Below are 56,967 nucleotides of genomic sequence, written 5' to 3'. Positions count from 1 at the left end.
GGGCGCGCGCCCCAGCCGCCCCGGGACGGACAGCGTGACCCGCACCCGCGCGGTGCCGCCGGCCGGCACCTCCACCCGCGCCGGGCTCACCTCGAAGGCGGCGCCCGGCAGTTCGGTGGCGGCCGCGTAGCCGGTGCGGTAACTCAGCGGCGCGGACGCGTGGTTGGCCAGCTCGATCTCGCGGACCAGGGCCGTCGGCCCGCCGACCTCGACCGGCCCGTAGGAGACCCCGACGCCGCCCGGCGCCGCGCCCTCCCCCGCCGCGTAGGCCACCACCGGGGTGCGGACCGCTCCGTCGACCCTGGCCCGCCCGGCACCGGTGCGCTCGGGGCCGTAGACCGGCCCGCTGCGGTCGTCGCCGAGGTAGGTGTCCGTGCTGGTGTTCATCAGGGCGGCCTTGACCTGCTCGACCGGCCAGTCCGGGTGGGCGGCGCGGACCAGCGCGGCCAGTCCGGCGACGTGCGGGGTGGCCATCGAGGTGCCGTTCTCGCGCTGGCCGCCGGTGCCGCTGCCGACCAGGGCGGACCAGATGGTCTCCCCGGGGGCGGCGAGGTCGGGCTTGACCACGCCGGGCAGGCCGATGCCCCGGGAGGTGAAGTCGGTGAGGGTGTCGACCCGGGCCGGCTGGTTCTGCGCGACGGAGCCGTGCAGCGGATTGCCGGGCGCGGCGAGCCGGACCCGGACGTCGCCGTCGGCGGCGGCGGCGGCGGCCTTCACCAGCCGTTCGCCGTCCGCGCGGCCGAGCAGGACGGCCGGGATCCGGTCGTTGCCGGAGATCTCGGCCAGGTGGTCGCTGTCGGCGGCGTAGAGCGCGCCGATCGCCCCGGCGTCGGCGGCGTGGTCGGCCCGCGGGCCGGAGTTGCAGGCCCGGTCGGGGTCGCTGGTGTTCCAGGTGAGCACCGCGATCCGGCCCTTGAGGCGCTGCTTGTCGGCCGCGCTGAACTCGGCGCAGCCGTCCGCCTGGTCGGCGGGCACGGCGAGCCCGCCGGTCACCTCGGCGGTGCTCCAGCCCTGGTAGCGCTCGCTCCAGTGGCCGGGGACGACCCCGGCCTGCGCGGCGGGGGCGAGCACGGTGATGCCGTCCACGTCGGCGTGCCCGTGCACGGAGGCGGCGACGGTGACCGCCCGCACGGCCGTGCCGGGGCTGCCGCCGATGCCGTACACGTCGCCCTCGTTGCCGGCCGCCGCGACCACCACGGTGCCCAGTTCGGCGAGCCGGTCGACGGCCAGCGCGTCGGCGTCGTCGGGGCTGCCGAAGCGGCTGCCGAGCGACAGGTTGACCACGTCGAGCCGGTCGCCGAGGTCGCCGTCGCCGTTCGGGTCGGCGGCCACGTCGAGGGCCTGGGCGAGCCGGTCGGTGGAGCCGTCGCAGCCGAACACCCGGATCGCGTAGAGCTGCGCGCCGGGGGCGGCGCCGGGGCCGATCCGGAACGAGGCCGGGTCGAGCCCGGGCCGGTACGGGCCGGCGTACGGGTGGCCGTCGGCGGTGACGCCGTACCCGGCGGCCGTCCCGGCGACGTGGGTGCCGTGCCCGTTGCGCACGCAGTCCAGCGGGTTGTCGCTGGGGTGCGGCACCGGCTGGTGGTTGGGGGCGGCCGGGTCGGGGTTGTAGTCGTCGCCGACCAGGTCCTTGCCGCCGACCACCTTGGCGTTGGGGAACAGCGCGGCCGGGGCGGGCTTGCCGCGCTCGACGGAGCGGAAGGCCTCCTCGGTGCCGGGGCCGCCGAAGTCGGCGTGGGTGTAGTCGATGCCGCTGTCGATGATGCCGATCCGTACGCCCCGGCCGGTGTTCCCGTCCGGCGCCGCGTCACCGGACCAGACCTGGGGCGCTCCGGTCAGCGGGACGGAGTAGGCGTTGTCGCGCTGCTTGTTCACGATCGGGTGGACGGCCCGGACGCCGGGCAGCGCCCGCAGGGCGGGCAGCCGGTCGGCGGGGAGGCTGACCGCCAGGCCGGTGAGCAGGGTGCGGGTGCGGTAGAGCTCGCGGGCGGCGGGCGCCGACCGGTGGACGGCCCCGGAGAGCCGGTCGAGCGCGTCCCCGGCCCGGGAGCGCTGGGCGGCGCCCGCCCGGGCGGCCTCCCGGCGGACGGCGTCCGGCGAGCGCCGGGCCCGCCGGGCGCCGTCGGCGGCGCTGCGCCAGGCCGGTCCGGCCGCCTCGGTGTCGAGTTCGAGCAGGACGGAGGCCGTCCGGCCCGGTGGTCCGGCGCTGGGCGGTCCGGCGCTGGGCGGTCCGCCCGCGGCCGGGGTGGCGGCGAGCGCCGCTCCGGCGGCCAGCAGGACCAGGGTGAGGCCGATCCGGGCGACCGGTCGGCGGACGGGTGGCAGACGCACTGGCTGGCTCTCCCCCGGGAGGGGGACTGATCCGCACGCCGTGTCGCAGACGCCCGCCCACGCGGACGTCGATCACCCTTCCGGGGGCCCCAAATTAGGATGATCGCGATGACGGGCGCGAGTGCCTTCCCTCGAACGGGTCCGGTTCGCACCCGATGGAGTGACGCGGCGTCAGCCCGGTCGGCCCAGTAGGCCGATCAACGCCGATCGGCGGTCCGGTCGGCGGCACCGGCCGGCCACGGCCGCGCTCAGCTGTGCCCGGTGGCGCCGCCGTTGTCCCGGCGGTCCAGCGAGCGCTGCAGCGCGGCGGCGGCGAAGGGGTTCCGCTCGCTGGCCCGGCGGCGGCGCGGGGCGCGGACGGGGGTGGCGGCGGGGGCGGGGCTGGCGTGGCGGTCGGCGGTGGTGGGCATACCGGGCTCCTTGGAAGCGGCGCGCGGGCAAGCGCGGCAGGGGGTGGGAGAGGTACGCGCGGGGCAGGGGTCGCCTGCCCGTGGGGGCGCACGCGCACACGGGCCGCACACCCTGGCTACAGGGGCGGCACACCGTATGGCCCTTCCACGGTACGACCCCACCCCGGCCGTGTCTGCACGAATACTTGGATTTCCTAGTATCTGAGACGGCTGTCACCCGGGGGAACGCAGCAGGGCCCGGACCGCCGCTGGAACGACGGTCCGGGCCCTACTGTTCCGTCCGGGAGAAGCCCGGGGCCGATGCGAGGGTCAGCCCAGGTCGACCGAGCGCGCGAAGCGGGCGCCGATCTCGGCGGCGATCGCCGTCAGCACGTCCTGCGGGATCTCGCTGTCCACGGTGATCGAGGCGAGCGCGCTGCCGCCGTCCCGGGCGACCTGCATGCCCGCGATGTTGATGCCCGCGTCACCGAGGTGGCGGCCGAGCACGCCGACCACGCCGGGGCGGTCCTCGTACTTGAAGAAGGCCATGTGGTCGGTGAGCGCCACGTCGACGTCGAAGGTGTCCACGCCGACGATCTTCTGGGCCTGCTTGGGGCCGGCCAGCGTGCCGGAGATGGCGATCTCCTCGCCGTTGCCGAGCGTGCCGCGCACGGTGATCACGTTGCGGTGCTCGGCGCTCTCGCTGGAGGTGGTCAGCCGGACCTCGACGCCGCGCTCCTGGGCGAACAGCGGGGCGTTGACGTAGGACACCGTCTCCGCCACGACGTCCTCGAACACGCCCTTGAGCGCGGACAGTTCGAGCACCTTCACGTCGTGCTGGGTGATCTCGCCGCGGACCTCGACGTCCAGCCGGACGGCCACCTCGCCGGCCAGCGCGGTGAAGATCCGGCCGAGCTTCTCGGCCAGCGGCAGGCCCGGGCGCACGTCCTCGGCGATCACGCCGCCCTGGACGTTGACGGCGTCCGGTACCAGCTCGCCGGCCAGCGCCAGGCGCACCGACCTGGCGACCGCGATGCCGGCCTTCTCCTGCGCCTCGTCGGTGGAGGCGCCCAGGTGCGGGGTGGCGACCACGTTGTCGAAGGCGAACAGCGGGGAGTCGGTGCACGGCTCCTTGGCGTAGACGTCCAGGCCCGCGCCGGCCACCCGGCCCTCGCGCAGGGCGGCGGCGAGCGCCTCCTCGTCCACGATGCCGCCGCGGGCGGCGTTGACGATGCGCACGCTCGGCTTGACCTTGTGCAGCGCCTCGTCGCCGATCAGGCCGATCGTCTCGGGGGTCTTGGGGAGGTGGACGGTGATGAAGTCCGAGACCTCCAGCAGCTCCTCCAGCGAGACCAGCTTGACGCCCATCTGGGCGGCCCGGGCGGCCTGGATGTAGGGGTCGTACGCGACGATCTTCATCCCGAACGCGGACATCCGCTGGGCGACCAGGACGCCGATCCGGCCGAGGCCGACCACGCCGAGGGTCTTCTCGCTCAGCTCGACGCCGGTGTACTTGTTGCGCTTCCACTCGCCCTGCTTGAGCGCCGCGTTGGCCGGGGCGATGTTGCGGGCGACGGAGATCAGCAGGCCGCAGGCGAGCTCGGCGGCGGTGACGATGTTGGAGGTCGGCGCGTTCACGACCATCACGCCGGCCTTGGTGGCGGCGGCCACGTCCACGTTGTCCAGGCCGACGCCGGCCCGGGCGACCACCTTGAGCTTGCGGGCGACGGCCAGCGCCTCGGCGTCGACCTTGGTGGCGGAGCGGATCAGGATCGCGTCCACGTCGGCGATCGCGGTGAGCAGCTCGGTGCGGTCGGCGCCGTTGCAGTGGCGGATCTCGAAGTCGGGGCCGAGGGCGTCGACGGTGGCGGGCGACAGCTCTTCGGCGATCAGTACGACGGCGCTCTTGGAGGTCACAGTGCTCACGACAGTGTTGTCCTTAACTGTCCGGTTCCCCGGCGCACGTAGGTGGCGTGTGAGGGCGGGGAAGGTGGCATGGCCGCGTAGGTAGACGCACGACGCTGTGGGCCTGACGCGCACTCGGGAGTGTATCGACGGGCTGGGTACCAGGCTGCTCCCGTCCGGCGAAATCACCCGGACGAGAGCAGCCTACTTGTACAAGGAAGTTACAAAATATGGGACGAAAAGGCTCAGGCCTTCTCGTTGACCCAGCTCATCAGCGAGCGCAGCTTCTTGCCGGTGGTCTCCAGCAGGTGGTCCTCGTCGGCCTTCTTGTACTCGTTGTACTTGGGCAGACCCGCCTTGTACTCGGCGATCCAGGTCTTGGCGAAGGTGCCGTCCTGGATCTCGGCCAGGACCTTCTTCATCTCGGCCTTGGTGTCGGCGGTGATGATGCGCGGGCCGGTGACGTAGTCGCCCCACTCGGCGGTCTCGGAGACCGACCAGCGCATCTTCTCCAGGCCGCCCTCGTACATCAGGTCGACGATCAGCTTGAGCTCGTGCAGGCACTCGAAGTAGGCGATCTCCGGCTGGTAGCCGGCCTCGACCAGGGTCTCGAACCCGGCCTTCACCAGGGCGGCGGTGCCACCGCAGAGGACGGCCTGCTCACCGAACAGGTCGGTCTCGGTCTCCTCGGTGAAGGTGGTCTTGATGACGCCGGCCTTGGTGGCGCCCAGGCCCTTGGCGTAGGACAGCGCGAGGGCGAAGGCCTTGCCCGAGGCGTCCTGCTCGACCGCGACGATCGCGGGGACGCCGCGGCCCTCCTCGTACTGGCGGCGGACCAGGTGGCCCGGGCCCTTCGGGGCGACCATGCAGACGTCGACGTCCGCCGGGGGCTTGATGAAGCCGAAGCGGATGTTCAGGCCGTGCCCGAAGAACAGGGCGTCGCCCGCCTTCAGGTGCGGCGCGATGTCGGCCTCGTAGACGTCGGCCTGGATCGGGTCCGGCACCAGGATCATGATGACGTCGGCCTCGGCCGCGGCCTCGGCGGGGGTGACCACGCGCAGGCCGGCCTCCTCGGCCTTGGCGCGGGACTTGGACTCCGGCTTGAGGCCGACCCGGACGTCGGCGCCGGAGTCGCGCAGGGACAGCGCGTGGGCGTGGCCCTGGCTGCCGTAGCCGATGACCGCGACCTTGCGGCCCTGGATGATGGACAGGTCGGCGTCGTCTTCGTAGAACAGCTCGGCCACGGGGGCACATCTCCTTGCGTGTTGGTGCCGGGTACGCGGTTTCCTACCGTATGCGCACCCGGCGCGGTGCGGTCGTTTACTTCAGAAGGTGAGACAGCGCTGGGGTCAGGCGCTGCGGTCGAGGGCGCGCAGCGAGCGGTCCGTGATGGAACGCGCGCCGCGGCCGATGGCGACCAGGCCGGACTGGACCAACTCCTTGATGCCGTAAGGCTCCAGCATCCGGAGCATGGCCTCCAGCTTGTCCGAGCTGCCGGTGGCCTCGATGGTCACCGCTTCCGGCGACACGTCGACGGTCTTGGCACGGAACAGCTGGACGATCTCGACGATCTGCGACCGGGTCTCGTTGTCGGCGCGGACCTTCACCAGGACCAGTTCCCGCTGGATCGCAGCGGCCTGGTCGAGTTCGACGATCTTTATCACGTTCACGAGCTTGTTGAGCTGCTTGGTGACCTGTTCCAGCGGGAGGTCCTCGACGTTGACCACGATCGTCATCCGGGACACGTCCGGGTGCTCGGTCGGGCCGACGGCGAGGGAGTCGATGTTGAAGCCCCGACGGGAGAACAGCGCGGCGATGCGGGCGAGCACGCCGGGCTTGTTCTCGACCAGGACGGAGAGGGTGTGCTTGGACATGTGGTTCCTCAGTCGTTCCGGGGTGTCAGGGGCCGTCAGTCGAGATCGTCGCCGAAGTCGGGCCGGACGCCCTTGGCGAACTGGATCTCGTCGTTGCTGGTGCCGGCCGCGACCATCGGCCACACCATCGCGTCCTGGTGGACGATGAAGTCGATGACCACCGGGCGGTCGTTGATCTCCATCGCCTGCCGGATGACCGCGTCCAGGTCCTCGGGGCGCTCGCAGCGCAGGCCGACGCAGCCCATCGCCTCGGACAGCAGGACGAAGTCGGGGATCCGGGTGCCCTGGGCCGGCGGCGCGATGCCGTCGTGCTCCGGGCCGGAGTGCAGCACGGTGTTGGAGTAGCGCTGGTTGTAGAACAGCGTCTGCCACTGCCGGACCATGCCCAGCGAGCCGTTGTTGATGACCGCGACCTTGATCGGGATGTCGTTCAGGGCGCAGGTGACCAGCTCCTGGTTGGTCATCTGGAAGCAGCCGTCGCCGTCGATGGCCCAGACCGCGGACTCCGGGCGGCCCGCCTTCGCGCCCATCGCCGCCGGGACGGCGTAGCCCATGGTGCCGGCGCCGCCGGAGTTGAGCCAGGTACCGGGCTTCTCGAAGCGGATGTACTGCGAGCTCCACATCTGGTGCTGGCCGACGCCCGCCGCGTAGATCGCCTCCGGGCCGACCAGTTGGCCGATCCGCTCGATGACCTGCTGCGGGGAGAGCCGGCCGTCCGGGGCCGGCTCGAAGCCCAGCGGGTAGGTCTTCTTCCACTCGTCGAGCTTCTCCCACCACTCGGCGTAGTCGCCCTTGTGACCGGCGTCGAACTCGGCCTGGACGGCGACGATCAGGTCGGCCAGCACCTCACGGGCGTCGCCGACGATCGGCACGTCCGCCGGGCGGTTCTTGCCGATCTCGGCCGGGTCGATGTCCGCGTGCACGATCTTGGCGTACGGGGCGAAGCTGTCCAGCTTGCCGGTGACCCGGTCGTCGAAGCGGGCGCCGAGGGTGAACAGCAGGTCCGACTTCTGCAGCGCGGTGACGGCCGGGACGGAGCCGTGCATGCCGGGCATGCCCAGGTGCTGGGGGTGGCTGTCCGGGAAGGCGCCGAGCGCCATCAGGGTGGTGACGACCGGGGCGCCGGTCAGCTCGGCGAGGATCCGCAGCTCGGCGGTGGCGTTCGCCTTGAGCACGCCGCCGCCGACGTAGAGCACCGGGCGCTTGCTGCCGACCAGCAGCTTCGCGGCCTCGCGGATCTGCTTGGCGTGCGGCTTGGTGACCGGGCGGTAGCCGGGCAGCGCGGTCTCGACCGGCCAGCGGAAGGTGGTGGTGGCCTGGAGGGCGTCCTTGGCGATGTCGACCAGGACCGGGCCGGGGCGGCCGGTGGCGGCGATGTGGAAGGCCTCGGCGATCACCCGGGGGATCTCGGCCGGGTCGGTGACCAGGTAGTTGTGCTTGGTGATCGGCATCGTGATGCCGCAGATGTCCGCCTCCTGGAAGGCGTCGGTGCCGATCGCCTTGGAGGCGACCTGGCCGGTGATGGCGACGATCGGCACGGAGTCCATGTACGCGTCGGCGATCGGGGTGACCAGGTTGGTGGCACCGGGGCCGGAGGTGGCCATGCAGACCCCGACCCGGCCGGTGGCCTGGGCGTACCCGGTGGCGGCGTGACCGGCGCCCTGCTCGTGCCGGACCAGGATGTGGCGCACCTTGACCGAGTCCATCAGCGGGTCGTACGCGGGGAGGATGGCCCCGCCCGGGATGCCGAAGACGGTGTCGGCACCCACGGCCTCGAGCGAGCGGATGAGCGACTGGGCGCCGGTCATGGTCTCGGCGACGTGCTGGGGAGCCTGGGCGGCCGGGGTGTCCCCGCGGCGGGGGGATGCGGCGTGCTCGGTCATCTGCCTGTCTCTTCTCGGGTTTTGCCGACCCGGTGCTGCGGGCCCCGGTGCTGCGAGGGTGGGGTCCCGGTCCGGGCCGATCGCCGGCTCTGCCTCAATCGTCCCGCCGATTCCGACAAGTCGGACGCTTCGGGGCGGTCGGGGCCAGGGGTCTTGCGGATGGAACAGCGTCAGTGCAACAAAAAACCCCTCGTGCCCAAGGGCATGCGAGGGGTGGCGCGTCGGTCTGTCACGAGCGGGGCTTGCGAGCCCACTCAGCCGACGCGCCCGCCAAGTACGAGAATTCGGGTGCGCATGGCAACGACCTTCCTCCCGTCCGGGGTGGCGTGTCAAGCAGGTGGGATGACCGTCTCGCCATGCGGACCGGCTCCCGGACCGGTCACGGCCCGGTGTTCGGGCAGGTCGGGGGCCCCGTGGCGAGGTACGACACGGCTCCCCTGGGCGTCCGTGCGGCCACTCGTCCGGGTGTCCGCGGCCAGGTAGGCGCGGCGGGCGGAGAGCGTGCCGTGCGGCTTGGGCAGCGGGTAGCCGCGGCGGGCCAGCGCCCGGCGCAGCCGGGTCTCGTCCAGCGGCGGGGCGAAGGCCGAGCCCTGGCCGAATCGGCAGCCCAGCTCCTGGAGGGCGGCGACCTGCCGGGGCAGGTCCACCCCCTCGGCGGCGGTGGCCATCCCGAGGTCCCGGCCGAGCCGCAGGGCGTGCCCGGCAAGGGTGCGGCTGAGCCCCGACTCGCCCAGGTCCTGGACCAGCGTGCGGTCCAGCTTGAGCCCGTCCAGCGGCAGTCGGGCGAGCGCCCCCAGCGAGCCGCTGCCCGCGCCGTAGCCGGCCAGCCAGGTGGAGACGCCGAGTCTGCGCAGCGCGGCCAGCCGGCGGCCGAGCTCGTCCGCGAGCGGGTCCGGGCCCATCCGGGCCACCTCGATCACCAGCTCGTCGGCCGGCAGCCCGCTGTCGCGCAGCGCCGCGGCCACCGTCTCGTACAGGCCGGGCGAGCAGAGCCGCTCGATCGAGAGCCGGACGGCCACCGGGACGGGCGCCGGGGCGCCGGGGCGCCGCCCGGCCGGGTCGCGGCGGTCGGCCGCGGCCGCCACCGCCTCGTGCACCAGCCAGCGGGAGAACCGGGTGGCCGCGTCGCCGTGCTCGGCCGAGCGCATGAACTCGGCCGGGGTGAGCAGCAGCCCGCCCGCCGAACGCCAGCGGGCCTGGGCCTCGACGGCGGTCACCGCGCCGCTGGAGAGGTCCACCACGGGCTGGTGGAGCAGGGTGAAGCCGCCCTCCCGGACGGCCACCCGCAGCCGTTCCTCCAGCTCGGTGCGGCGCTCCAGGTCGGCCCGCATCGCGGGGGCGTAGAGCACGACCCGGCCCTTGCCCTCGGACTTGGCCCGGTACATCGCCAGGTCGGCGTTGCGCATCAGCTCGTCGGCGGCGGCCCTGGGGTCGGCGGCCGGACCGCGTTCGGGGGTGCCGAAGGCGATGCCGATGCTGGCGGCGACGCCGAGTTCGACGCCGCCGATCCAGTACGGCTCGGACAGCGCGACCCGCAGCCGCTCGGCCAGTTCCTGGACCTGGAGCCGGCCGAGCGGGCCGCAGACCAGCGCGGCGAACTCGTCGCCGCCGAACCGGGCCACGGTGTCCCCGCAGCGGACGGCGCCCTGCAGCCGACGGGCCGCCTGCACCAGCAGCTCGTCCCCGACCTGGTGACCGGCGGTGTCGTTGACCGCCTTGAAGCCGTCCAGGTCGAGGAAGAGCACCGCGATGCCGGCGCCCGTCCCGCCCTGCTGGCCGCGGGTGCCGAGGGCGCCGCGCAGCCGCTGGGCGAACAGCGCCCGGTTGGGCAGGTCGGTGAGCGGGTCGTGGAAGGCGTTGTGCTGCAACTGGGCCTGGAGCATGACGCGTTCGGTGACGTCCCGGCTGTTCAGCAGCAGCCCGTCGCGGTGCCGGCTGACGGTCGACTCGACGTGCAGCCACTCCCCGATCCCGGAGCTGATCCGGCACTCCACCCGGGCCGAGGGCTCGACCGTGCCCGGGGTGCGGTGGGCGGCCAGCCGCACCCGCGCGAGGTAGCGGCGGACCTCGGCGAGCACCCGGTCCACGTCCTCGGGGTGGACCAGGTCCAGCAGGTTGCCGCCGACCAGTTCCTCCGGGTCCCGCCCGTAGACGCCGAGCGCCGCCGGGGAGACGTACGAGAGCACGCCGTTGGCCCCGGCGATCATGATGACGTCGCTGGACCCCTGCACCAGGGAGCGGAAGTGCGACTCCTTGTGGGCGAGTTCCTGGGCCAGCGAGAGGTTGTCGAGCAGCATGACGCCTTGCCTGAGGATCAGTGCCAGCCCGACGGTGCACGCGGCCGCGGCCACCACGCGGTCCAACTGCCGTCCGCCGAGGGCGTTGTAGAGGATTCCGGCGGTGCACACCGCGGCCGCCGCGTAGGGCGTGAGCGCACTGAAGGTGGTGGCCACCCGGCGGCGCGGCAGGCCGCCGGCCGAGGGGTGCTCGCGCAGCGGGCGGCGCCAGCGCGAGGACCACGGCGCCCACGCGAGCAGCAGGCTGCCGGAGAACCAGCCGGCGTCCAGCAGTTCGCCGGAGTGGTAGTTGCTGTGCAGCTCCGGGGAGGTGAACAGGGCGTCGCAGATGACCGTGACGGCGAGCGCGAGCATCGCGGTGTGCACCGCCGCCCGGTTGCCGTCCCGGCCGCCGAAGCGCAGTCCCACCACCAGGCTGACCAGCAGGATGTCCAGCACCGGGTAGGCCAGGTTGAGGGCCAGCCGCAGCGGGGAGCCGGCCTCGCCGGCCGCGATCCGGCCGAGTGCCAGGCTCCAGCTGAGGGTGAACAGCGAGCCGGCGATCAGCCAGCCGTCGAGCAGCAGGCACAGCCAGCCGGCCGCCGTCCGCGGGTGCTGGGCGAGCACCAGCACGCCGGTGATGGCGAGCGGGGCGAACAGCAGGAAGGCGTACGGGGCGAGCGAGTTCTGCGGCAGCGCGGTGCGCACGACCACCTCGTACCAGCCCCAGGTGCCGTTGCCGAAGGCCACCATGAGTGAGGAGAGGCCGAACAGCAGCCAGGCCGGGCGGGCGTGGCCGGCGACCGTGCAGCCGTACACCAGGCAGGACAGCGCGGCCGCGAGGGCCGCCGCGGCGAGCCCGAAGTCGCCCATGAAGGAGGCGAGTTGGGGGGATCCCCAGCTGGTGGCGGCACCCAGCGCATAGGCCAGGCAGAGCGCGCCGAGGACCAGGCCGGGCAGCGAGCGGCTCTCCCGGAGCCGGGCCAGCGGGCCGCGTCCGACCGGCCCCGGCGACTCGGGCGCGGACGTGTCGGCGGGCGGCACGCCCGGTCGTCCGGATCCGGGCAGCACCGTATCGGTGGAGCTCACTCGGCCTCTCCCCCTCCGGCCCGGGGCCTGGCGCCCCGGCCACGGACCACCGGCCGCGCACCTCTCGACCGTACGCGGTGGCCTGGCGCCCCGTCGGGACGGCGGCCCAGGGGGTGGGCGGCCGTCCGGCCACCGCACCGCACCGATGCTCCCGGTCGGGACCCTACACCAATTCCGTCACTCAATGACACGCACACTCAACTTAGAGTAATGGCGACAGAGCGGGGAAAGGCACCCGATTCCGACCGATCGGCCCGGTTGGCGGCGGCGCGCAGACAGGGGCTCACGCGGCGCGCACGGGAGCACGCGACGGCGCCCACCCACCCCGGCGGCCCCGGCCGCCGACCGTTCGGACCCGGTCGGCGACCTGCGGGTTCACCGGCCCGAGGGGGCTGGGTCGTCGGGGAACAGCCGCAGCCGGTGGGCCAGCGCGGCGGCCTCGCCACGGCCGCCGACCTCCAGCTTTCCCAGGATGTTGGACACGTGCACGCTTGCGGTCTTCGGAGAGATGTACAGCTCCTCGGCGATCTGCCGGTTGGTCCAGCCCCGGGCGAGCAGCCGGAGCACGTCCCGCTCACGGGGGGTGAGCCCGAAGGAGTCCCCGACCGCCGGGGCCGGTCCCTGCGCCGCGGCCGGGCGCTCCACCGGGGCCAGTGTGAGCCCCGCGCGCTCCGCCAGTGCGGTGACCTGCGCCGCGAGCGGCCGGTCGCCCCGGGCGGTCGCCAGTTCGCCCGCCTCGCGCAGCAGTTCGGTCGCGGCCTCGCGCCGCCCGGCCCGCACCTGGGCCTCGGCGCCGCGCAGCAGGGCGAGCGCCAGCGGGTACGGCAGCCCGGTCGACCGCAGCTCGGTGGCCGCCTCCGCCCACTGCCCGGTGGTGTCCGCGGCCGCGGCCCGGGCCAGCTCGGCCTCCAGCAGCCGGGCCCAGCCGTGGTGCAGCGGCGACTGGGGCCGCAGCTGGGTGGCCGCGGCGGCGATCGCGGTCAGCGCCTCGGCCCGGCCCGCCGTGGTCTCCGGCGCGCCCAGGCTGTCCGCCTCCACCCCGGCGGCCTCCACCAGCAGCGGGTAGACGTCGGACTCGTAACCGAGCCGCCCGTCCTCCGCGAGCGCGGCGAGCAGCTCCGCCCGGGCGTCCAGCGGCCGCTTGTTGTGCGCGGCGATCCGCACCGCCAGCCGGCTGATCGGCACGCTGTGCTGCGCCTGGCCGAAACGGTTCGCCGACCGGGCCTGCGCCAGCATGGTCGCCGCGGTCGCGAAGTCCCCGCGCAGCACGGCGAGGTCGCCGCGCATCCGGTCCAGGAACTCCGCGTGGGAGCCGGGCAGGCCGATCAGCTCGCTGGCGGTGAGCAGCTCCTCCGCCTCCCGCACCTGCCCGAGGTCGGCGAGCGCCTCGACCAGGTTGCCGGTCAGGATGTTGCCGATGTTGCGCTGCAGCCCGTTGCCGTCCGCGAACTCCAGCCCCTCCCGGGCCAGTCGGACGGCTTCCTCGGCCCGGCCCAGTCCGCGCTGCATGCTGGCCAGGTTGTTGATGCCGCGCAGCAGGAGGTCCGGGATGCCCAGCGCCCGGGCCCGCTCGACCGCGGCCGTCAGCTCGGCCAGCCCGCCCTCGGCGTCGCCCAGCAGGTCGTAGCGCAGGCTGCCGAGGGTCATCCGGGCGTGCACCTCGACCGAGTGGGCGCCGACCTCCCGGGCGATCCCGATCGCCCGCTCGGCCAGTTTGAGGTGTTCGAGGCGGGGCGCCCGGACCACCGCCACGCCCGCGGCCAGGGCGAACACCTCGGCCTGGGTCGCGGACGGCGGCAGGTGCTCCACCAGCCGGTGGGCGCGGGTGATCTCCTCGTCGTCCCCGGAGCGGCGCAGGTTGCCCAGCATCCGGGCCCGGTTGATCCGGAACCAGGCCGCGCGCACCGGGTGCTCGGCCTCGTCGACCAGCCGGATGCCGCGCTTGGCCAGGCTCAGCCCGCGCTCGCGGTCGCCGCAGCGCCGGGCCGCGACCACCGCCTCGGCCAGCACGTCGACCAGCTGGATCCGGTCGCAGTCGGCGTCCGCGGGGCTGTGGTCGCAGGAGCCGGGCGGGTAGGTCTCGGCCCAGTCGTACGGGCGCAGGGTGTGCGCCAGCACCTCCTCGGAGACCAGGTCCCACAGCTCCAACCCCCGCTCCAGCATGCCGAGTTGCTCGGCGAAGGCGTTGCGGCGCCGGGCCGCGCGGGCGGCGTCCAGGGCGGTCGGCAGGGCCCGGGCCGGGTCGTGGGCGTGGTACCAGTAGTTGGCCAGCCGGGCGGGCAGCGCGTCGGCCGGGACGAGTTGCGGCCGGGCCTCCACGGCGAGCGCGAACTTGCGGTTGATCCGGTGCCGTTCGCCGGGCAGCAGGTCGTCCGAGACGGCCTCGCGGACCAGCGCGTGCCGGAACCGGTAGCCCTCGCCCTCGCTGTCCGGGCGCAGGATGTTGGCGCCGACGGCCGCCCGCAGCGCCTCGATCAGCGCCTCCTCGTCGTCGGCCAGGACGGCGGCCAGCAGGGCGTGTTCGACGTGCGAGCCGCCCTCGGCGGCGATCCGCACCACCTTCTGGGCCTCCTCGTCCAGGCTCTCCACCCGGACCAGCAGGATGTCGCGCAGCGAGTCGGTGAGGCCGGCGCCGCAGCCGTCCTCGAAGGCGGTGGCCAGCTCCTCGACGAAGAACGGGTTCCCCTCCGAGCGGCGCAGGATCCGGTCCACCAGCTGGCGGTCGGGGGCGCCGGTGCCGAGGATGCCGGCCAGCTGGGCCGCGACCTCGCGGCGGCCGAAGCGCTCCAGCTCCAGGCGCTGCACGGTGCGCAGCCGCTCCAGCTCGGCCAGGAAGGGGCGCAGCGGGTGGCGGCGGTGCAGGTCGTCGGTGCGGTAGGTGGCGACCAGCAGCACCCGGGAGCGGTGCAGGGTGCGCACCAGGAAGGCGAGCAGTTCGCGGGTGGAGCGGTCGGACCAGTGCAGGTCCTCCACGGCGAACACGAGGGTACGTTCCGCGCCGAACCGTTCGAACAGTCTTGCGGTGTGCTCGAACAGTCGGGCCCGGCCGTACTCGTCGTTGGGTTCGCCGTCCCCCTCGCCGAACTCGGAGAGCAGCCGGGCGAGATGGCCCTCGCTGCCGGCCGCGGCCGCCTCGAACTCGGCGCCCAGCGCGCGGTGCAACCGGCGCAGCGCGGCGGCGAGCGGGGCGTAGGGCAGGCCCTCGGCGCCGACCTCCAGACAGCTGCCGAGCGTGGTGACCGCTCCCCCGTCGGCGGCCCGCTGGAGGAACTCCTCCAGCAGCCGGGTCTTGCCGATCCCGGCCTCGCCGCCGATCAGCACGGCCTGCGGGCTGCCGGTGCCCGCCCGGCGCAGCGCGTCGGTCAGTTCGGTGATCTCGCTGCCGCGGCCGACGAAGACGGGACTCACCGATATCTGCTGCATGGAGGCGAGCATGCCATAGCCGGAGCCACTGGTGAGAGGGGTTATCGCGCGGGGCGAACGCCCGGAGGGGGAGGCGCTCCCCCGCGGCGCCTCCCCCTCCGGAACTGCATCGGCACCGTCCTGGTGCCGGGTCGTCAGCATTCCGTCTGACGCACGGGGCGACGCTGGAAGCGGGCGGCCACCGGACGGCGGCGCAGCCGGGCGACCTGCTTGGCCTCGCGGACCAGACGCTCGTGCTCGGCGCGGGCTTCGAGCTCGTGGGCGTGCTGCTGGATGAGCTGGTACTCGATCACTTCGGGTTCCCCCTGGGGTTTCGCCTTCGTTTCCCTGACATGTAAGAGCTTCCTCCCCCAGTGGGGGGTGCCACATCGGGAGCGTGCCCCATCTTCCGAAGGCCGAGTGCCTTAGATTCGGCGCCAGGAAAGGTTTAAGGCCCCGTCTCACCTAGATACGTAGGTGAGACGGGGCCTTAGGCCTTACTTAGGGGGCCTTAGACGCCTTAGGCGCCTTAGGAAGGCGGGCTTGACGGCCTAGGCCGCCGAGCCTTCTCAGGCGGAGACGCCGAGCCGCTCCAGGATCAGGTCCTTGACCCGGGCCGCGTCCGCCTGGCCACGGGTGGCCTTCATGACCGCGCCGACCAGCGCGCCCACGGCGGCGACCTTGCCGTCGCGGATCTTGGCGGCGATCGCCTCGTTCTCGGCGATGGCCTGGTCGACCGCGGCGCCCAGCGCGGAGTCGTCCGAGACCACGGCCAGGCCGCGCTTCTCGACGACCTCGTCCGGCTCGCCCTCGCCGGCCAGCACGGCCTCGATGACCTGGCGGGCCAGCTTGTCGTTCAGCTTGCCCTCGGCGACCAGCGCGGTGACCCGGGCGACCTGCGCCGGGGTGATCGGCTGCTCGCTCAGCTCGGTGCCGGTCTCGTTGGCGCGACGGGCCAGCTCGCCCATCCACCACTTGCGGGCCTGGTCGGCGGGGGCGCCGGCCGCGATGGTCTCCTGGATCGGCTCCACCGCACCGGCGTTGAGCACCGACTGCATGTCCTTGTCGGTCAGGCCCCACTCGGCCTGCAGCCGGGCGCGGCGCACCCGCGGCAGCTCCGGCAGCCCGGCCCGCAGCTCCTCGACCCACGCCCGGGCGGGGGCCACCGGCACCAGGTCCGGCTCGGGGAAGTAGCGGTAGTCCTCGGCGTTGTCCTTGATCCGGCCCGAGGTGGTGGAGCCGTCCTCCTCGTGGAAGTGACGGGTCTCCTGGACGATGGTGCCGCCGTCGGTCAGCACGGTGGCGTGCCGCTGGATCTCGAACCGGGCGGCCCGCTCCACGCTGCGCAGGGAGTTGACGTTCTTGGTCTCCGAGCGGGTGCCGAAGGTCTCGGTGCCGTTCGGGCGCAGCGACAGGTTGACGTCGCAGCGCATCTGGCCCTTGTCCATCCGGGCCTCGGAGACGCCCAGCGCCTTGATCAGCTCGCGCAGTTCGGCCACGTACGCCTTGGCGACCTCGGGGGCGCGCTCGCCCGCCCCTTCGATCGGCTTGGTGACGATCTCGATCAGCGGGATGCCGGCCCGGTTGTAGTCGAGCAGCGAGTGGGTGGCCCCGTGGATGCGACCGGTGGCACCACCGACGTGGCTGGACTTGCCGGTGTCCTCCTCCATGTGGGCGCGCTCGATCTCCACCCGGAAGGTCGTGCCGTCCTCCAGCTGCACGTCGAGGTAGCCGTTGTAGGCGATCGGCTCGTCGTACTGCGAGGTCTGGAAGTTCTTGGGCATGTCCGGGTAGAAGTAGTTCTTCCGCGCGAACCGGCACCACTCGGCGATCTCGCAGTTCAGCGCGAGGCCGATCTTGACGGCCGACTCCACGCCGATCGCGTTGACCACCGGGAGCGAGCCCGGCAGGCCCAGGCAGGTCGGGCAGGTCTGGCTGTTCGGCTCGGCGCCCAGCTCGGTCGAGCAACCGCAGAACATCTTGGTCTTGGTACCCAGCTCGACGTGGACCTCAAGGCCCATCACCGGGTCGTACGACGCGAGAGCGTCCTCGTAGGAGACCAGGTTCATGACGCTCACAGCGTCCCTTCTCACTTGAAGCTTGGGAGGTACGGGCCCGGCCGCCGCATCGCGCGGGGCCGGGCCGGGGCGCTCGGATCGACTCAGCCCAGCAGCACGTCGTCGGAGGCGAGCTGACGCAGCTCGCGCACCAGCAGGGCGGTGCCGGTGATCAGCGCGGCGGCGCCGACCAGGGCGTTGACCAGCTTGAGGGTGTCGCTCTCCTCGCGCGCCTTGCGGACGTCCTTGACCACGGAGATCGCACCGAACGCGCTGGTGCCGATGGACAGCCACAGCCCGGGCTTGCTGTGCTTCCACCCCTTGATGGAGCTCTGGGCCTTGAGGGAGCTCTGGGCCTTGACGGAGCTCGGGGCCTTGGCCTTCTCGATCTTGCTCACAGTGCCGGTACCTCCTCCAGCAGGGTGTGCCCCCACTTGTCGTTGAGCGCGGCCTCGACGGCGCCGCCCACGCGGTACAGGCGGTCGTCCGCCATCGCGGGAGCGATGATCTGCAGGCCGACCGGGAGATTGTCCTCCGGCGCCAGGCCGACCGGCAGCGACATGGCCGCGTTGCCCGCCAGGTTGGACGGGATCGTGCACAGGTCGGCCAGGTACATCGCCATCGGGTCGTCGGCGCGCTCGCCGATCGGGAAGGCGGTGGTCGGCGTGGTCGGCGAGACCAGGACGTCCACACCGGCGAAGGCGGCGTCGAAGTCCCGCGAGATGAGCGTGCGGACCTTCTGGGCCGAGCCGTAGTAGGCGTCGTAGTAGCCCGAGGAGAGGGCGTAGGTGCCCAGGATGATGCGGCGCTTGACCTCGTCGCCGAAGCCGGCCTCGCGGGTCAGCGCGGTGACCTCCTCGGCCGAGCGCGAGCCGTCGTCGCCGACCCGCAGGCCGTAGCGCATGGCGTCGAAGCGGGCCAGGTTGGAGGAGCACTCCGACGGCGCGATCAGGTAGTACGCCGGCAGCGCCAGGGTGAAGGACGGGCAGGACACCTCGACGACCTCGGCGCCCAGCTCGCGCAGCAGCTCCACCGACTCGTCGAAGCGCTGCATCACGCCGGTCTGGTAGCCCTCGCCGGCGAACTCCTTGACGACGCCGATCCGCATGCCGCGGACGTCGCGCATCCTCGCGGCCTCGACCACGGCCGGGACGGGCGCGTCGATCGAGGTGGAGTCCAGCGGGTCGTGGCCGGCGATGGCCTCGTGCAGCAGGGCCGCGTCCAGCACCGTGCGGGCGCACGGACCGCCCTGGTCCAGGCTGCTGGAGAAGGCGACCAGGCCGTAGCGGGACACCGAGCCGTAGGTCGGCTTGACGCCGACGGTGCCGGTGACGGCGCCGGGCTGGCGGATCGAGCCGCCGGTGTCGGTGCCGATCGCCAGCGGGGCCTCGAAGGCGGCCAGCGCGGCGGCCGAACCGCCGCCGGAGCCGCCCGGGATGCGGGTGAGGTCCCACGGGTTGCCGGTCGGGCCGTAGGCCGAGTTCTCGGTGGAGGAGCCCATCGCGAACTCGTCCATGTTGGTCTTGCCGAGGATGACCACGCCGGCGTCCTTGAGACGGGTGGTCAGGGTGGCGTCGTAGGGCGGGATCCAGCCCTCGAGCATCTTGGACCCGCAGGTGGTCGGGATGCCCTTGGTGGTGAAGACGTCCTTGAGCGCGAGCGGGACGCCGGCCAGCGGGCCCAGCTCCTCGCCCTTGGCGCGCTTGTCGTCGACGGCCCTGGCGGCGGCCAGCGCGCCCTCGGTGTCGACGTGCAGGAAGGCGTTGACCTTCTTGTCGACGGCCTCGATGCGGTCCAGGTGCGCCTGGGCGACCTCGACGGCGGAGACCTCGCCCTTGGCGATGGCGCCCGCGGTCTCGGCCGCGGTGTACTTGATCAGCTCGGTCATCTCGGTCAGTCCTCCCCGAGGATCTGCGGCACACGGAAACGCTGCTCCTCGGCGGCGGGGGCGCCGGACAGCGCCTGCTCCGGGGTCAGCGACGGTCGCACCTCGTCCGCGCGCATGACGTTGGTCAGCGGCAGCGGGTGGGAGGTCGGCGGGACGTCCTGTCCGGCGACCTCGGAAACGCGGGCGACCGCGCCGATGATCACGTCGAGCTGCTCGGCGAAGTGGTCCAGCTCTTCGGGCTTCAGCTCAAGACGCGACAGCCGGGCGAGGTGGGCGACCTCCTCGCGCGTGATGCCAGGCATGCAGCGATCCTCAGGGTGAGTTCTGGTGAGACCCGGCGACGCCTGCGGCGGTGCCGGGCCCGGGCAGGAGCAGCCGGGTTCGGCGCTCCGTCCTCGTGGTCTTTGGACCCCATCCTATGGGGCCCGGCCCGGCCACCGGCCAACGAGTGGACCTGCGGCCCCGTTACCGTCCCCGTCGCCCCCGTCACCCCCGCCGCTACTGCGGCCCGGTACGGGCCCAACCCTGCGCGCCCGGCGTCTGGAAGCCGATCTGCGCGGCGGGCAGCGCCTGGCCGCGCTGCCCGGCCTGCAGGGCGGGCGGCAGCACCGGCGGGAGGGTCGGCGGCAGCACCGGCGACAGCGGGGAGGGCCGGTCGGCCGGCTTGACCGCGGCGGCGCGGTCGACCGGCCTGATGATCGACGGGAGCTGCGGCGGCGCGCCGAGCCGCTCCACCGTCGGGGCGCCGGTGGTGCGGTGCACCCGCAGCCAGGCGGTGGCCTGCTCGGCGGGCAGCGCGGCGGACACCAGCCAGCCCTGGACGGCGTCCACGCCCATGCAGTGCAGCCGCTCCCAGGTCTCGTCGTCCTCGACGCCCTCGGCGACCACGGTCAGGCCGAGCGAGTGGGCCAGCTCGACCGAGCAGCGGACCACCGCCGCGTCGTGGTCGTCGGCGACCATCCGGGAGACGAAGGAGCGGTCGATCTTGAGCTCGCCGACCGGCAGGCTGCGCAGCCGCACCAGCGAGGAGTGCCCGGTGCCGAAGTCGTCCAGGGACATCCCGACGCCGTAGCCGCGCAGTTCCGCCAGGGTGTCGGCGGCGCGCCGGGAGTCGTCCAGCAGCAGCCGCTCGGTGATCTCCAGCTGGAGCGCGTGGGCCGGCACCTGGTGGCGGACCAGGTGCCCGGCGACGCGCTGGGCGAAGCCGGGGTTGAGCACGTCGCGCGGCGAGACGTTGACCGCGACCTGCACCTGGAGGCCCTGCTCGCGCCAGTAGGCGAGCTGGCCGACCGCCGCCTCCAGCACGTAGTCGGTGAGCCGGGGCATCAGTCCGCTGGACTCGGCGAGCCCGACGAACTCGTCCGGGGAGACCTTCCCCTGCCCGGGCCGCTCCCAGCGCAGCAGGGCCTCCAGGCCGACCACCCGGCCGTCGAAGGCCACCTTCGGCTGGTAGTGCAGCTGCACCTCGCCGGTCTCCAGGGCCCGGCGGAGGTCCCCGAGCAGGCCGATCCGGTACGGGGTGTCGGCGTCCTGGGTCTCGTCGTACTGGGCGACCCCGCTGCACTCGCGCTGGGCGTGGCCCATCGCCACGTCGGCGCGGCGCAGCAGCGACTCGGCGTCCTGGGCGCCCTGCGGGTAGACGCAGACGCCGGCGCTGGCCTCCAGCACCAGCAGCAGGCCGTCCAGCCGGATCGGCGCGGCGAGTTCGGCGATCAGGGCCTTGGCGACCCGCTCCAGGCTGTCGGGGCAGTTGATGCCGGGGAGCAGGACGGCGAACTCGTCGCCGCCCATCCGGGCCACCATGGGGCGTCCGCGCCGGTAGTGCCGGGGCAGGCCGGCGAAGACGTCGTCGATGGACTCCCGGGTGGCGCTGCCGGCCGGGCCGCCGGAACGCAGCGCCCGGTGCAGTCGGCGGGCGATGTGAACCAGGAGGCGGTCACCGGCCGTATGACCAAGTGTGTCGTTGAGTGATCGGAAGCGGTCGAGGTCAAGCAGGATGAGGCCGACGCTGTACCCTTCCTCGCGCTCGACGATCGCCTCCTGGGCGGCCAGCAGCAAGGCCTGACGGTTGGGCAGATCCGTCAGGGGATCGGTCAGCTGGTCGCGGGCCCGGTCCCGGGCGATCCGCCAGGCCGCCACCAGGACGGCCAGCGGTACCGCGAACAGCGGCAGCAGTTCGGGTTCGAACCGGTAGACCAGGACGGCCAGCGGGATGAGCGGCGCGGCTCCGGCCAGCAGCACGCCGAGCAGCAGGACCGCACCTGCCACCCCCTGCGGCGGGCGTGTGGGCGCGCCGCCGGTCGAACGATCCATAAGCCCTGTCCTCCGTCGGGCCCGCCCCGTCAGGCCGCCTTACGGTGAGGCACCGTGCCGGTACCGACAGCTGCCGGGCATGGAGCGACCCCGAGGAGCACCGGCTCGGCCGGTGCCCCCACTCCTGCTGACACTCTGTTGCGCTCCAGGGTATGCCGGGGCCTCCCCGGTGGGCAGACTTTCGGACAACCGGAAACGCGCCACCGCGCCCGGGTGTCGCACAGTGACACAATGCCCGCTTTCACCGGACGGCACCCGGTGACGCCGCATCAGGACGATAACAACCCGGATCCGGCCGGCGGCCGCTCGGGTCCGCCCGGGGTCAGCCCTCCGCGGGTGCCTCGACGGCCTCCTCCACCACGGCGGGCTCCGGAAGTCCCAGGTGGGCGCGGGCGGCAGACGGTCCGTCGGCGAGCAGCACCGCGAAGCCCGCGTCGTCCAGGACCGGCAGGCCGAGCTGAACTGCCTTGTCATACTTGGACCCTGGGTTATCACCGGCGACCACGAAGTCGGTCTTCTTCGAAACCGAACCGGTCACCTTCGCTCCACGCGAGGTCAGCGCCTCCTTGGCGCCGTCCCGGGTGTGGCCCGCCAGCGTCCCGGTGACGACCACGGTCAGGCCCTCCAGCGGGCGCTCCGCCTCCTCCTCGTCCGCGAACTCCTCGACGAAACGGACCCCGGCGGCCCGCCACTTCTCCAGGATCTCCCGGTGCCACTCCTCCTCGAACCACTCCCGGATCGAGCGGGCGATGGTCGGGCCCACGCCCTCGACCGCCGCCAGCTCCTCCTCGGTGGCCGAGAAGACCCGGTCCAGGTCACGGAACTCGCGCGCCAGCTCCTGCGCCGCCACCGGGCCCACGTGCCGGATCGACAGGCCGTTCAGGAAGCGCCAGAGCGGGCGGTCCTTCGCCCCCTCCAGGTTGTCCAGCAGGGTCTGCAGCGACTTCTTCGGCTCGCCCTTGGTCGTGGCGAAGAAGAAGACCTCCTTCTCCTTGCCCGTCCGGTCGTCCAGCTTGGGCATGCCGGTCTTCTGGTCGCGCACCAGCACCTTGATCGGCAGCAGCTGCTCCGCCGTCAGCCCGAAGACGTCCCCCTCGTTGTGCACCGGGGCCTCGGCCGGCTCCAGCGGCTGGGTCAGCGCGGTCGCCGCGACGTAGCCCAGCCCCTCGACGTCCAGGCACTGCCGGCCGCCGAGGAAGGCGATCCGCTCCCGGATCTGGGCCGGGCAGTGCTGGGCGTTCGGGCAGCGCAGGTCGATGTCCCCCTCGGACATCGGGCGCAGCTCGGCGGCGCACTCCGGGCAGTGCGAGGGCATCACGAAGGCCTGCTCGGTGCCGTCCCGCAGGTCGTAGACCGGGCCGAGGATCTCCGGGATGACGTCGCCGGCCTTGCGCAGCACCACGGTGTCGCCGAGCAGGACGTCCTTGGCCTTGACCACGTCCTGGTTGTGCAGCGTCGCGTACTGCACCATCGAGCCGGCCACCTTCACCGGCTCGGCCAGCACCGCGTACGGGGTGGCCCGGCCGGTGCGCCCGACGCCGACCTTGATCTCGGCCAGCTTGCCGGTGACCTCCTCCGGCGGGTACTTCCAGGCGATCGCCCAGCGCGGGGACTTGGAGGTGGCGCCGAGCCGGCCCTGGAGGGCGATCTCGTCCACCTTGACCACGACGCCGTCGATCTCGTGCTCGACCGAGTGCCGCTGCTCGCCGAAGTACTTGATGAAGTCCCGCACTTCGGCCAGCGTGCCGACCACCTTGTTGTGCCGGGCGGTGGGCAGGCCCCAGTCGTGCAGCAGCCGGTAGGCGTGCGACTGGTTGTCGATGTCGAAGCCGACCCGGGCGCCGATGCCGTGCACCACCATGTGCAGCGGGCGGGAGGCGGTGACGTGCGGGTCCTTCTGGCGCAGCGAGCCGGCGGCGGCGTTGCGGGGGTTCATGAACAGCCGGATCATCGCCCGGGGCCGCTTGCCCTCCTCGGCGCGCTCCTCGTTCTCCTGCCGGCGGCGCTCGTTCTCCGCCGCGAACGAGGCGTTGAGCGCGTCGAACTCCTCGGTCGGGAAGTAGACCTCGCCGCGGATCTCCACCAGCGCCGGGAGGTCGTCGCCCTTGAGCCGGTGCGGGATCTCCTTGATGGTGCGGACGTTGGCGGTGATGTCCTCGCCGACCCGGCCGTCGCCGCGGGTCGCCGCCTGCACCAACTGGCCGTTCTCGTAGGTGAGGTTGACGGCCAGGCCGTCCACCTTGAGCTCGCACAGGTAGTGGTACTCGATGCCGTGCAGCTCGGTGGCGACCCGGTCCGCCCAGGCGCCGAGCTCCTCGTCGTCCATCGCGTTGTCCAGGCTGAGCAGCCGCTCGCGGTGCTCGACGGCGGCGAACAGCGCGGTGGGGGCGCCGCCGACCCGCTGGGTCGGCGACTCCGGCGTCACCAGGGCCGGGTGCTCGGCCTCCAGCCCCTCCAGCTCGCGCATCAGCGCGTCGAACTCGGCGTCGCTGACGACCGGCGCGTCCTGCTCGTAGTACCGGGCGCGGTGGTCGGTGATCTCCTGCGCCAGCTCGGCGTGCCGCCGGCGCACCTCCGCCGGGACGTCCTCCCAGCCCTCGACAGCCGTCACCGCAAGCCCTCCTACGTTCTCATTCCGGGTTGTCCACCAGGCTCTGCGCCGCCCGCGCAGCGAGCTGCAGCGCCGTGCGCGCGTAGGCAGGGGAGGCCCCGGCGAGCCCGCAGGTCGGCGTCACCAGCACGCGGCGGCCCAGCAGCTCCGGAGCGAACCCGAGCCTGCGCCACAAGGTCCTGATCCCCTGGACACTACCGGCCGGGTCGGACACCGCCTGGTCAACGGAGGGCACGACACCGGCGAGGATCGCCGTGCCGCCCTCCACCGCCTCGCCCAGGTCGTCGTCCTGGCGCTCGGTGAGGAGCGAGAAGTCCAGCGAGATCCCGGCGACTCCGGCCCGGCGCAGCAGCGGCACCGGCACCTCCGGCGCGCAGGAGTGCACCACGACCGGCGCGTCCAGGCCGCGGATCAGCTCGCGCAGCACCTCCTCGGCGACCTGCCGGTCGACGGCGCGCAGCCGCTGGAAGCCGCTGGCGGTCCGCACCGACCCGGCCAGCACGGCGGGCAGCGAGGGCTCGTCCAGCTGGAACACCACCTCGGCCCCCGGCACGCGCTTGCGGACCTCGGCGAGGTGGCGGCGCAGCCCCTCGGTGAGCGAGCCGGCGACGTCCCGGCAGGCGCCGGGGTCGGCGAGCGCCTTCTCGCCGTGCTTGAGCTCGATGGCGGCCGCCAGCGTCCAGGGGCCGACGGCCTGGAGCTTGAGCGCCCCCCGGTACCCCTGGGTGAACTCCTCCAGGGCGTCCAGGTCCTCGCCGAGCCAGGAGTGGGCGCGGCGGGTGTCCCGGCCGGGGCGGTCGGCGAACCGCCAGCCGCTGGGCTCGGTCTGCGCGAAGAGTTCGACCAGCAGGCCGGCGCTGCGGCCGATCATGTCGGCGCCCGGCCCGCGGGCGGGCAGTTCGGGCAGGAACGGCAGCTGCTCCAGCGCCCCGGTGGAGGTCCTGGCGGCCTCCCGGGCGTCGGTGCCGGGCAGCGAGCCGACGCCGGTGGCGGCGCCGCGCAGGTCGGGGAAGGGGTGTCCGGTGCTCACCCGTCCGAGCCTAGTGCGCGGCGCCGCCGACGTTCGCCGGTGTCCCGGTCAGCGCCATCGGTCAGCGCCGTCGGGTCGACGGCGTCGCGACAACGGTCAGCGCCGTCGGTCAGCGGCCGGGGCGGACGGTGATGTCGGTGATCTCGGCGTCCCGGGAGGCGTCCAGGGCGGCCAGGACGGCCTTCGCGACGGACTCCGGCTCGATCCAGCGGGCGGCGTCGTACTCCTTGCCCTCCTGCTGGTGCACCTTGGCCTGCATCGCGGTGGCGGTGCGGCCCGGGTAGACCGAGGTGACCCGCACGCCGTTCCCGTGCTCCTCCTGGCGCAGCGCGTCGGCGAGCGCCTTGAGCCCGTGCTTGCTGGCCGCGTAGGCCGACCACTCGGCGTGGGCGGTGAGGCCGGCGCCGGAGTTGACGAACACCACGTGGCCCTTGGCCAGGCGCAGCGAGGGCAGCAGCAGCCGGGTCAGCTCGGCGGGGGCGACCAGGTTGACGTTCAGGGTGTCCTGCCAGGCCTTCACCGGCAGGTCGCCCACCGTGCCCAGCTCCACCGCGCCGGCCACGTGCAGGACGGAGTCCAGCTCGACGGGCAGGGCCTGGTGCCCGAAGGCCCAGGAGAGCTTGGCGGGGTCGCCGAGGTCGCCGACCAGAGTGCGGGCGCCGGGGAAGCGGTCCCGCAGCTGGCCGGCCCGCCGGGCGTCCCGGGCGAGCAGCCAGAGTTCGTCCCCGCGCTCGGCGAGCTTCTCGGTCAGGACGGCGCCGATGCCGGAACCGGCACCGGTGATCAGGTGTGCAGCCATGGTCCCGATCCTCTCAGGCCTTGAGCAGCGCGAAGACCTCGGCCGGCGTGTCGGCGAAGCCGACCAGCTCGGCCAGCGGCCGCGGCAGGAAGCCCTCGGCGTCCATCCGCTCCAGCTGGGTGCGCAGGCCCGTGTAGAAGCCCTCGGTGTCCAGCAGGACGACCGGCTTGTCGAAGATCCCGTGCTTCTTGAGCTCCAGCACCTCGGTGACCTCGTCCATCGTGCCCAGCCCGCCGACCAGCACCACGACGGCGTCCGCCCGGGCGGCCAACTCCCGCTTGCGCTCGGCCAGATCGGCGGTCATCACCAGCTCGTCGGCGCCGTCGTAGCCCTTGTGCCTGAGCATCTCGACCAGCACGCCGACGAGTCGGCCGCCGGCCGCCTTCACCTCGTCGGCGAGCAGGCCCATCAGGCCGGCGTTGGAGCCGCCCCAGACCAGGGTGTGCCCGCCCTCCCCGAGCAGCCGGGCGAATTCGGCGGCGGGGGCGGAGTAGCGGTCGTCGAGCGAGTACGCGGAGCAGAAGACGCAGATGTTCATGATGCCGTCCGGTCTATCACGTCCGTCCGCCGCCGCTCACCGGCTTTACCACGGCTCCCTCCTTACCCACGGCTCCCTCCTTACTCACGGCTCCCCGCAACCCCTAGGGTGCTGTCCGTGCGCCACCTCGAGATATCCGACCTGATCACGGCCGTGGACCCGCGCGACGGCCGACGGCTCCCGGTCCGGCGCGACGACGTCGTCCGGCAGCTGCGCGAGAGCGGCGACGGGCGCGCGGCCCGGATCGTCGCCGGGCTGCCCACCGACCGGGACGGCGCACTCGACCCCGATGCCGTGGACCGCCTGCTGATCAGCGTGCACACCGAACTCCAGCAGTTGAGCGAGGAACTGCGCATCGGCGAACGCCTGGTCCACGTACTCGGTCCGCTCTTCACCGCGATCCGGACGGCCACCGGGCAGCCCGGGCCGTACCGCCTGGTCGACATCGGGTGCGGTCTCGGCTACCTGGTCCGCTGGCTGGCGGCCACCGACGCCCTGGGCCCCGACGTCGAACTGGTCGGGGTCGATCTCAACGCCGCGCTGGTCGGCGAGGCGGACCGCCTCGCCCGCGCCGAGGGGCTCGACTGCCGTTTCGTGCACGGGAACGCCTTCGAACTGCCGGAGGCCGCAACGGTCTACGTCTCCACCGGCGTCCTCCACCACTTCCGTGGTCCGGCCCTGACCGAGTTCTTCCGGGCCCAGGCCGCCTCACCGGCGCTCGCCTTCTGCCACTTCGACATCGCCTCGACCCGACTGGCACCCGTCGGCGCCTGGATCTTCCACCTCGCCCGGATGCGCCACCCGCTCGGCCGCCACGACGGCGTCGTCTCCGCGCTGCGCGCGCACAGCGACGAACTGCTGCTGCGCGCCGCCTCGGCACCCGGGATGCGCGCGCTGGTGTACGAACCACGCGGCCTGTCGAACCCGTTCTGCACCACACTGCGCCCGGTCATCGGTGTGCGCCCACCCTTGGAGGCGCCGCTGCGCCGGACCCTCGGCCGGGCCGCCCGCCGCCTGGTGGGCCCGGAGCACCTCGCCGGGGCCACCCGATGACGCCCGCCGTGCCCCTCGCGTTCCTCGGCCTGGTCGACGCGACGTGCAGCGGCTTCCGCGCCTACGCCGGACGCGACGCCCGCATCCGCAAACACCGGGCCGCGGCCCGGGCCGCCCTGCGCGGGCTGGCCGTCGGGGCCCTCCTGCTGCTCGCCCCCGCGCTGACCGCCGCCCTGCTGCTGCTGACGGCGACCGACCGGGCCGGAGCCTATGCCACCCTGGCCGCCGGCGGCGACGGGTACCTGCTCCCGCTCATCCCCTACGCCGCTGCCGTACTGCTCTCCCTCGCCGCCTACTTCGCCCTGCCGTTCCGCGCCAGCACGCTCGCCATGGTCATCGGCCTCGGCCCGCTCACCCTGCTGCGCCCGCTCGCCGTCGCCGCCGCCTGCCTCAGCGCGGTCCTGGGCGGCGGCGGTGCGTCCGGCCTGGTGGTCGGCGCGATCGCGGGCACCGCCATGCTGGGCGTCGAACCCCTGGTGCACCGGCGCTGGTACCGGCGGGTGCAGTAAGGGGCCTGCTGTGACCGGGCGGCCCGGTCGCAGCAGGCCCCGAAGGACGGTCACGGGTGCTGGAAGAGCACCTCCGGGTTCGCCGCCGACGGGCCGTCCAGCAGGGGCTGGTGGAGGCCCTTGAGGGTCCGGTCGAAGAAGGCCCCGACGTACTCCCGGGTCAGCTGCATCCCGCGCTCCGGCGAGGTGGTCGACCCCGCGGGGGCGGGGAGGCCGGCCTCGGCGGCCAGCACGGTGACGTCCGTGAAGCTCGCGTGGTTGGTGCCGGCGACGGTCAGCCAGGGCTTGTAGCCCTGCCAGCCCGCCCAGGTCTGCGCCCAGGAGGTGTCCCCGCCGTTCGTGGAGTGGTTGCTGTCCTTCCCGAGCAGCAGGAACGAGCGGCCCTTGAGCGTGTCGGTCGGGATCGGCGCCCAGAAGGTGCCGTCCATGTTCACCCCGGCCAGGATCCGCCGGTCCTCGGCCATCGCGTTGAGCGTCGACGCGCCGCCGATCGAGTGCCCGGCCATGCCGATCCGGTCCCGGTCGATCAGGTGGGACAGGCGCCACACCGGGTGCTGCCCGGTCAGCTGGTCCAGGACGAAGGAGACGTCCTTCGCCCGGCTGTCCGGCAGCGAGTCCGGCGCACCGGTGTCGCACAGCGCGCAGCCAGGGGTGCTGCCGTCGGCGAGCGTCTCACCGGAATCCTCGTAGGTGTGGCCGACCAGCGCCACCACGTAGCCGTGGGCGGCCAGGTCGGTCGCCAGGCCGGTCAGCGTGGCGCGCGGGTTCTCGAAGCCCGGGGAGAGCACCACCAGCGGGAACCTCCCGCCCGCGGCCTTCGCCCCGGTGTAGGCGTGGGTGTCGACGTCGACCAGGTCCTGCGCCGTGAGCCCGGTGCCGGCCGGCACCCGGGTCGCCAGGAAGCCCTGCGCCTCGCCGGGGGTCATGTACGGGGCCGGCGCCCCGGTGCCCTGCCGGGCCGGGTAGAACATCGACACGGCCAGCTGCCGCGGCCCGGCGGAGGGCACCCACGGATCGGTGCGGCTGCGGTCGGTCAGCCGCAGCACCTCCTCCCCGGCCGCGTACCGCCCGCTCGGGGCGGGCAGCTCGCCGTGGAAGGCGGCGGTGGCCGGCGCCTGCCCGGCGACAGCGGCGGACGCGGGCACGGGCGAAGGCGCGGCCGACGCGGCCCCGGCCAGCGGGAGCGGAAGGGCGAGAACGAGCGCTGCGACAGCCGCGATGCGGCGGATTCGGGTCATGTCCCCGACGGTAGGTCCGCGCCCCGACCCCCGGATCAGCCGCCCGAATGCCCTCTCCGGCCCCGCTCATCCCCCCGGCCCAGCCCCGTCATCCCTCCGGATGACACCCCCCGTGACCCCCTCAGACCCGCGCCGCCGCCGGGCGTTCGGTGGTGGCGACCGGGCCTCAGGCGTGCTCGACCAGCGGCCTGGTCACCGGGACCACCGTGAGGATCCCTTCGAGGCCCTTGAAGTCGTCGGGGTTCGTGGTGAACAGGGGCAGCTCCTCGGCGATCGCGATCGCCGCGATCATCAGGTCCGCCACCCGGCGCCTGGGCTTGCGCCCGGACCCGACCACTGCGGCGCAGACCCGACCGTAGATCCGAGCCGCTTCGGCATCGAAGGGAATCGGGTCGAACTCGTTCTCGGCCCGCTGGAGCACATCGAGGCGCCGGGCCCGTTCGGCGTGCTCGTCGTAGTCGTTCTGGTCCTCGTTCCGCCGGACCTCGTGCGGTCCGGCGGAGAGTTCGGCGAGGGTGATGGCGCTGATGGCCATCTCGGCCGGAAGTTCGGCCGGGTCCACCCACTTGCGCAGGATCATGATGTTGGTGTCGAGCAGGCCCTGCTGGTGCTCAGGAGCCATGGCGGCCGTCCGCCCACTGCTCGGCCGTGGCCTCCTGGTCGGCCCGGAAGGCCTCCAGGGACAGGTCCGGAGCGCTGCGCGACATGGCCGAGAATTCGGCCCGGGAAACGAACCGGCGACGGCGCCTGAGCGGGATCAGCTCGCCGATCCGGTGCCCGTCCCTGGTCACGGTGAAGGACTGCCCGGCCTGGACGGCGTCCATGATCTCCTCGGGCCTGCTGCGCAGGTCCCGCTGGCTGATCTCGGGTTGCACTGACATGCCTCCAGCGTAGGGGCCGACATGTCGGTGCAGCACGGCGTTCGAACCGATCCGGTCAGCTCCCGACGGGGTGCGCCGCCGGGCGCTCGGTGGTGGCGATGGTGGCGGAGCCGATGACGCGGGTGCCGTCGTAGAGGACGACGGCCTGGCCGGGGGCGATGCCGCGGGCCGGGGTGTCGAGGCGGACGTGGAGGGTGTCGTCGACGACCGAGGCGGCGACCGGCACCTCCTCGCCGTGGGCGCGCAGCTGGGCGGTGTAGCGGCCGTCGACCAGGGGCTCGGTGCCGCACCAGCGGGGGCGGATGGCGGTCAGGGCGGTGACGTCCAGGCCCTCGACCGGGCCGACGGTGACGGTGTTGTTCACCGGGGAGATGTCGAGGACGTAGCGCGGCTTGCCGTCGGCGGCCGGGCGGCCGATCCGCAGGCCCTTGCGCTGGCCGATGGTGAAGCCGTAGGCGCCGTCGTGCTCGCCGAGCTTGGTGCCGTCCACGTCGAGGATGTCGCCGGTGGCGGTGCCGAGGTGCTGCGCCAGGAAGCCCTGGGTGTCGCCGTCGGCGATGAAGCAGATGTCGTGGCTGTCGGGCTTCTTGGCGACGGCCAGGCCGCGCTGCTCGGCCTCGGCCCGGATGGCGTCCTTGGTGGTGTCGCCGAGCGGGAAGAGGGAGTGGGCGAGCTGGTCGGCGTCGAGTACGCCGAGGACGTAGGACTGGTCCTTGGCGGCGTCCACGGCGCGGTGCAGCTCGCGCGAGCCGTCCGGCCGGTCGACGACGCGGGCGTAGTGGCCGGTGCAGACGGCGTCGAAGCCGAGGGCGATCGCCTTGTCCAGCAGCGCGGCGAACTTGATCTTCTCGTTGCAGCGCAGGCAGGGGTTCGGGGTCCGCCCGGCCGCGTACTCGGCGACGAAGTCGTCGATCACGTCCTCGCGGAAGCGCTCGGCGAGGTCCCAGACGTAGAAGGGGATGCCGATCACGTCGGCGGCGCGCCAGGCGTCCCGGGAGTCCTCGATGGTGCAGCAGCCGCGCGCGCCGGTGCGGAAGGACTGCGGGTTGGCGGACAGCGCCAGGTGCACGCCCGTCACCTCGTGCCCCGCTTCGACGGCGCGGGCGGCGGCGACGGCGGAGTCGACCCCGCCGGACATCGCCGCGAGCACGCGCAGGCGGCCGGTGGACGGAGTGGTCGGGGCACCCGGGAAGTCAGTCATGGTGAGTACAAGCCTACGGGGCCGCCGGACATGCCCGGGGCCCCGGAGTTCGGGGAGGGCCCCGGAGTTCGACGGGGACCCCTACCGCCGTACGGAGGCCAGCCCCGCGTTGCGGGCCCGCTGCACCGCGGGGCCGATGGCCGCCACCAGCGCCGTGACGTCCTCGCGCACCGAGGTGTGCCCGAGCGAGAACCGCAGCGAGGCGCGGGCCAGCAGCGGGTCGACGCCCATCGCGAGCAGCACGTGGCTGGGCTGCGGCACCCCGGCCGAGCAGGCCGAACCGGTGGAGCACTCGATGCCCTGGGCGTCGAGCAGCATCAGCAGCGCGTCGCCCTCGCAGCCGGGGAAGGAGTAGTGGGCGTTGGCGGGCAGCCGCCCCTCCCCCGCCGGGTCGCCGTTGAGCACCGCGTCCGGGACGGCCGCGGCCACCCCGGCGACCAGTTCGTCGCGCAGCGCGCCGAGCGTCACCGCGTGCTCCTCGCGCCGTTCGACGGCCAGCGCGGCGGCGGCCGCGAAGCCGGCGGCGGCGGGGGCGTCCAGGGTGCCGGAGCGCACGTCGCGCTCCTGGCCGCCGCCGTGCAGCAGCGGTACGGGCGTGGCGCCGCGGGAGAGCAGCAGGGCGCCGATGCCGAACGGGCCGCCGATCTTGTGCCCGGTGACGGTGAGCGCGGTGAGGCCGGAGTCGGCGAAGGAGACCGGGACCTGACCGAGCGCCTGCACCGCGTCGGCGTGCATCGGGATGCCGTACTCGGCCGCCACGGCGGCGAGTTCGCGCACCGGCTGGACGGTGCCGACCTCGTTGTTGGCCCACATCACGGTGACCAGGGCGACGGAGCCGGGGTCGCGCTCGATCGCGGCGCGCAGCGCCCCGGGGTGCACCCGGCCCAGGGCGTCCACCGGCAGGTACTCGACCGTCGCGCCCTCGTGCTCGGAGAGCCAGTGCACCGCGTCCAGCACGGCGTGGTGCTCGACCGGGCTGGACAGCACCCGGGTGCGGGCCGGGTCGGCGTCCCGGCGGGCCCAGTAGAGGCCCTTGACCGCCAGGTTGTCGGATTCCGTGCCGCCGCCGGTGAGCACGATCTCGCTCGGGCGGGCGCCCAGCGATTCGGCCAGCGACTCGCGGGACTCCTCGACCACCCGGCGGGCCCGGCGGCCGGCCGCGTGCAGGGACGAGGCGTTGCCGACCACCCCCAGGTGCGCCGACATCGCGGCGATCGCCTCGGGCAGCATCGGCGTGGTCGCCGCATGGTCCAGGTATGGCATAACCATCCGATTGTAGAGGGCATGCCCCGGGGCCCCACCAGGCCCGGGCCCGGGTGCGCACCGATCCGGCCACGGCCGCGGCCGGCGGACGCCAGCGTCCGGCACTGGTTTGTACCACTGCGCCGCCCAGCGGTTAGCCTGACGGCCACTTCTCCATCGGGTTCCAGCGTTCCAGGGGGCGCCATGTCGCAGTCGGTCGACCGCGCGCTGACCCTGCTCGGTTCGCTCGGCGACGGGCCGCTCTCGCTGGAGCAGGCCGCGAGCAGCCTCGGGGTGCACAAGTCCACCGCGCTGCGGCTGCTGCGCACCCTGGAGGAGCACGGGTTCGTCCGGCGCCAGCCCGACCTGCGCTACCGGGTCGGCGGCCGGGTGCTGTCGCTGGCGCACCGGGCGCTGGAGGACTTCGACGTCCGGCAGGTCGCCGCGCCGTACCTGGCCGCGCTGAACGCGCGCTGCGGCTACACCGTCCAGCTGGCCGTGCTGCACGACGGCGAGGTGCTCTACCTGGACGAGGTGGCCGCGCCCTCGGCCGCCCGGCCGCCGCGGATCGGGCGCCGCGCCCCGGTGACCGGGACGGCCGTCGGGCGGGTGCTGCTCGCCGGGCTGCCGGAGGACGGCGTCCGCGAGGAGGAGCTGCCGGCCGAGCTGGCGGCGGTGCGCCGCCGGGGCTGGGCGGCCGAGTCGGCCGAGCACCGGGAGCCGGTGACCTGCGTGGCCGCGCCGGTGGCGGGCAGCGGCGGGCGGACGGTCGCGGCCTGCGCGCTGAGCGCCCCGGCCGGCCAGGTGCCGCCGGCCGAGCTGGCCCGGATGCTGCCGGAGCTGCTCTGCACGGCCGAGGCGATCTCGCTGGCCTGCGGCGGCTCGCCTACTCCTCGCTGGTGCGAGAACCGTTGCGGTGCCAGGCCCGCGGGGCACGCCAGCCGTACTTCAGGGCGAGCATCCGCAGGACGAAGGCGGTGAGCGCGGCGGCGGTGCCGGTGGCGCCGGTGAGCCGGTCGGCCCCGATCAGCACGGCCACCAGGGCGGCGCCGACCAGGGCCGGGACGGCGTAGATCTCGCGGTCCCAGCGCAGCAGCGAGGGGATCTCCCCGGCCAGCACGTCGCGGATCACCCCGCCGCCGGCCGCCGTCACCATGCCGAGCGCGATCGAGGCGACGGCGCCGAGCCCGTAGTCGTGCGCCTTGGCGGTGCCGGTGACGCAGAACAGGCCGAGGCCGAGGGCGTCCAGGGTCTGCACGGAGCGGTTGATCCGCTCGACCTCGGGGTGCAGGAAGAACACCACGAGGCCGGCGGCCAGCGGGGTCACGAAGTAGCCGAGGTTGGTGAACGCCGCCACCGGGGTGGCGCCGATCACCAGGTCGCGCATCACCCCGCCGCCGAGGGCCGTGACCTCCGCCAACACGCAGATCCCGAAGATGTCCATGTTCTTGCGGACGGCGAGCAGCGCCCCGGAGAGGGCGAAGACGAAGATGCCGACGAGGTCCAACGATTGCTGCACGTCGGAGGGGAAGATCTGCGAGGTCACGGGAACAACTATGACCTGCGCGGAACCTTCCCCTCCGCTCGCAGCGTCAGTCGGCCTGGTTCTCGGGCCGCGCCTATGCGTTCTCGGGGAAGTGGCACGCCACCTGGTGGCCGGTCCGCAGTGCCGTCAGCGGCGGTTCCTGGCTCGCGCACACGTCCTGCGCCTTCCAGCAGCGGGTGCGGAACCGGCAGCCACTGGGCGGGTTGATCGGCGAGGGCACGTCGCCCTTGAGCAGGATCCGCTCGCGCCCGCCCTGCTGGCGCCGGCGCGGGTCCGGCACCGGGACGGCCGACATCAGGGCGGTGGTGTACGGGTGCATCGGGCTGCGGTAGAGCGAGTCGCGGTCGGCGATCTCGACGATCTTGCCGAGGTACATCACCGCCACCCGGTCGGAGACGTGCCGGACCACCGAGAGGTCGTGCGCGATGATCAGGTAGGTCAGGCCGAGCTCCTGCTGGAGGTCGTCGAGCAGGTTGACCACCTGCGCCTGGATCGACACGTCCAGCGCCGAGACCGGCTCGTCCGCGATGATCATCTTCGGCTTGAGCGCGAGCGCCCGGGCGATGCCGATGCGCTGGCGCTGGCCGCCGGAGAACTCGTGCGGGTAGCGGTTGTAGTGCTCGGGGCTGAGCCCGCACAGCTCCAGCAGGTCCTGGACGGCCTTCTTGACGCCGCCCTCGGGGTGGACCCCCTGCAGCTTGAACGGCGCGCTGACGATGGTGCCGACGGTGTGCCGCGGGTTCAGCGAGGAGTACGGGTCCTGGAAGATCATCTGGATGTCGCGGCGCAGCGGCCGCATCGCCCCGGTGCCCAGGTGGGTGATGTCGGTGCCCTCGAACTCGACCGTCCCGCCGGTGGGTTCGTCGAGCCGGGTGACCAGCCGCCCCATCGTCGACTTGCCGCAGCCGGACTCGCCGACGACGCCCAGCGTCTCGCCGGCGTTGACGGTGAAGTCGATGCCGTCGACGGCCCGCACCGCGCCGGTCTGGCGCCGCAGCAGTCCGCCGCGGATCGGGAAGTGCCGGGTCAGGCCGGTGACCTTCAACAGCGGCTCGCGCTCGGGGGCGGGCGCCGGTGCAGGGATGGTGGCCCCCTGAGTGTCCGTCATCGGTTCTCTCCAGAATGGTGGTACGGGGCCGGGCTCACAGCCGGGGCGCGATCTCTTCGGCGAAGATGCGGTGCCGCTCGTCGGCCGCCAGGTGGCAGGCCGCGAAGTGCCCGGGCGCGGCCTCGGTCAGCACCGGGACCTCGCCCGTGGAGCGCCCGCCGGTCAGGTCGGCGTACGGGCAGCGCGGGTGGAAGGCGCAGCCGGACGGCACGTTGATCAGGCTGGGCGGGGTGCCCCGGACCGGCACCAGCCGGTCCTGCAGTTCCCGGTCCAGGCGCGGCATCGAGCCCAGCAGGCCCCAGGTGTAGGGGTGTTCGGGCGCGTCGAAGAGGGTCTCGGCGGGCCCGCGCTCGATGCACTTGCCGCCGTACATGACCAGGATGTCGTCGGCGAGCTCGGCGACCACCCCGAGGTCGTGGGTGATGATGATGACGGCGGAGCCGAACTCCTGCTGGAGGTCCCGGATGAGGTCCAGGATCTGCGCCTGGACGGTGACGTCCAGGGCGGTGGTGGGCTCGTCGGCGATCAGCAGCGAGGGGTCGTTGACCAGGGCCATGGCGATCATGGCGCGCTGGCGCATGCCGCCGGAGAACTGGTGCGGGTAGTCGTCCACCCGGCGGTCCGGCTGCGGGATGCCGACCCGGTCGAGCATCTCGATCGCGCGGGTCCTGGCCTGCCGCTTGGAGGCCTGGGGGTGGTGGACCCGGTAGGCCTCGACGATCTGCTGCCCCACCGTGTAGTAGGGGTGCATCGCGGTCAGCGGGTCCTGGAAGATCATCGCCAGTTCCCGGCCGCGCAGTTGGCGCACCCGGTCCGGCCCGGCCGCGATCAGGTCCTCGCCGTCCAGCCGGATCTCGCCGCTGATCCGGGCCCGCTTGGAGCGGTGCAGGCCCATGATGCCGAGCGAGGTGACGGACTTCCCGGAGCCGGACTCGCCGACGATGCCGAGGGTGCGGCCCTTGTGCAGGTCGAAGCTGACCCCGTCCACCGAGCGGACCAGGCCGTCGTCGGTGTCGAAGTGGATCCGCAGGTCGCGCACGGACAGGAAGGGGTCGCCCGGAGAGCTGGACGCGGCGTCCGCCGGGTTCTTCTGGAGGTCGGTCACGAGAGCCTCACGCGGGGGTCGACGAGGGCGTACAGGAGGTCGACCACGAGGTTGCAGGCGACGATGAAGAAGGCGGCCAGCAGGGTGACGCCGAGGATCTTGGGCAGGTCGTTGTCGGAGATCGCCTGGACGGCGAACTGGCCGATGCCCTTGAGCGAGAAGACCTGCTCGGTGATCAGCGCACCGCCGAGCAGCAGACCGAGGTCCATGCCGAAGATGGTGACGATCGGGGTGAGCGCGGAGCGCAGGCCGTGCTTGACCACCACCTTGCGCTCGGCCAGGCCCTTGGCCCGGGCGGTGCGGATGTAGTCCTCGCTCATCGTCTCCAGCATTCCGGCGCGGGTGAGCCGGGCGTAGAGCGCGGAGTAGAGGAAGGCCAGCGAGACCCACGGGAGGATCAGGTTGCGGGCCCACATCAGCGGGTCGGCGGTGAAGTCGACGTACTCCAGGTTGTCCAGGATCGGCCACTCGTAGCTGAACACGGTCAGCAGCAGGGCGCCGGTGAAGAAGACCGGGAGCGAGACGCCGGCCAGGGCGATGCCCATGGAGAGCCGGTCGAAGATCGAGCGCGGCTTGAGGGCGGAGATCACGCCGGTGGTGACGCCGGAGACCAGCCAGAGCACCGCCGCGCCGATGGCGAGCGAGATGGTGACCGGGATCCGGCTGGTCATCTCCGGCCAGACCTCCAGGTGGTTCTTGAAGGAGTAGCCGAAGCAGGGCACGTGGCAGGTGGCCGGTTCCGGGCCGAACTTGTACTCGGCGCCGGTGACCAGCGCCTTGAGGAAGTTCCAGTACTGGGTGTACAGCGGCTGGTCGAAGCCGAGGTTCTGCTTGACCGCCTGGATCGCCTCGGGCGAGGGGTTCTTCCCGATGTACTGCGCGGCCAGCTGGTCGGTGGTCTCGCCGGCGATGCGCGGGAGCAGGAAGAAGATCGCGAAGGTGACCGCGCTGACGACGACCAGCAGCGCCGCGGCCGCGAGGATCCTGCGGATGATGTAGGCAAACACAGTTGGGCGGCTCCGGCGGCCCGCCGCCGTCCGGGATCTTCCGGACGGCGGCGGGCGCCGCTGCCTTCACCTGCCTTCAGGGATGCGGAGCCAGGCTCTTTACTTGGTGGTGCCGATGTTCAGGTAGTCGTACTCACCCGAGAAGGCCGGGGTGGACGCCAGGTTGGTGGCGCTGTCCGGGCGGTACAGGAAGACCTTGAAGTCCGTCAGCGGGACGTACACCGCGTTCTCCATGACCTTCTTGTCGATGTCGCCGTAGATCTTCTCGCGGGCGGCCCGGTCCGGGTTGACCGCGGCGTCGTCCAGCATCTTGTTGACGGCCGGGTCGTTCAGCTGGGCCAGGTTGCTGTTGCCGGAGGCCTTGATCGCGCGGCCGTCGACAATCTGCTGCAGGAAGCCGTAGCCGGTCGGCCAGTCGGCGCCCCACTGCATCATCATCAGACCGATGTTGTGGTCCTGGGTGTACTGCGGCGCACCGGCCGAGTCGGTCAGGTACTTGCCCTGCGGGAACTGCTGGATCTCGGCGTTGATGCCGATGTTCTTGAGCTGCGCCTGGATCGCGGTGGCCGCGGCGACCTCGGTCGCGCGCTCGGTGCGGGCGGACAGCACGGTGGAGAAGCCGCCGTCCTTGCCGCAGGCCTTCAGGGCGTCCTTGGCCTTGGCCTGGTCACCCTTGTTGTCCTTGGTCTCGAACAGGTTGAAGTCCTGGTGGCCCGGGATGTCCGGCGGGAGCACGGTGTTGGCCACCTGGCCGCGGATCGGGCCGCCGAGCGCGGTCTGCACCGCGACCTTGTCGACCGCGAACTGGACGGCCTTGCGGCACTCGATGTTGTCGAACGGCGCGACCTTGGTGTTGATCGCCATGTAGACCAGGCGGCCGCCGTAGGCGTTGTCGGTCTTCGCCTTGAGCTTCGGGTCGCGCAGGATCTGCGCCTGGGTCTGCGGGTCGACGCCGCCGCCGACCAGGTCGACCTGGGCGTTGCCGGCCAGCAGGTCCTTGTCGATGGTGGCCTGGTCGATGTTCATCTTGAGCACGATCTTGTCCGCGAGCTGCTTGCGGATCGGGTCGGTGCTCTTGTCCCAGTTGGTGTTCGGGACCAGGACGGCCTGCTTGCCGTCCTCGTAGGACTGGAACTTGTAGGTGCCCGAGGAGACGACGTGCTTCACGTAGTCGGCACCGGTGTCCTTGGCCTGCGGGACCGGCACCGTCTGCGGGGCGCTGACCAGGTAGTCGAAGTCCGCGAAGGGGTGCTGCAGGTGGAAGACGATCGTGGTGTCGTCCGGCGTCTCGATCGACTTGAGGTCGCCGGTCTTGTCCTTGTACGGACCCTGGTACGGCGTGGGGTTGTCGACCAGCAGGTCGTGGAAGTACGTCGGGCCGTTGGAGTTCACCTCGGGCGCGAAGTTCGAGCGCTCCACGGCGTACTTGACGTCCTTGGAGCTGATCGGGGTGCCGTCGTCGTACTTGAGGCCGGCGCGCAGCTTGTACGTCCAGGTCAGGCCGTCCGCGCTGGGCTGGCCCAGCGACTCGGCGAGGTCCGGGACCAGCTTGTTGCCGTCCGCGCCGGCGGCCGGGTTGAAGGTGGTCAGCGGACGCCCGTACAGGCGCGAGAAGTTGTAGATGTAGGCGTAGTAGGTGTTGCCCGGGTCGAGGGAGTCCGGGGTGCCCTTCATCTCGTAGGTGACCGTCCCGCCCTTCTTGTCCGAGGCGTTGACGATCTGCTTGGTGGCCGCGTCGGCGCCGCCACCGTTGGAGTCGGCCGAGTTGGAGCTTCCGCTGGCGCTCTTCGGGCTGGACGAGCAGCCGGTGACGACCAGGACCGCGGCAGCGGCCACGGCGGTCAACGCGACGGTACGGGACCTACGCATGGATGGGATCAACCCCTTGAGGATGTGGAGGAGGGAGGGCCTGGCGCCTGCGCATTGACGCAGGGTCAGTTGCTCTTGGGATCGAGGGCGTCACGCAGCCCGTCGCCGAGCAGGTTGAACGCGAGCACGGTGATGAAGATCGCGACACCGGGGACCACCATGTACTGGGGGTCGACCTGGTAGTAGTTCTTCGCGTCCGCCAGCATGCCGCCCCAGGAGGCCTGCGGGGGCTGGATGCCGACGCCGAGGAAGCTCAGCCCGGCCTCGAAGAGGATGTTGGTCGGGATCAGCAGGGTCGAGTAGACCAGGATCGGGCCGACCAGGTTGGGCAGCAGTTCCTTGAACAGGATGAACGGGCCGCGCGCACCGAGGCTGCGGGCCGCGTGGACGAACTCCCGCTCGCGCAGCGAGAGGGTCTGTCCGCGCACGATCCGGCCCATGTAGGGCCAGTTGAAGAAGCCGATCACGAAGATCAGCACCAGGATGTGCAGCGGCAGGCCGTGCAGGCCGAACGCGCCGCCCTGGAGCGAGGCGGAGATCGCGATGGCGAACAGCAGCAGCGGGAACGCCAGGAAGACGTCCATCAGCCGGCTGATCAGGGTGTCCACCCAGCCGCCGTAGTAGCCGGCCATCACTCCGAGCACGGTGCCGATGGTGTTGGAGAGCACGGTCGCGCCGAAGGCGACCAGCAGGGAGACCCAGGAGCCGTCGACCACGCGGGAGAGCAGGTCGCGGCCCTGCAGCGGGTCGATGCCGAGCAGGTGGTCCCCGCTCATCCCGCCCCAGTCCCCGAGCGGGAGTCCGCCGAGGTTGGCGTCCAGCAGGTCCGGGTTCGGCTGGTCGGGGTCGAGCCCGAACAGGGCCTCGATCGGGCCGGACAGGACGGCCAGGAGGATCAGCAGGATCACCACGACGCCGCCGGCGACGGCGGCCTTGTCCCGCTTGAAGCGGGTCCAGGCGATCCGACCGAGGGAGCGGCCCTCGATCGTCTTGGCCGGGCTCGGGGAGGCGGGCGCCTCGGGTTCGTTCCCGGCGGTAGTGATGGGTGCGGTCATGGTCAGTTGGTCCCCTCGCCGACGGTGGCCGGCCCACGGGTGCCGGGCGCCGGCTTCGGCGGTACGGCTGCGGACGTGCGGAGGTGCTAGGAGCAGGTGGTCGCGGCAGTGCGTCGTGCACGGGCAATGCCTCCACGCGGGATGGGCGTCGCGTGGATCGAGCGGTCGGCGTGCGCGTTCACCTTCGTGGGGTTTCCAGTACGCGCGATGCGTTGCGCAGAACTCTCTGTCATCCGAACTGGCTTGCGCCAGCCCTGACAACCGACAGATGCCCAACTGTGATCTGCCTGCATGCACGCCTCCGATCTTCGGCATATACCTCTTCACATGGGTGTAACTGCCATGTCAAGCTGCCTCTGCGGAGAGTGGGGAAATTCGTCCGGAAAGCACCGAAGCCGACCTGATGGTGAATCAAGTCGGCTTCGAGTGACAGATTGTGGTTATCGGGTTTGGTGATCAGCGCCCGGGGTAGCCGGGCCACTGCGGCTGGGCCTGCTGCCCCCAGCCCGGCGCGGGCGGCTGGGTGCCGTACGCGTAGCCCGGCATCGACTGCCCGGGTACCGGCTGGCCGGGCACCGGCCGCCCCGGCATCGACTGGCCCGGGTACGGCTGCGGCACCGGCGGGTACGGGCCGGTCTGCGGACGCCCGGCCTCCCGGTCGAAGAACGGCCGCGCGTTGGCGCGCATCCACAGCGCCACCGGGTCGAACTCGTCCGCCATCGCCACCGTGGACACCGCGAGCCCCTCCGGGGCCACCGCGATCGCGCGCTGCATCAGCGCCCGCACCGCTTCCACGGCCGGCGGCGAACTCTCGTACAGGTCGAGGCCGATCGCCAGGTACGGCTCCCCCACCGCCGGCTGCACCCAGGCCCGGCGCAGCGCCCGCACCGCGCGCACCTCACCGGCCTGCCGCTCCAGCAGCGCGAAGAACTGCTGCGCGTCGACCTGCGGCTCGCTCAGCTTCAACGGACCGGCCGGCAGCCGGTCCAGGCCCGCGGCGACCCGCCGCAGGTCCGCCCAGGGCACGCCGACCCCGCCGCCCGGCGCGTGCGGGTTCAGCCACAGGCCCCAGCGGGTGCGGTACAGCGAGGCGGCGATCTCCCGCCCCGAGATGACCTCGTGGGCCCGGGCCCAGCCGGAGGCCGTCAGCTGCTCGGGGGAGGTGACGGCCGGCGCGTAGCCGTGACCGCTGATCTCCATGTTCCCGTACTGCGCGTCCGGGCTGCCCGGCGTGCCGTGCCAGAGCAGCATCCAGACCTGGCCGTCGGCCAGCGCGTGCAGCAGCCGCTCGTACGCGTCGAAGCGCTCCGGCGCGACCTCGCGCAGAGCCTGCTCCAACCCGCCCGGGTCCGCGCCCGGGCGCCCGGCCGGTGCCTGGCCCCAGGGCCCCGGCGCCCCGCCCGCTCCCGTTCCCGCACTCATGCGCCCACCTCGCCGCGCCTCTTTCCTGAACCCGCCGGCCCGTCAGCCGCCTGCACGCACCCTATGGCGCGGCACCGGCCGCCGCCACGGCGACGTGCCTGTGAAGGATCCCCGCTCACACCCGCGAGTAGAAGGGCATGACCCGGGTCGACAGCCACTCGACCACCGGGTCGTCGGCGAGGTCGAGCAGCACGAGGTGGACGCCACCCGGCAGCGGTGCGGTTCCCAGGGCTCGGCCGAGCGCCTCGTTCACCGCCCCCGGGTCGGCCGGGGCCGCCGGATCGAGCTGCACGCCCACGAACATCACGGTCGGCTCGCCCTCGATGCTGGCCAGCGCCCGGCGCGCGGTCAACACCCCCGGCAGGGTCGACAGTTCGGCCCGGCAGGCGGCCAGGAAGTGCTCCGGGTCCTCGCCCGGCACCGGCTCGCGCAGGGCCACCCGACCGCCGGTCGGCCCCTCCGGCTGCTGCTCCCAGCGGTCCTCCCGGGGGCCGCGGCGCAGCTCCGCCACGCCCTGCGGGGGCACCGGGATGCCCACCGCCGCCTCCGGGTTGACCGCGATGCCCACGCCCAGCGGCAGCCCGCGGGCGAACTCCCAGGCCGGCGCGACGGCGAAGGCCATCCCCGGTGCCTGCTGCAGGAACACCTCCTGCGAGGAGAACACCGGTACGTACGGGGCCCCGGCCAGCTCGACGGTCGGCAGGTCCAGCGACTGCCCGGCCGGGTCGCCCCCGGCCGGCAGCGGGATCCACACCTGGCTGCGGGCCAGCACCTCGATCACCCGCGGGGTCGCCCCCGGGTCGCCCAGCGCGGCCGTCAGCACCTGCTCCAGCTCGTTCGCCGGCCACGCGCCGCCCGACGGCGCCGCCTGCGGCCCGCCCCACCCCTGCTGCTGCTCCACCGGGTACTCCATGCGCCGCCGATCCGGCCCAGGGCCGGGTCGGCCGCCCACTGCTGCGCCGACGCGATGATTTTAGGGCCCGGGTCCGCCCGACCGCGGTGTGACCGGGTCCCCTCTCCCCTCCTCCGCGAGGACGTGCCATGATGTGCGCGTCCGACGGCATGCGCCGCGGGCCCCCACAACTCCACACCGGCCGCTCGAACCCGCGCGGGAGAGCCCGGAATGCCCCTCAGGGGGCACAGCCGGCGCCGAAGGAGCAAGTCCTCCCCGGAATCTCTCAGGCCCCCCTACCGCGCGGGTTAGGCACATCTGGAAAGCGGCGCACGACCCGGTCGCGCGCCCACCCACGGTGCAAGCCGCCGTCCTGTCCCCGATGCTGGAACCAGCCGACGCTGGTGCCGGCTGCGGGCAGGTGGGCGGTGAAGCTCTCAGGTTCGACGACAGATGGGGAGACCCACGCCGCCGCATGCCCGCGCGCGGGGTCGGTCCCCGAGCGGGTCCGGTCCGGCGCGCGCACCCCTGAGTGCCCCGACCGAGGAGTTCCTGGCCATGTCGTCCCTCCGCCTGACCGCGCTCGACGCGCTGCACCGCGCCCTCGGCGCGACCATGACCGACTTCGCCGGCTGGGACATGCCGCTGCGTTACGGCAGTGAGCGCGAGGAGCACCTCGCGGTCCGCACCAAGGCCGGTCTGTTCGACCTCTCGCACATGGGCGAGATCACCGTCACCGGCCCGCAGGCCGGCGAGATGCTGGACCACGCGCTGGTCGGCTTCGTCTCCGCGCTCGGCGAGCTGCGCGCCCGCTACACCATGATCTGCGCCGAGGACGGCGGCATCCTGGACGACCTGATCGTCTACCGGCTGCGCGAGGACGCCTTCCTGGTCGTCGCCAACGCCTCCAACGCCCAGCTGGTGCTGGACGAGCTGATCGCCCGGGCCAAGGGCTTCGACGCCGTCGTCACCGACGACCGCGACACCTACGCGCTGATCGCCGTCCAGGGCCCGGAGGCCACCGCGATCCTGGCGGAGACCACCGACGCCGACCTGCCCGGCCTCAAGTACTACGCGATCCTCCCGGCCACCGTGGCCGGCCGGGACGTGCTGCTGGCCCGCACCGGCTACACCGGCGAGGACGGCTTCGAGATCTTCTGCGCCCCGGCCGACGCCGAGCCGGTCTGGCGGGCGCTGACCACCGCCGGCGAGGGCCGCGGCCTGGTCCCGTGCGGCCTGTCCTGCCGCGACACCCTGCGCCTGGAGGCGGGCATGCCGCTGTACGGGCACGAGCTGTCCACCGACCTGACCCCGTTCGACGCCGGTCTGGGCCGGGTCGTGCGCTTCGACAAGACCACCAACGAGGGCGCGTTCGTCGGCCGCAGGGCGCTGGAGCAGGCCGCCGCCGCGGCCGAGACCAACCCCCCGAAGGTGCTGGTCGGCCTGGTGTCCGAGGGCAAGCGGGTCCCGCGCGCGGAGTACACGGTGGTCTCCACCGAGGGCGCCCCGATCGGCCGGATCACCTCGGGCGCGCCGTCCCCCACGCTGGGCAAGCCGATCGCGATGGCCTACGTGGACGCGGCCCACGCCGCCCCCGGCTCCACCGTCGCGGTGGACGTCCGCGGCAAGCACGAGCCGGTCCAGGTCGTGGCGCTGCCGTTCTACAAGCGCGCCCGCTGAGGCCGTCGCCGCCCCTCGTTTTCCCATCGGCGCACGTCGGAGCCGTCCGTGCGGCGGCCCGCTGCGTCGTACCCGCTTCCCATCCTGGAGAATGACGCCATGAGCAACCCCCAGCACCTGCAGTACACCAAGGAGCACGAGTGGCTGACCGCCGCCGAGGACGGTGTCTCGACGGTCGGCATCACCAAGCACGCCGCCGACGCGCTCGGTGACATCGTCTACGTGCAGCTCCCCGAGGTCGGCGACACGGTGACCGCCGGCGAGACCTGTGGCGAGCTGGAGTCGACCAAGTCGGTCAGCGACCTGTACTCCCCGGTGACCGGCGAGGTCACCGAGGTCAACCAGGACGTCCTGGACGACAACAGCCTGGTCAACAGCGCCCCGTTCGAGGGCGGCTGGCTGTTCAAGGTCCGCGTGGAGGCCACCGACACGCTGCTCAGCGCCGCCGAGTACGACGCGCTCACCCACGCCGAGGGCTGAGCCCCGCCGGGGCGGGCCGCAGCACGGCGGTCCGTCCCGCTCCCACCGTCCCTCCGCTCTCCTCCCCGGGAAGACCACACCATGACGGTTCTCAACCAGTCCCTGCACGCCCTCGACCCGGAGATCGCCGCCGCGGTCGACGCCGAGCTGCACCGCCAGCAGACCACGCTGGAGATGATCGCCTCCGAGAACTTCGCCCCGGTGGCGGTCATGGAGGCCCAGGGTTCGGTGCTCACCAACAAGTACGCCGAGGGTTACCCCGGCCGCCGGTACTACGGCGGTTGCGAGCACGTCGACGTGGTCGAGCAGATCGCGATCGACCGGGTGAAGGCCCTGTTCGGCGCCGAGCACGCCAACGTCCAGCCGCACTCGGGCGCGCAGGCCAACGCCGCCGCGATGTTCGCGCTGATCCAGCCGGGCGACACCATCCTGGGCCTGAGCCTGGCCCACGGCGGTCACCTGACCCACGGCATGAAGATCAACTTCTCCGGCAAGCTCTACAACGTGGCCGCGTACCACGTCGACGAGAAGACCGGCCAGGTCGACATGGCCGAGGTCGAGCGCCTGGCCAAGGAGCACCAGCCGAAGCTGATCATCGCCGGCTGGTCCGCCTACCCGCGCCAGCTGGACTTCGCCGCGTTCCGCCGGGTCGCCGACGAGGTCGGCGCGCTGCTCATGGTGGACATGGCGCACTTCGCCGGCCTGGTGGCCGCGGGCCTGCACCCGAACCCGGTGCCGTACGCGGACGTGGTCACCACCACGACCCACAAGACCCTGGGCGGCCCGCGCGGCGGCGTCATCCTGTCCAAGGCCGAGTGGGCCAAGAAGATCAACTCCGCGGTCTTCCCGGGCCAGCAGGGCGGTCCGCTGGAGCACGTGATCGCGGGCAAGGCCGTCGCCTTCAAGGTCGCCGCCTCGGAGGACTTCAAGGAGCGCCAGGAGCGCACCCTGGAGGGCGCCAAGATCCTCGCCGAGCGCCTGCTCCAGGCCGACGTCGCCGAGGCCGGCGCCTCGGTGCTGTCCGGCGGCACCGACGTCCACCTGGTCCTGGTCGACCTGCGCAACAGCCAGCTCGACGGCCAGCAGGCCGAGGACCGGCTGCACGAGGTCGGCATCACGGTGAACCGCAACGCCGTCCCGAACGACCCGCGCCCGCCGATGGTCACCTCGGGCCTGCGGATCGGCACCCCGGCCCTGGCCACCCGCGGCTTCCGGGCCGAGGACTTCCGCGAGGTCGCCGACGTCATCGCCGAGGCGCTCAAGCCCGCCTTCGACGAGACCGTCGCCGCCGCGCTCAAGGCCCGGGTCACCGCCCTGGCCGAGAAGTACCCGCTCTACCCGAACCTCTAGTTCGGCCGCGGGTGACCGGCCTCACTCCGGCCGGACACCTGTCACTCCGGGGCACCGCGCACACTGGAAGTGCGCGCGGTGCCCCGTTCCGTGCACCGCCCAGTCCCTCCACGAGACCAGACAAGGACGTCCCCCGTGGCCCTCAGTGTCTTCGACCTCTTCTCCATCGGCATCGGCCCGTCGAGCTCCCACACCGTCGGCCCGATGCGCGCCGCCCGGATGTTCGCCCGCCGCCTGCGCTCCGAAGGCCTGCTGGAGCAGGTGACCGCCGTACGCGCCGAGCTGTACGGCTCGCTGGGCGCCACCGGCCACGGCCACGGCACCCTGAAGGCCGTCCTGCTGGGCCTGGAGAACAACTCGCCCCGCACCGTCGACGTCGACCAGGCGGACAAGGACGTCGAGCGGATCGCCGCCGAGAAGCGGATCAACCTGCTCGGCGAGCGCCCCATCGACTTCGACCCCGACAGCCAGGTGATCCTGCACCGGCGCCGCTCGCTGCCGTACCACGCCAACGGCATGACCCTGTGGGCGTTCGCGGCGGACGGCTCGACGCTGCTGGAGAAGACCTACTACTCGGTCGGCGGCGGCTTCGTCGTGGACGAGGACGCGCTCGGCGCGGACCGCGTCAAGCCCGACGACACCGCGCTCAAGTACCCCTTCCGCACCGGCGACGAGCTGCTCCGGCTCAGCCGGGAGACCGGGCTGTCGATCTCCGGCCTGATGCTGGAGAACGAGAAGGCCTGGCGCAGCGAGGAGGAGATCCGCACCGGGCTGCTGGAGATCTGGTCCGTGATGCAGGAGTGCGTGCGGGCCGGCATGAGCCGCGAGGGCATCCTGCCGGGCGGGTTGAAGGTCCGCCGCCGGGCCGCCTCGGGCGCCCGGGCGCTGCGCGCCGAGGGCATCGGGCCGGCCAACGCGATGGAGTGGGTGACCCTCTACGCGATGGCGGTCAACGAGGAGAACGCCTCCGGTCGTCGGGTGGTCACCGCCCCGACCAACGGCGCAGCGGGCATCATCCCCGCCGTCCTGCACTACTACCTGAACTTCATCCCGGGTGCGGACGAGGACGGCATCGTCCGCTTCCTGCTCGCGGCCGGCGCCATCGGCATGCTCTTCAAGGAGAACGCCTCCATCTCCGGCGCCGAGGTCGGCTGCCAGGGCGAGGTCGGCTCCGCCTGCTCGATGGCCGCGGGCGGCCTCGCCGAGGTCCTCGGCGGCAGCCCCGAGCAGGTCGAGAACGCCGCCGAGATCGGCATCGAGCACAACCTCGGCCTCACCTGCGACCCGGTCGGCGGCCTGGTCCAGATCCCCTGCATCGAGCGCAACGGCATGGCCTCGGTCAAGGCCGTCACCGCGGCCCGGATGGCGCTGCGCGGCGACGGGCGCCACCACGTCTCGCTGGACAAGGCGATCAAGACGATGAAGGAGACCGGGGCGGACATGAAGATCAAGTACAAGGAGACCTCGCGCGGCGGCCTCGCCGTGAACGTCATCGAGTGCTGATCGCGGCCCGCTGACGAGCCCCCGGACGGACCCCGTCCGGGGGCTCCCGCGTACCCGGGGCGGACGGTACGGTTCGGGCGTGAAATTCATCGGTGCGGGGGTCCGGTCGATCATGATGGCCGTGACCATGGGCGATCCGTTGTGGCCGGCGGTGACGCTCTTCCTGGTCTCGATCGCCGTCGCGGTCATCGTGTTCGCGCTACGCCACCGGTCGTGACGCCGCCGCTCGGGGGCGGGGCCGGGTCGGCGGGCGGGGCCGGGTTCGGGTTTGCAGCCGGGTTCGGGTTCGGCCGGGCCAGGAGGGCGACCGCCGTCGCCACCGCCGCCAGGCCGAGGCCGCCGGCCACCGCGCCGTGCAGCCCGCTGGTGACCGCCGTGCCGACGGCGTCCCGGACGGCCGGGGGCAGGCCCGCCAGCGTGGCCGGGGTGAGCCCCCCGCCGCCGGTCAGGTGGGCGGCGTCGGCCGGGCTCAGCCGCGCCTCCAGGCCGGCGGTCAGCCGCGCCGTGTAGACCGCGCCGAGGGCGGCCATGCCGAGCGAGCCGCCGAAGCTGCGCAGCAGGGTCACCACGCCCATCGCCGCGCCCATGTCCTGGCGCGGCACCGCGCCCATCGAGGTCAGCATGGTGCTCTGCATCAGCAGCCCGATGCCGATCCCGGCGACCGCCGTGAGCCCGGAGGCCACCGCCACCGGTGTGTCCGTCCCCAGGAACAGCAGCAGCACGGACCCGGCCAGGGTCAGCGCCCCGCCCAGCACCGGGTAGCGCCGTTCGCCGCCGGGCCGGCCCATCAGCCGGGCGGTGACCAGCTGGGTGCCCATCATGCCGAGCATCAGCGGCAGCAGGAGCAGCCCGCCGGTGGTCGGTGTCGCGCCCTGGACGAACTGCAGGTACTGCGGCAGGTAGCCGATCAGGGCGAGCATCACCGCGCCGGCCAGGAAGCCCAGCACCTGGGCCACCGAGAAGTTGCGGCTGCGGAACAGCGCGGGCGGGATCAGCGGCCCCGGGGCGCGCAGTTCGACCGGCACGAAGACGGCCAGCGCGACCACCGCAACCACGCCCGTGCCGAGGATCAGCGGCGAGGTCCAGGCGTACGTCGTCCCGCCCCAGCTGCTGACCAGGGTGAGTCCGAGGATGCCGGTGGTCAGCAGGGCGACCCCGGCCCAGTCGAAGGGGACGCGGACCCGTTCGGCCTTCGGCAGCCGGACTCCGACGGCGACCGCGGCCAGGGCGAACAGGCCGACCGGCAGGTTGACGTAGAAGGCCCAGCGCCAGCTGAGCCGGTCGGTGAGGAAGCCGCCGAGCAGCGGCCCGCCGACGAAGGCGATCGGCATCAGCACCCCGATCACCGACTGCACCCGGCCCCGGTCGGTGGCGGGCACCAGCACCCCGATCACCGAGAGCGCGCCGACCATCAGCCCGCCCGCGCCGACCCCCTGGAGCGCCCGGAAGGCGATCAACTCGCCCATGTCCTGGGCGAGTCCGGACAGTGCCGAGCCGAGCAGGAAGACCGCCACCGCCCACTGGTAGGCGCCCTTGCGCCCGTACAGGTCGCCGAGCCGGCCCCACAGCGGGGTGGCGGCGGCGGAGGTGAGCAGGTAGGCGGTGACCGCCCAGGAGAGGTGCTCCAGTCCGCCGAGGTCGCCGACGATGGTGGGCAGCGCGGTGCCGATGATCTGCCCGTCGAGGGCCGAGAGGAAGATGCCGAGCATCAGCCCGAGCACGCCGAGCAGCGGCGGCTTGGGGCGGTCGTCGGTCGGTTCCGTGGTCATGGCGGTTCCCCCTGTCCCGTCCGGTTCAGGCGGTGAACGGCCGGGCCTGCCGGGCATCCCGCAACGCCTGCGCCCACCAGTCCAGTTGGTCGAGCAGGGTCTTGGCGGCGGCATCGGCGGCCGGGTCCTTCGGCTTCCCTTCGGCGTCGAAGGCCTGGGCGGCGCCGTGGAAGCTGACCGTGTTGCGGATCGTGACGGAGTTCAACTCGGCCATCACCACGCGCAGTTGCTCGACCGCCCGGAGGCCGCCGGAGAGTCCGCCGTACGAGACGAAGCCGATCGGCTTGCCGTGCCACTGCTGGTTGTGCCAGTCGATGGCGTTCTTCAACGGCGCGGGGAAGCTGTGGTTGTACTCCGGCGTGACGAACACGAAGGCGTCGGCGGCCGCCAGCCGGGGCGACACCGCGGCGAGCAACTCACGTTCCTGCTCCGGCAGTTCCGCACCCCAGGACGGCATCACGGTGGGCAGCGGAGTGGCCGCCAGGTCGATCAGGTCGGCGGTCATGCCGCCGCGGGCGTCGAGGTGGCCGAGCAGCCAGTCGGCGACGACCGGGCCGAAGCGGCCGTCGCGGGTGCTGCCGAGCACGACCGCGACCTTGAGGTTCTGCTCCGTGGACATGGGGGTCCCCCTCCAAGATGATGTGTACGCCGTATCGGCGATGGATACAACGTACACACTGATGCGTACGGCGTCTACTAGACGGATACGGTGTACACGCGAGTGATACGGTGGACCCTCCCACCGGAAGGAGCCCGCCCCCCATGCCCGCTCAGCAGGCCCCCAGCGGGGACGACGACCAGGACAAGCCGCAGCCCTCCCTCTGGGAGCGGCTCGACCGCCCGGCCCCCGCACCGCGCACCACCCTGACCCCGCACCGGATCGCCGAGGCCGCGGTCGCCATCGCCGACGCCGAGGGCCTGGACGCCGTCACCATGCGCCGGCTCGCCACCGCGCTCGGCGTGGCCCCGATGGCCGCCTACCGGTACGTCTCCGGCAAGGACGAACTCATCGAGCTGATGGCCGACTTCGTCTACGGCCAACTCCCCCTGGACGCCCCCGCCGACGGCTGGCGCGCGGCCATGCGCTCACTCGCCGTCCACCTGCGCGCGATGAACCTCGCCCACCCCTGGATGGTCCGGGCGGCCACCCCGTTCTCCCTCACCCCCCACCAGCTCGCCGTCCCCGAGCGGTCCTTCGCCGCCCTCGCCGAGCACGGCCTGGACGCCGACACCACCATGGCGATCTTCCGCACGGTGGCCGGCTACGTCCACGGCTCGGTCGCCTCCGAGGTCGCCCTGGCCGCCCTGCGCCGCGACCACAACTGGTCCGACGGCGACGAGACCCGCGCCGGCCTGGCCCCCCGGATGACCTACCTGATGGGCACCGGCCGCTACCCCGCCTACCAGCAGTACCTCCAGCGGGCCACCCGCAAGGACGACCCCGCCTGGCACTTCGAGACCGGCCTCGACTGCGTCCTCGACGGCATCGCCACCCACTTCGGCATCTAGCTCCCGGCTTCCAACCGGGCGGCGACCGCACCGAGGCGTCCCATCGCGTGGGCGACGCCGAGGCCGTCCATGTAGTCCCGGACGTGCACCAGCAGCCCGCCCCGGGCGCGCAGCACCAGCAGCCCCGGCAGGGCGAACTCCGCGCCGGTGGAGGCGACCGTGCCGATCACCAACTGCTCGACGGTGAGCACCTCGGGATCCGCCCCCGGATGGACGGCCACCTCCCGAACCTCCCGCGGCCGGGCCTCGCTCGCACCCCACGCGGCCCGGTACCCGGCCCGGACCTCCTCCCGCCCCCGGTAGCGCGCGGGCATCCCCGGGAACAGGAACGGGAACTCGTGCACCCCGTCCTCGGCGTACAGCCCGGCCAACGCGTCCGCATCCAGGTCGAGCATCGCCCGCCGGTAACGGGCCAGTAGGTCGAGCGGGCCGGGTGTGACGGAATCGGACATGGCCTCAGGCCCCTTCGTCAGCGGACGGGGACGCCAGGATCCTTGTACGGCAACCCACTTGCCCCCGCGCGGATCACTCGATCACCCCACCCTACCCACCACTGAGCGGCGACTCCCCCGCCACCTGGCAGCCCACCCCGCTCCCCCGCCGCTCCAGCAGCCGCGCCGCCGTCGCACGGGCGGTGCCCGCCGGAGCCCCGACCTCCACCAGCGCCCGTGCCACCCGGTCCACCGCCCCGGCCGCCGACTCCGAGCCGTCCAGTGCGGGCAGCAGCAGGAGTAGCCGCTCGGCGGGGTGGTGCACGCCGTCGGCTGCCCGGTCGGGCGCGTCGGCGATGCGCTCCAGCTCCGGCCAGCCAAGCCCCGCCCCGGTGCGGTGCCCGTCGTCCTGAACGAGCAGCTCCGGCCGGGACGACCCGGGGCCGATCAGCAGGTAGTCGATCCCGGCATCGCCGTCCAGATTGCGGTAGACCACCGCCACCGCCCGCCCGCCGTCGAACGGGATCCGGAACACCGGCCACGCCCCGGCGTCGTACAGCCGCTCGGACATCGCGTCGGCATCGGCACCGTCCGCCCCGAACCACTCGGGCTCCGGCCACCCCTCCCCGGGCCCGGGCCATCCCAGCCCGACCAGGTGGCACCACCAGAACCCGGCACACCCCAGCAACGGCTCGCCCGCCACCAACGGGTCGCCCCCGCTTCCAGGGACCAGCACCTCGGTCACAGCGTTCACGGCGCCAGTCAACCAGCCCCCGCCGCAGGGGAAGTCGGCCGGGCCGACTTCCCGTGCCGGCCTACGCATGCGAGTCACTCGGGCGACACGCGGGAATTGCGCCCGCTCCGGCGGGTGGGGAGTTTGGGCCTGGGGCGCCCCGGCCCCGATCACCCGCTCCCCAGGAGTCATCGTGCGACGTCTCGCGACCGTGCTCGGGGCCCTCGCCACCGCAGGGGTCATGGCCCTCACCCTGCCCAACACCGCCTTCGCCGCCCGCGGCGAGCTCATCCTCGCCCCCGGCGAGGTCATCAAGAACCCGAGCGGCTGCTACAACGCGCCGATCGTTCCGCTCATCCTGGAGAACAGGACCGACGGGTCCGCCCGCGTGTACGACGGCGCGAACTGCACCGGAAGGGTCATCGCGGTCGTTCCTCCCGGGGGCCACACGACGCAGGAGTTCGGTGCCAGCGTGCGCATCGACTGACGGCGGGCCCGGCCCGGTTCACCCGCTGCACGGGAAGTCGGCCGGGCCGACTTCCCGTGCAGCGGGGCGTCTAGCGCCGCTCGGGGAGGGCGAGGAAGGCGAGGCCGGAGGCGAGGACGGCGAGGCCGCACCAGGAGGCTGCCGGGAGGCGCTCGCCCAGGGCCGCGACGCCGAGGACGGCGGCGACGGCGGGTTCGGCGAGGGTCAGGGTGGTGGCGGTCTGGGCCGGGGTGTGCCGCAGGCCGTGGCCGTAGAGCCGGTACGCCAGGAAGGTGGTGACCACTCCGAGGTGCAGCACGACGCCCGCGCCGCGCGCCGAGGCCAGCCAGTGGAGGTCGCCGAGCAGCAGCACCGGGAGCACCAGCACCGCCGCCCCGCCGAACATCGCCCCCATCACCCCGGCGGCCGGCCGGCCGCCCCCGATCAGCCGCCCGGCGATCAGCGAGTACACCGCGAACGAGAGTCCGGAGAGCGTCGCCAGCAGCACCCCGAGGAGGTCCACCGCCCGCCCGCCACCGGCGAGTTCGGGCCCGAGCACGAGCACCGCGCAGCCGAGCACGGCCAGCGCCGTGGCCCCGGCCCAGCGCCCGCCGGGCCGCCCCTGCCGGGTGAGCCATGCCAGCAGTCCGGTGAAGACCGGCGCGCTGCCGAGCGCGATCACCGTCGCCACCGCGACCCCGGCGCGGGGTACGGCCGGGTAGAAGGTCAGCGGGTACCCCGCCACGGCGACGGCCCCGGCCGCCAGCAGCCACCGTTCCCGCGTACCGCACCTGCGGGGCAGCGACCAGGCGGTGCGGTCGGTGAGGAACAGCAGCAGCCCGCCGAGCACCAGCGCGGCCGCGCCGATGCCGATGGCCGGGGCGCCGCCCGGCGCCAGCGAACTGGCCGTCCCGGTGGTGCCCCACAGCAGTGCGGTGACGAGGATCGGCACCGGCCCGTCGATCGGGCGGGTACGGCGGGGGGTGGGGGTCAGGCGGGCGCGCGCAGGCGCGGGCGTGGACGTAGGCGTGGACGTAGGCGTGGAGAAACGATTCGGCACAGTCGTGAACTTCCGTCGTCGAGGACCGTCGAGGGGACTGGTTCCGAGAACGGGCGCACGCCGCTGAGCCCCTGGGCGGGGCTGCGGGGATCAAGCCACCGGAGCGGGCGCCCGATCAGGCGCGGAGGGGTGGCAGCGCGACGCGCCAGTACGGGTTCACGCCCCCGATGCTAGCGGGGCCGAAACGGTGCCGCACGGGAAGTCGGCCGGTCCGACTTCCCGTGCGGCAGCGGCGAGCGGTCAGAGGAGCTGGAAGGTCCACTCCTGCTGCCAGCCCGACTTGCAGGTCCACACGCCGAGCTGCTTGAAGTCGGCGTCGTGGGCGAGGCAGTTGTCGTCGTCGATCTGGATCCGGTACTTCCCCCCGCCGAGGCTCTTGAACTGCCACTTCTGGTTGGAGGTGTCACCCCACGCCTGCTGCTCGGCGACGTAGGTGTCGGGGTTCTCGGTGAGGTTGTACCCGAGGTCGTTGACGATCCGGTAGCGGTCCCCGCCCAGCGGCTTGATCGTCCACTTGGAGCCCTTGTACCCCAGGACCCCGGCCACGATCGGCGAACCCCAGCTGGCGGTCTCGGTGGGCGCCGACGCGCCCAGCCCGTTGGCGAGCTTGAGGAACAGCGGCCGCTCGGTCGGGACGCTGGCTCCACCGCCACCGCCACCGCCACCGCCAGTGCCACCACCGCCCGTGCCACCACCGCCCGTGCCACCACCGCCGGTGCCGGGGTCGGGCTTGGTCGGCGTGGTCCCGCCGCCGGAGTAGCCCTCCAGCACCCACTCCTGCTGCCAGCCCGACTTGCACGTCCACACACCGAGCTGCTTGAAGTCGGCGTCGTGGGCGAGGCAGTCGTCCTCGGAGATCCGGATCTGGTACTTGCCGTTGCCGACCGGGACGAGCTGCCACTTCTGCCGGTCGGCGTTGCTCCACGGCTGGAGCTCGGCCATGTAGTTGCTGTTCTCGGTGAGCTCCAGCCCGTACGAGCTGGTGATCCGGTAGCGGCCGCCGCCCACCGAGGTGATCTTCCACTTGGACTCGTTGCCACCCCGGATGCCCGGGACGACCGACGCGCCGGCCGAACCGCCGACCGGGACGGCGCCCAGCCCGTTGTCGAGCTTGAGGATCACGTCGGCGCCGTTGGTGGGCGTGGTCGGGGTGGTGGTCGGCGGGGTGCCGCCCCAGGCCCAGTTCTGGTTGGGCGCGTCCCGCTTGTCCTCGGAGCCGCAGCCCCAGGCCACCACCGGGCTGCCGTTGCCGGTCTGCGAGTTGAAGTCGTCGATGCAGACGTCCTTGGACCGGTCCTCCTGGTCCACCAGGTGCCGGAAGCCGCCACTGGCCGACATGTTCCAGCGCTGCCCGGGGTTGTCCAGGCAGTCCCAGACCTGGAGCTTGTTCCCGTTCGCGGTGTTGTTGCCCGGCAGGTCCAGGCACTTGCCGTTGGCCGCCTGGAGGCGGTACCCGTTGTAGGTCCAGCGCTGCGCGTCGCCGCCGTTGCACTCCCACATCTGCACGGGGGTGCCGTTCGCGGTGCCGTTGCCGCTGACGTCCAGGCACGCGTGGTGGTCGCGGCTGACGTCGGGGGTCAGGCTGCCGGTCCTGGTGCCGTAGCCCGAGCGCCCGGGGAAGTGGATGCTGCGGACGTCGCCGTCGCACTTGTACGGCCGCGCGGTGCCCGACCGGCAGGTCCACGACTCCTTCTTGACGCTGTCGCCGTCCTGGCCGACGAACGCCCAGTTCATGAAGCCGCCGTCGGTGCGGTTGCGGAAGGTCGAGTCCCCCTGGAAGACCCAGATCCGGAACACGTCGTAGCCGGAGGGATCCTTCTTGTCCTTGTCCAGGAAATGGTTGAGCTTGTACGTGGTGTCGAGCAGCACCCCGCGCATGTCGGCCTTGTACTCGCCCTTGAACCATTCGGTGTCGTACAGGTCGGTGCCCACCGTCTTGTACACCAGGACGTTGAACCCCGGGAACTTCTGGCTCAGCTTGGACGCGGTGTTCTGGGTGAACTCCGCGTTGTCCAGCTTGTTGTTGTTCGCGGCGGCGCGCATGCCCTTGATCATGTCGAAGGCCGAATTGATCAGCGCGGTCATGCAGTTGCCGCCGCCCACGGCGGCCGGGGTGCCGCAGGTGGTGTCCACGGGGGGCGCCGCCGACGCCGTCGGGGCCTGAACGGCGAGGCCGCCGGACACGGCGACTGCGGCGAGCCCACAGGCCAGGGCTCGTTTCAGGCGGGACAGGGATTGCACGTCAATTCCATCCTTCTTCTCGGTAAAGCTGGATGGTAGGGCCGGAAATCCCGCTGCAGCGGCACTGTTGACGCTATTCATACGTCCCGAGCGAAAAGGCGTGAGGATTTTTACGCGCTACCCTGGAAGCACCGGACGGTTATCACGAATTAATATCTTTCGGCGCCGCATGGGCGCCAACACTGTTGGGGCCTGCACAGGAAGTCGGCCCCTCCGACTTCCTGTGCAGGGCGCGGGTGGACGCCACGTCCGCCGCGAAGTCCTCATCCGGCCCGAGCCGCCGGAGAACGTCGTTGAGCGCGGCACCATTTCCCACAGGCGTCGGCCCGCTCACCGCGATGCGACGAGATCGCCCGAGGCAGGGCCGGCGGGCGAGGGAAGGGCGAGTTCGAACCAGACGGTTTTGCCGATGTGGCGCTCGCCGCGCAGCTCGGCGCCCCAGGAGGTGGCGAGGGCGGCGACGAGTTCGAGGCCCCGGCCGGACTCCTCGTCGGGAGCCGCGTGCCGGGGCACGGGGAGGTTGGGGCTCGCGTCGGAGACCTCGATGCGGAGGAGGGTGGGGGTGACCAGGGCCAGGCGGACACCGATCAGGCGGTCGCGCGGGCCGCGGGCGTGGTGGCAGGCGTTGGTGACGAGCTCGCTGAGGAGGAGCAGGGCGGTCTCGGCGGACTCGACGTCGATCTCCCACTCGAAGGCCTGCCGAAGGAGCCGGATCCGGGCACGGCTCGCACTGCGGGGGTGGCGGGGGAGCGTCCACTCGACGGCGTCACCAGGCTGAGTGATCATCAGAATCCTTGGGGGGATGGATTGCCGGGCGTCACTCGCAAGAGCTGAGTTCGGCCACTTCACCCCTCAAGAGTCGGGAGCCGGGCATACCCTCAGTAGTCACACCGTTGGTACAGCGTGAAAGTCGACCGCTGGGTGACCAGGGACGATGAGGGGGCTCGGGATGACCACGCCGAAGCAGAACCCGATGGCCTGGAAGTACTGCGGCGATCAGATCAAGCGGTGGCGGGAGCAAGCCGGGGTCACCCGCGAGCAGTTGTGCCTGGCGTCGAGCTACGACTACGAGAGCGTGCGGTCGATGGAGGCGGGGAGGCGGAAGCCCTCGCTCAAACTTCTCACCGTGGCAGATGAGTTGTGCAATGCGCGGGGGATGCTGCTGGGGGCAACGGACTTCTTGAAGCCGGAGAAGTTCCCCACTTACTCGCAGGGGTACACGGATGCCGAAA

At 72.8% G+C, this 56,967-nt stretch carries 48 protein-coding genes, 1 pseudogene and 1 riboswitch (2 of these 50 running past the window's edge); of the genes and pseudogenes, 11 read left to right on the top strand and 38 right to left on the bottom strand.

Annotation, left to right across the window (positions count from 1 at the left end):
- The 18 genes and pseudogenes from ACFV8H_RS06275 to ACFV8H_RS06190 all read right to left on the bottom strand — a co-directional run.
- Positions 1–2,331, bottom strand: partial view of a S8 family serine peptidase gene (locus ACFV8H_RS06275; protein ID WP_380396905.1) — the 5' portion only. It extends 1,029 nt beyond the left edge of the window; only the first 2,331 of its 3,360 coding nucleotides appear in the window; the start codon lies at positions 2,329–2,331; its stop codon lies off the left edge, out of view.
- 248 nt (positions 2,332–2,579) lie between these two features.
- A complete protein-coding gene (locus tag ACFV8H_RS06270) occupies positions 2,580–2,741 on the bottom strand; it encodes a hypothetical protein (RefSeq protein ID WP_380396903.1) in 162 nt (53 codons plus the stop codon).
- A gap of 309 nt (positions 2,742–3,050) precedes the next feature.
- Entirely contained in the window at positions 3,051–4,637 is a 1,587-nt protein-coding gene (gene serA, locus ACFV8H_RS06265) for a phosphoglycerate dehydrogenase (protein ID WP_375891560.1), read from the bottom strand.
- A gap of 233 nt (positions 4,638–4,870) precedes the next feature.
- Positions 4,871–5,869 carry a ketol-acid reductoisomerase gene (gene ilvC, locus ACFV8H_RS06260; RefSeq protein ID WP_380396901.1) on the bottom strand — a complete coding sequence of 333 codons (999 nt, stop codon included), beginning with the start codon at positions 5,867–5,869 and terminating at the stop codon, positions 4,871–4,873.
- Between the two features lie 105 nt (positions 5,870–5,974).
- Positions 5,975–6,499: an acetolactate synthase small subunit gene (ilvN, locus tag ACFV8H_RS06255; RefSeq protein WP_097236150.1), complete on the bottom strand. Its 525-nt coding sequence runs from the start codon at positions 6,497–6,499 to the stop codon at positions 5,975–5,977.
- A gap of 35 nt (positions 6,500–6,534) precedes the next feature.
- A complete protein-coding gene (locus ACFV8H_RS06250) occupies positions 6,535–8,382 on the bottom strand; it encodes an acetolactate synthase large subunit (protein WP_380396899.1) in 1,848 nt (615 codons plus the stop codon).
- Between the two features lie 329 nt (positions 8,383–8,711).
- Complete coding sequence (locus ACFV8H_RS06245; RefSeq protein WP_380396917.1) at positions 8,712–11,645, bottom strand: putative bifunctional diguanylate cyclase/phosphodiesterase; 2,934 nt, start codon at positions 11,643–11,645, stop codon at positions 8,712–8,714.
- A gap of 477 nt (positions 11,646–12,122) precedes the next feature.
- On the bottom strand, positions 12,123–15,170 hold the full coding sequence (locus ACFV8H_RS06240) for a helix-turn-helix transcriptional regulator (RefSeq protein ID WP_380396898.1): 3,048 nt from the start codon (positions 15,168–15,170) through the stop codon (positions 12,123–12,125).
- A 134-nt stretch (positions 15,171–15,304) separates the two neighbouring features.
- Positions 15,305–15,463 (bottom strand): hypothetical protein, encoded by a 159-nt coding sequence (locus ACFV8H_RS06235; protein ID WP_375891549.1) that lies wholly within the window; start codon positions 15,461–15,463, stop codon positions 15,305–15,307.
- Positions 15,464–15,718: 255 nt separating this feature from the next.
- On the bottom strand, positions 15,719–17,227 hold the full coding sequence (gene gatB / locus ACFV8H_RS06230) for an Asp-tRNA(Asn)/Glu-tRNA(Gln) amidotransferase subunit GatB (protein WP_380396896.1): 1,509 nt from the start codon (positions 17,225–17,227) through the stop codon (positions 15,719–15,721).
- A gap of 83 nt (positions 17,228–17,310) precedes the next feature.
- A complete protein-coding gene (locus tag ACFV8H_RS06225) occupies positions 17,311–17,604 on the bottom strand; it encodes a hypothetical protein (protein ID WP_380396894.1) in 294 nt (97 codons plus the stop codon).
- Positions 17,601–19,094, bottom strand: a complete 1,494-nt coding sequence (gatA, locus tag ACFV8H_RS06220; protein ID WP_380396893.1) for an Asp-tRNA(Asn)/Glu-tRNA(Gln) amidotransferase subunit GatA — start codon at positions 19,092–19,094, stop codon at positions 17,601–17,603. Before gatA ends, ACFV8H_RS06225 begins: the two co-directional genes overlap by 4 nt.
- Before the next feature lie 5 nt (positions 19,095–19,099).
- Positions 19,100–19,396, bottom strand: a complete 297-nt coding sequence (gene gatC, locus ACFV8H_RS06215; RefSeq protein ID WP_030057414.1) for an Asp-tRNA(Asn)/Glu-tRNA(Gln) amidotransferase subunit GatC — start codon at positions 19,394–19,396, stop codon at positions 19,100–19,102.
- Between the two features lie 196 nt (positions 19,397–19,592).
- Positions 19,593–21,344, bottom strand: a pseudogene (locus tag ACFV8H_RS06210) (putative bifunctional diguanylate cyclase/phosphodiesterase); the annotation flags it as partial.
- Between the two features lie 385 nt (positions 21,345–21,729).
- Positions 21,730–24,018 carry an NAD-dependent DNA ligase LigA gene (gene ligA, locus ACFV8H_RS06205; protein WP_380396891.1) on the bottom strand — a complete coding sequence of 763 codons (2,289 nt, stop codon included), beginning with the start codon at positions 24,016–24,018 and terminating at the stop codon, positions 21,730–21,732.
- Positions 24,019–24,037: 19 nt separating this feature from the next.
- On the bottom strand, positions 24,038–25,048 hold the full coding sequence (locus tag ACFV8H_RS06200; protein WP_380396889.1) for a methionine synthase: 1,011 nt from the start codon (positions 25,046–25,048) through the stop codon (positions 24,038–24,040).
- Between the two features lie 109 nt (positions 25,049–25,157).
- A complete protein-coding gene (locus ACFV8H_RS06195; protein ID WP_380396887.1) occupies positions 25,158–25,847 on the bottom strand; it encodes an SDR family oxidoreductase in 690 nt (229 codons plus the stop codon).
- Between the two features lie 13 nt (positions 25,848–25,860).
- Entirely contained in the window at positions 25,861–26,385 is a 525-nt protein-coding gene (locus tag ACFV8H_RS06190) for a TIGR00730 family Rossman fold protein (RefSeq protein WP_375891543.1), read from the bottom strand.
- Positions 26,386–26,502: 117 nt separating this feature from the next.
- Between ACFV8H_RS06190 and ACFV8H_RS06185 the strand changes: the two genes are divergently transcribed.
- Both ACFV8H_RS06185 and ACFV8H_RS06180 read left to right on the top strand, forming a co-directional pair.
- Positions 26,503–27,438 (top strand): class I SAM-dependent methyltransferase, encoded by a 936-nt coding sequence (locus tag ACFV8H_RS06185; protein ID WP_380396885.1) that lies wholly within the window; start codon positions 26,503–26,505, stop codon positions 27,436–27,438.
- 8 nt (positions 27,439–27,446) lie between these two features.
- On the top strand, positions 27,447–27,947 hold the full coding sequence (locus ACFV8H_RS06180; protein WP_380396883.1) for a hypothetical protein: 501 nt from the start codon (positions 27,447–27,449) through the stop codon (positions 27,945–27,947).
- A gap of 50 nt (positions 27,948–27,997) precedes the next feature.
- Here ACFV8H_RS06180 and ACFV8H_RS06175 read toward each other — a convergent pair whose 3' ends face one another.
- The 5 genes from ACFV8H_RS06175 to ACFV8H_RS06155 all read right to left on the bottom strand — a co-directional run bounded on the left by ACFV8H_RS06175 (position 27,998) and on the right by ACFV8H_RS06155 (position 32,530).
- Positions 27,998–29,185, bottom strand: coding sequence for an alpha/beta hydrolase family protein (locus ACFV8H_RS06175; RefSeq protein ID WP_380396882.1), 1,188 nt, complete (start codon positions 29,183–29,185; stop codon positions 27,998–28,000).
- 166 nt (positions 29,186–29,351) lie between these two features.
- Complete coding sequence (locus tag ACFV8H_RS06170; RefSeq protein WP_380396880.1) at positions 29,352–29,807, bottom strand: type II toxin-antitoxin system VapC family toxin; 456 nt, start codon at positions 29,805–29,807, stop codon at positions 29,352–29,354.
- Positions 29,797–30,066 (bottom strand): type II toxin-antitoxin system Phd/YefM family antitoxin, encoded by a 270-nt coding sequence (locus ACFV8H_RS06165; RefSeq protein ID WP_380396878.1) that lies wholly within the window; start codon positions 30,064–30,066, stop codon positions 29,797–29,799. Before ACFV8H_RS06165 ends, ACFV8H_RS06170 begins: the two co-directional genes overlap by 11 nt.
- Positions 30,067–30,121: 55 nt before the next feature.
- On the bottom strand, positions 30,122–31,267 hold the full coding sequence (gene mnmA / locus ACFV8H_RS06160; protein WP_380396876.1) for a tRNA 2-thiouridine(34) synthase MnmA: 1,146 nt from the start codon (positions 31,265–31,267) through the stop codon (positions 30,122–30,124).
- A gap of 81 nt (positions 31,268–31,348) precedes the next feature.
- Positions 31,349–32,530: a cysteine desulfurase family protein gene (locus ACFV8H_RS06155; RefSeq protein ID WP_375891540.1), complete on the bottom strand. Its 1,182-nt coding sequence runs from the start codon at positions 32,528–32,530 to the stop codon at positions 31,349–31,351.
- 183 nt (positions 32,531–32,713) lie between these two features.
- Between ACFV8H_RS06155 and ACFV8H_RS06150 the strand changes: the two genes are divergently transcribed.
- A complete protein-coding gene (locus ACFV8H_RS06150) occupies positions 32,714–33,490 on the top strand; it encodes an IclR family transcriptional regulator (RefSeq protein ID WP_375891539.1) in 777 nt (258 codons plus the stop codon).
- Here the strand turns inward: ACFV8H_RS06150 and ACFV8H_RS06145 are convergent.
- The 8 genes from ACFV8H_RS06145 to ACFV8H_RS06110 form a co-directional block, all read right to left on the bottom strand.
- The gene (locus ACFV8H_RS06145; protein ID WP_380396874.1) at positions 33,396–34,055 is read right to left on the bottom strand and encodes a trimeric intracellular cation channel family protein; all 660 of its coding nucleotides are present in this window, start codon (positions 34,053–34,055) and stop codon (positions 33,396–33,398) included. The genes ACFV8H_RS06150 and ACFV8H_RS06145 overlap by 95 nt on opposite strands.
- A 73-nt stretch (positions 34,056–34,128) precedes the next feature.
- A complete protein-coding gene (locus tag ACFV8H_RS06140) occupies positions 34,129–35,163 on the bottom strand; it encodes an ABC transporter ATP-binding protein (protein ID WP_380396872.1) in 1,035 nt (344 codons plus the stop codon).
- Positions 35,164–35,197: 34 nt separating this feature from the next.
- Positions 35,198–36,268 (bottom strand): ABC transporter ATP-binding protein, encoded by a 1,071-nt coding sequence (locus ACFV8H_RS06135; RefSeq protein ID WP_380396870.1) that lies wholly within the window; start codon positions 36,266–36,268, stop codon positions 35,198–35,200.
- Positions 36,265–37,275, bottom strand: coding sequence for an ABC transporter permease (locus tag ACFV8H_RS06130; RefSeq protein ID WP_380396868.1), 1,011 nt, complete (start codon positions 37,273–37,275; stop codon positions 36,265–36,267). The genes ACFV8H_RS06135 and ACFV8H_RS06130 overlap by 4 nt, the downstream gene beginning before the upstream one ends.
- Positions 37,276–37,374: 99 nt before the next feature.
- Positions 37,375–39,144: an ABC transporter substrate-binding protein gene (locus ACFV8H_RS06125; protein WP_380396866.1), complete on the bottom strand. Its 1,770-nt coding sequence runs from the start codon at positions 39,142–39,144 to the stop codon at positions 37,375–37,377.
- A gap of 65 nt (positions 39,145–39,209) precedes the next feature.
- On the bottom strand, positions 39,210–40,199 hold the full coding sequence (locus tag ACFV8H_RS06120; RefSeq protein WP_375891532.1) for an ABC transporter permease: 990 nt from the start codon (positions 40,197–40,199) through the stop codon (positions 39,210–39,212).
- Between the two features lie 456 nt (positions 40,200–40,655).
- Positions 40,656–41,621, bottom strand: coding sequence for an enhanced serine sensitivity protein SseB C-terminal domain-containing protein (locus ACFV8H_RS06115; RefSeq protein ID WP_380396864.1), 966 nt, complete (start codon positions 41,619–41,621; stop codon positions 40,656–40,658).
- Positions 41,622–41,736: 115 nt separating this feature from the next.
- Complete coding sequence (locus tag ACFV8H_RS06110) at positions 41,737–42,534, bottom strand: enhanced serine sensitivity protein SseB C-terminal domain-containing protein (protein WP_380396862.1); 798 nt, start codon at positions 42,532–42,534, stop codon at positions 41,737–41,739.
- A 186-nt stretch (positions 42,535–42,720) separates the two neighbouring features.
- A riboswitch (glycine riboswitch) is annotated at positions 42,721–42,825 on the top strand.
- Between the two features lie 246 nt (positions 42,826–43,071).
- Here ACFV8H_RS06110 and gcvT point away from each other — a divergent pair.
- The 5 genes from gcvT (at position 43,072) to ACFV8H_RS06085 (ending at position 47,743) form a co-directional block, all read left to right on the top strand.
- A complete protein-coding gene (gene gcvT / locus ACFV8H_RS06105; protein WP_380396860.1) occupies positions 43,072–44,193 on the top strand; it encodes a glycine cleavage system aminomethyltransferase GcvT in 1,122 nt (373 codons plus the stop codon).
- A gap of 99 nt (positions 44,194–44,292) precedes the next feature.
- On the top strand, positions 44,293–44,673 hold the full coding sequence (gcvH, locus tag ACFV8H_RS06100; RefSeq protein ID WP_375891528.1) for a glycine cleavage system protein GcvH: 381 nt from the start codon (positions 44,293–44,295) through the stop codon (positions 44,671–44,673).
- 81 nt (positions 44,674–44,754) lie between these two features.
- Complete coding sequence (gene glyA, locus ACFV8H_RS06095) at positions 44,755–46,023, top strand: serine hydroxymethyltransferase (protein ID WP_375891527.1); 1,269 nt, start codon at positions 44,755–44,757, stop codon at positions 46,021–46,023.
- Positions 46,024–46,158: 135 nt separating this feature from the next.
- On the top strand, positions 46,159–47,526 hold the full coding sequence (locus ACFV8H_RS06090; protein WP_375891526.1) for an L-serine ammonia-lyase: 1,368 nt from the start codon (positions 46,159–46,161) through the stop codon (positions 47,524–47,526).
- Between the two features lie 79 nt (positions 47,527–47,605).
- Positions 47,606–47,743 (top strand): hypothetical protein, encoded by a 138-nt coding sequence (locus ACFV8H_RS06085; RefSeq protein WP_380396857.1) that lies wholly within the window; start codon positions 47,606–47,608, stop codon positions 47,741–47,743.
- On the opposite strand, the gene ACFV8H_RS06080 is transcribed toward ACFV8H_RS06085, so the two are convergent.
- Together ACFV8H_RS06080 and ACFV8H_RS06075 are read right to left on the bottom strand one after the other, a co-directional pair.
- A complete protein-coding gene (locus ACFV8H_RS06080; RefSeq protein WP_380396855.1) occupies positions 47,712–49,295 on the bottom strand; it encodes an MDR family MFS transporter in 1,584 nt (527 codons plus the stop codon). The genes ACFV8H_RS06085 and ACFV8H_RS06080 overlap by 32 nt on opposite strands.
- A gap of 25 nt (positions 49,296–49,320) precedes the next feature.
- A complete protein-coding gene (locus ACFV8H_RS06075; RefSeq protein ID WP_380396853.1) occupies positions 49,321–49,914 on the bottom strand; it encodes an NADPH-dependent FMN reductase in 594 nt (197 codons plus the stop codon).
- Positions 49,915–50,057: 143 nt separating this feature from the next.
- Here ACFV8H_RS06075 and ACFV8H_RS06070 point away from each other — a divergent pair, with 143 nt between their 5' ends.
- The gene (locus ACFV8H_RS06070; protein WP_380396851.1) at positions 50,058–50,804 is read left to right on the top strand and encodes a TetR/AcrR family transcriptional regulator; all 747 of its coding nucleotides are present in this window, start codon (positions 50,058–50,060) and stop codon (positions 50,802–50,804) included.
- On the opposite strand, the gene ACFV8H_RS06065 is transcribed toward ACFV8H_RS06070, so the two are convergent.
- Positions 50,801–51,256 (bottom strand): nuclear transport factor 2 family protein, encoded by a 456-nt coding sequence (locus ACFV8H_RS06065; protein WP_380396849.1) that lies wholly within the window; start codon positions 51,254–51,256, stop codon positions 50,801–50,803. The genes ACFV8H_RS06070 and ACFV8H_RS06065 overlap by 4 nt on opposite strands.
- A 91-nt stretch (positions 51,257–51,347) precedes the next feature.
- Positions 51,348–51,989 (bottom strand): hypothetical protein, encoded by a 642-nt coding sequence (locus ACFV8H_RS06060; RefSeq protein ID WP_375891521.1) that lies wholly within the window; start codon positions 51,987–51,989, stop codon positions 51,348–51,350.
- A 172-nt stretch (positions 51,990–52,161) separates the two neighbouring features.
- Between ACFV8H_RS06060 and ACFV8H_RS06055 the strand changes: the two genes are divergently transcribed.
- A complete protein-coding gene (locus ACFV8H_RS06055) occupies positions 52,162–52,455 on the top strand; it encodes a hypothetical protein (protein ID WP_380396847.1) in 294 nt (97 codons plus the stop codon).
- A 70-nt stretch (positions 52,456–52,525) separates the two neighbouring features.
- On the opposite strand, the gene ACFV8H_RS06050 is transcribed toward ACFV8H_RS06055, so the two are convergent.
- From ACFV8H_RS06050 to ACFV8H_RS06040, 3 genes are all read right to left on the bottom strand, one after another.
- On the bottom strand, positions 52,526–53,386 hold the full coding sequence (locus ACFV8H_RS06050) for a DMT family transporter (RefSeq protein ID WP_380396845.1): 861 nt from the start codon (positions 53,384–53,386) through the stop codon (positions 52,526–52,528).
- 348 nt (positions 53,387–53,734) lie between these two features.
- Positions 53,735–55,735, bottom strand: a complete 2,001-nt coding sequence (locus tag ACFV8H_RS06045) for an RICIN domain-containing protein (protein ID WP_380396843.1) — start codon at positions 55,733–55,735, stop codon at positions 53,735–53,737.
- Between the two features lie 330 nt (positions 55,736–56,065).
- On the bottom strand, positions 56,066–56,521 hold the full coding sequence (locus ACFV8H_RS06040; protein ID WP_380396841.1) for an ATP-binding protein: 456 nt from the start codon (positions 56,519–56,521) through the stop codon (positions 56,066–56,068).
- 163 nt (positions 56,522–56,684) lie between these two features.
- On the opposite strand from ACFV8H_RS06040, the gene ACFV8H_RS06035 reads away from it, so the two are divergent.
- On the top strand, positions 56,685–56,967 hold the beginning of the coding sequence (locus ACFV8H_RS06035) for a helix-turn-helix domain-containing protein (RefSeq protein WP_380396839.1). The gene runs 530 nt beyond the window's last position; the window shows 283 of its 813 coding nt (coding positions 1–283); its start codon is at positions 56,685–56,687; its stop codon lies off the right edge, out of view.

It is taken from the genome of Kitasatospora sp. NPDC059827 (assembly GCF_042731675.1).
Lineage (GTDB): Bacteria > Actinomycetota > Actinomycetes > Streptomycetales > Streptomycetaceae > Kitasatospora.
Note: the sequence above shows the minus strand (reverse complement) of the source record. Positions and strands in the feature narration are given on the sequence as shown.

What these genes read in the sequence shown, in the direction of transcription:
- glyA (WP_375891527.1), top strand. Translation starts at nt 44,755, where the DNA reads ATGACGGTTCTCAACCAGTCCCTGCACGCCCTCGACCCGGAGATCGCC.
- gatA (WP_380396893.1), bottom strand. Translation starts at nt 19,094, where the DNA reads ATGACCGAGCTGATCAAGTACACCGCGGCCGAGACCGCGGGCGCCATC.
- ACFV8H_RS06065 (WP_380396849.1), bottom strand. Translation starts at nt 51,256, where the DNA reads ATGTCCGATTCCGTCACACCCGGCCCGCTCGACCTACTGGCCCGTTAC.
- gatC (WP_030057414.1), bottom strand. Translation starts at nt 19,396, where the DNA reads ATGCCTGGCATCACGCGCGAGGAGGTCGCCCACCTCGCCCGGCTGTCG.
- ACFV8H_RS06140 (WP_380396872.1), bottom strand. Translation starts at nt 35,163, where the DNA reads ATGACGGACACTCAGGGGGCCACCATCCCTGCACCGGCGCCCGCCCCC.
- ACFV8H_RS06040 (WP_380396841.1), bottom strand. Translation starts at nt 56,521, where the DNA reads ATGATCACTCAGCCTGGTGACGCCGTCGAGTGGACGCTCCCCCGCCAC.
- gcvH (WP_375891528.1), top strand. Translation starts at nt 44,293, where the DNA reads ATGAGCAACCCCCAGCACCTGCAGTACACCAAGGAGCACGAGTGGCTG.
- ACFV8H_RS06070 (WP_380396851.1), top strand. Translation starts at nt 50,058, where the DNA reads ATGCCCGCTCAGCAGGCCCCCAGCGGGGACGACGACCAGGACAAGCCG.
- ACFV8H_RS06075 (WP_380396853.1), bottom strand. Translation starts at nt 49,914, where the DNA reads ATGTCCACGGAGCAGAACCTCAAGGTCGCGGTCGTGCTCGGCAGCACC.
- ACFV8H_RS06080 (WP_380396855.1), bottom strand. Translation starts at nt 49,295, where the DNA reads ATGACCACGGAACCGACCGACGACCGCCCCAAGCCGCCGCTGCTCGGC.
- ACFV8H_RS06250 (WP_380396899.1), bottom strand. Translation starts at nt 8,382, where the DNA reads ATGACCGAGCACGCCGCATCCCCCCGCCGCGGGGACACCCCGGCCGCC.
- ACFV8H_RS06175 (WP_380396882.1), bottom strand. Translation starts at nt 29,185, where the DNA reads ATGACCCGAATCCGCCGCATCGCGGCTGTCGCAGCGCTCGTTCTCGCC.
- ilvN (WP_097236150.1), bottom strand. Translation starts at nt 6,499, where the DNA reads ATGTCCAAGCACACCCTCTCCGTCCTGGTCGAGAACAAGCCCGGCGTG.
- mnmA (WP_380396876.1), bottom strand. Translation starts at nt 31,267, where the DNA reads ATGACTGACTTCCCGGGTGCCCCGACCACTCCGTCCACCGGCCGCCTG.
- ACFV8H_RS06115 (WP_380396864.1), bottom strand. Translation starts at nt 41,621, where the DNA reads ATGAGTGCGGGAACGGGAGCGGGCGGGGCGCCGGGGCCCTGGGGCCAG.
- ACFV8H_RS06190 (WP_375891543.1), bottom strand. Translation starts at nt 26,385, where the DNA reads ATGAACATCTGCGTCTTCTGCTCCGCGTACTCGCTCGACGACCGCTAC.
- ACFV8H_RS06165 (WP_380396878.1), bottom strand. Translation starts at nt 30,066, where the DNA reads ATGTCAGTGCAACCCGAGATCAGCCAGCGGGACCTGCGCAGCAGGCCC.
- ACFV8H_RS06150 (WP_375891539.1), top strand. Translation starts at nt 32,714, where the DNA reads ATGTCGCAGTCGGTCGACCGCGCGCTGACCCTGCTCGGTTCGCTCGGC.
- ACFV8H_RS06170 (WP_380396880.1), bottom strand. Translation starts at nt 29,807, where the DNA reads ATGGCTCCTGAGCACCAGCAGGGCCTGCTCGACACCAACATCATGATC.
- ACFV8H_RS06120 (WP_375891532.1), bottom strand. Translation starts at nt 40,199, where the DNA reads ATGACCGCACCCATCACTACCGCCGGGAACGAACCCGAGGCGCCCGCC.
- ACFV8H_RS06270 (WP_380396903.1), bottom strand. Translation starts at nt 2,741, where the DNA reads ATGCCCACCACCGCCGACCGCCACGCCAGCCCCGCCCCCGCCGCCACC.
- ACFV8H_RS06240 (WP_380396898.1), bottom strand. Translation starts at nt 15,170, where the DNA reads ATGCAGCAGATATCGGTGAGTCCCGTCTTCGTCGGCCGCGGCAGCGAG.
- ACFV8H_RS06125 (WP_380396866.1), bottom strand. Translation starts at nt 39,144, where the DNA reads ATGCGTAGGTCCCGTACCGTCGCGTTGACCGCCGTGGCCGCTGCCGCG.
- ACFV8H_RS06195 (WP_380396887.1), bottom strand. Translation starts at nt 25,847, where the DNA reads ATGGCTGCACACCTGATCACCGGTGCCGGTTCCGGCATCGGCGCCGTC.
- gcvT (WP_380396860.1), top strand. Translation starts at nt 43,072, where the DNA reads ATGTCGTCCCTCCGCCTGACCGCGCTCGACGCGCTGCACCGCGCCCTC.
- ACFV8H_RS06155 (WP_375891540.1), bottom strand. Translation starts at nt 32,530, where the DNA reads ATGCCATACCTGGACCATGCGGCGACCACGCCGATGCTGCCCGAGGCG.
- ACFV8H_RS06110 (WP_380396862.1), bottom strand. Translation starts at nt 42,534, where the DNA reads ATGGAGTACCCGGTGGAGCAGCAGCAGGGGTGGGGCGGGCCGCAGGCG.